The sequence below is a fragment of the Corallococcus sp. CA047B genome, from assembly GCF_003612065.1.
GTDB lineage: Bacteria > Myxococcota > Myxococcia > Myxococcales > Myxococcaceae > Corallococcus > Corallococcus praedator.
The window spans coordinates 1-40,671 of record NZ_RAWD01000039.1; the positions used below are offsets into that span (position 1 = coordinate 1).

A 40,671-nucleotide genomic window follows, 5' to 3' on the forward strand; every position below is an offset into this window, starting at 1 on the left:
TCCTCGCCCCCCGCGTCCGCACGGAGGGCAGCCAGGCAGGCACCGGATGTCCGCAAGGCGTCAGCAACACCGCCCCCGCGCCCACTGCTCGCGCCCCAGGCCCATGGCCACCGTGCCCGACGCCGGAAGACTGGCTTGGCCCTGCGTGGGCGGCGGGTCGGGGAACAGGGGCATACCGTGACGACGAAGACGCTGCGCTTGCGGGTGGCGCGCATCACCCCCGTGGCCGAGGGCATCCGGTCCTATGAGCTGGTCTCCAGGGACGGCCGCGCACTGCCCGACTTCGAGGCCGGCGCCCACCTGGACGTCCAGGTGCCGACGTTGAACGGGATGCGGCAGTACTCCCTGTGCAACGACCCGGGCGAGACGCACCGCTACGTCATCGCCGTGCAGCGCGATGCGAACGGACGCGGCGGTTCGCGGGCCATGCACGACCACGTCCACGTGGGCGACACGCTCACCGTGAGCGAGCCCATCAACGACTTCCCCCTCCTCTACGCCCGCAGCTACGTGCTCATCGCGGGCGGCATCGGCATCACCCCGCTGCTGGCCATGGCGCGCCTGCTGGAGCGCACCGGCGCGGAGTGGGTGCTGCACTACTGCACGCGCGACGCGGGCCGGACCGCCTTCCGGGAGCTCCTGTCCTCGCCCTCCTTCGCCGGCCGCGTGCACCTGCACCACGACGGGGGCGACCCGGCGAAGGGCCTGGACGTGCGCACGCTGCTGAGCACGCGCGGCCCGGGCACGCGGCTGTACTGCTGCGGTCCGGCGGGCCTGATGAGGGCCGTGCGCGAGGCGGCCCTCCTGAACCGGTGGCCCTGGGAGAAGGTCCACTTCGAGGCCTTCACCGCCGCGGGCACCGCCGCCACCCACGCGACGCCGGAGGAGGACTTCGAGGTGGCCCTGCGCAGCACCGGCCAGGTCCTGCGCGTTCCGGCCGGCAAGAGCGTGCTCAACGTGCTGCGCACCCACGGGGTGAAGGTGGAGAGCGACTGCGAGGCCGGCTCCTGCGGCACCTGCGTCACCCGCGTGTGCGAGGGCACCCCCGAACACCGCGACACCTTCTTCCAGGCGGAGCCCGCGGGTGATGCCCGCATGCTCGTCTGCGTCTCTCGCGCACGTTCCAAGCGGCTGGTGCTGGACCTGTAGTAGGAGCGCGGGGTCGGGACGCGCTCGCTTCGGGCGCGTTCCTGGCGCCGCACGGGCGGCCTGGGGTCCAAGCCCCGCTCGCGCATGAGAGAGGCTGATGAGCGACGGGACGTTGTTCTCCATGGAGACCATTCCCACCGAGGCCCGGTATCAGGGCCGGCTGTGGGTGGCGGATCTGCTGGACCTCACAAGCTCCGCGCTCGTGGGCTGGGGCGCGGTGCGCGCGGCGGAGCAGCTGTCCACCCCGGGCGCGCTGGTGCTCGCGGGAGCCGTGGCGTGGTGCGTCCTGTCCGCCGTGGGCGGGCTGACGGGCCGCACCCCGGGCCGCCACTTCCTGGGCCTGAAGCTGGAGCGCGACGGGGGACGCACGCCGGGCCTGGGCACGGGGCTCCTGCGGGGCCTCACCGCGCCGGTGGAGCTGCTGCTCCAGGTGGTGCTGCAACAGCGGCCGCTGGACGCGCGGCTGGGTGTGCACGCGGTCGTGATTCCGGGCGGGGCTCGCGGCTGGCTCCGGGCCCTCCTGCCCCAGCTCATCGGGGTGGCGCTGCTCGCCGGCGCGGTGTGGAGCATCCTCACGCCCACGCGCCAGGAGATGCTCCAGTACCTGGACCGCACGCTGACCGGCTGGCACTGCTGCCACGGCACGCGCGACGTGACGTGGCAGTGCCGCACGTCCATGTCCCGCGCGGTGCGCAACGCGAAGGCAGGCGACGCGGAGGTGGCGGGCTTCCTGCGCGCGCAGTGCCCCGTGGGCGCCGCGCGACTGGGGCCTTGAGCGGGGGCGTGGCGGAGCGCGCCCACGCCATGACGCGCTACGGCTTGCGCAGCGGGAACTCCCCTTCGCCTTCCTTGCAGATGACCCGCACCGTGCGCTCGGGCACCATGGGCGCGCTGGCCTGCACCGTGAAGTAGGGCGCGACCGTCTTCACCTCGTGCTTCGCATATTCCGCGAGCGACGCCATGAACGCCTGCTGCCGCCGGGCCAGGACGATCTTGCACTTCGTCCAGGGGATGGTGTCCTCGTTGATGATGGTGAGGGTCCGGTTGACGTTGAAGCCCAGCAGACCGTCCGTCGTCGCGGAGCCCAGCAGCTTGCGAGGCTCCGCGGGCGGCTCCTCGCGCACCGGCTCCGCGACGGGCGCGGGGGCCACGGGCGTGGACGGGCGCACGGGGAGCACCACGTAGCGCTCGCCCTTCGACCCGTCCGCGTCGTCATCCAACCGCACCGTGAGCTGATCCCGCTTGGGACGGATGTTCTCCACGCGGGCCATCCCCAGCAGCGGGTGCTTGTTGGAGCCTCGCGCCGCCGGTCCCACCACCTGCAATGACACACCCGCGATGAGCCCGGGCCACGCCTCCACGTTCACCACGCGCTGACCGCCCCGCGTCTCCTCGATGGGCGCCACCAGCGTGTTCACGGACACCATGCGAGGAGGCCGCCGCGTCTTCGACACCGACGCCACCTTCACGTCCGGACGCTTGTCGGGGACCTCCACCGGAGCAGGCACCCCGCCCGCGTCCGGCGCCCCGTTCTCCGCGACGACCGGCGCCTCGTCGGGCGGCGGCGCCACGTCCGGGGGCGGCGTCACCACCGGCGGCTCGGGCGCGGCCACCACCGGCTCCGTCGGGGTGACGGGCGCGGGCGGCACCACGGCCGGGGAGGCCGTGTTCGCGTGAATCACATACGTGGTGAGGCCCACCGTGACGCCCACCAGCAGCAACGCCGCCACGGCGATCTGCGCCAGCGGCCGGCGACGCTCGGGCTTCTCCAGCGCCTGTCCGGGAGCGCCTTCCACCGGCGCCAGCGCCTGTGGGTCCGACACCCGGTGCACCGCGGTGGCGCCCAGCGCGGACGCGTCCAGCGCTTCATCACTCCGGGCCACCCCGCCCGAACCCGGGCCCCGGCTGGGAGCGCCCGATACGAACGTGCCCGAGGGCCCCCTCGCCAGTTCCGGCTCGATGCGCCCGGTGTCCCGCCGCACGGGCGCGTCGCCGGGCGTCCGCACCGCCGTGGCCTGGAAGGCCGCGCCCGACTCCGGACCTTCTCCAGGCGCGCCATACAGACCGGTGCCGGAGGAGCCGGAGCCTGAGCGCGCGACGGGCGGCGGCGTGCGGCGCTCCCCCGCGACGTTGGAGGCCAGCTTGCGCTGCTCGGCGAACGCCTCAGGGCACAGGGCGCGCACGAACTCGCCCACTTCCTCCGCGCCCATCGCCGCCCCGGTGCGCAAGAGCTCCGCGTTGAGCGCGCGACCGAAGTCGTCCGCCCGCAGGTAGCGCTCCGCCGGCACGGGCGCGAGCGCCCGCCGCAACACCGCCTCCAGCGACGGGTCCACGTCCGGCCGGAGGTCCGCCAGCGGCGGCACCACCGGATTCGACATGGCCGCCATCATCTCACCCACGGTCCCGTGGGGAACCAGCCCACGCCCCGCCAGCATCTCCCACACCACCACCGCGCAGGAGTAGATGTCGCTGCGGTGGTCCAGGGGCTCGGCGCGCACCTGCTCCGGGGACATGTAGCCCAGCTTCCCCATCACCGTGGCCGGCAGCGTGTACTTGCTGCGCGCGGTGGACTTCGCGAGGCCGAAGTCGATGACCTTCACCTCGCCCTCGTACGACACCATCACGTTGTGCGGGGACACGTCCCGGTGGACGATGCCCAGGGGGTCTCCGTCCGGGCCCGTCTTGCGGTGGGCGTACCCCAGCCCCTCCGCCATGCGCTGCCCGATGTAGAGCGCCACCGGCGCCGGCACCGCCCGCCCCTGCACCCGCGCCTGCTCCAGCAGGTACCCCAGGTCCACGCCCGCCACGTACTCCAGGGCCATGTAGTAGGTGCCGTCCGCCTCGCCCATGTCGTACACCTGGGCGATGGAGGAGTGCACCAGGTGCACCAGCACCTTGGCCTCGTGGTGGAACCGGTCCAGGAACTGCCGGTCCTTCACCAGCGCCGGCAGGATGGTCTTCACGATGCAGGGCTTCTCGAAGCCCGCCGCCCCGGTCAGCTTCGCCAGGTACACCTCTCCCATGCCGCCCTGGCCCAGGAGATGGACGAGCTCGTAGCGCCCGAAAAACCGAGGGGACTCTGGGGGTGCGGTGCTCATGGCTTCGATGTGGGAGCGCAGCACGGACTCCCCCATGGAATCAAGCCGCGCCCCCCGCTTCGCCCCTTCTTCTCAAACCCCAGACACCGCGCGCCAGCAAAAGAGAAAGTCCCGGAGCAAACGGAAAACCCGACGGCGTGTTCCTCCTGACAACAGGCGGGGTGTGAACCCGAGCACGTCCGGGGCCCCGTGCCCCGCGGAACGTTGCGACTCCCCCCCCGGATGCGTTCCCTGAAGTGCGGACCGCTTCCTTCCTCCGGGAGGGTGGCGGGCACCTTTCGGCCCCCCGGCCGGAGGGAGGCCTCTTGCGAGGTCGTCGTCCTGGAAGGAGTCGCGTCATGAAGCGATGGGGATTCGTCGGGTTGCTGGCGCTGATGGCATGTGGGCCGGAGTCCTCCACACGTCCTCTGTCGCGGGGACAGACCTGCCCGGGTGTCGTCGCCGGAGAGGTGACGACCCGCCAGGGCCTGGATTCGCCGCTGCCTTCCCGGGTGCAGGGCGACGGACGCCAGTCGGTCCTCATCCGCTTCCGCCGGGGCAGTCAGACGCAGGCCTCGCGCGTCACCGCGACCGGCGCCGAGCTGACGCGTGCCACGGGCGCGAAGGTGAGCGCCGTCTATCGCAACATCCCCGCGGTGGCCGCGCGCGTGAACGCCCTGGAACGCTTCATGCTGGAGCACAGCCCGCTGGTGGAGAGCATCGAGGAGGATCAACGCTGGTCCTCCCAGGGCCTGCCGCCCGCGCTGACGCAGCCGGAGGGGGCCTCCACCCTGGGCGCCTCGCCGTCCGACGAGTACTCCGAGGGGCTGCGCCTGGTGCAGGGGCCGGCGGTGTGGGACGCGAACGGGGACGGCGTGCTGGACCCGGGCGCTCCCACCGGCGAGGGCGTGAAGGTGTGCGTCATCGACAGCGGGCTGGACGTGGAGCACCCGGAGTTCCAGGGCGCCGTGGTGGCAAGCCACGACTTCCTGGAGGGCGACGATGATCCGACGGACAAGAGCGAAAAGGGCGAGTGGGGCCAGGGCCACGGCACGCACGTGGCGGGCATCATCGGCGCGCGGCTGGGACAGGGCGGCGTCACCGGCCCCCGGCTCAACGCGGGCGGCATGGTAGGCGTGGCCCCCGGCGCCTCGCTGCTCATCGCGCGCGTGTTGGATCCGCAGGGCTCCACGCAGATGAGCGTGGTGTTCTCCGCGCTGGAGTGGTGCGAGTCCCAGGGCGCGCGCGTCCTGTCGCTGTCGCTGGGCGGAGGCTCGCCCACGCGCAACTCGGTGGAGGCGTTCAAGGCGGCGCTGGACCACGGGATGCTGGTGGTGGCGGCCGCGGGCAACCAGGGCGGCCCGGTGCTGTACCCGGCGTCGGACCCGTCCGTGCTGGCGGTGGGCGCGGTGGACGCGAACGAGCGGCGCGCGAACTTCTCCAGCATGGGCAACGCCCTGGGCCTGATGGCGCCCGGCGTGGACGTGCTGTCCACCTTCCCCCGGGGCCTGGGCACCTTCGCGGAGATGTCCGTGAACGACCTGGTCCCCATGTCGCGCTCGCTGCTGTACTCACCCACCGGCGACGCGCTGGGGCGGCTGGTGGACTGCGGCCTGGGGGATTCCCTGGACGCGTGCCAGGACGCCACCTGTGACGGTTTCGTGGCCTACGTGCACCCGGGCGCGGTGCCCGTGGACCAGGCCATGTCCAACGTGATGATGCAGGGCGCGCGCGCGGTCATCTTCGGCAACGAGGACGCGCCCGCCGGCGGCGCCGCGGACATCCTCTCCCTGCCCCGCCGTGGCCACTGGGCGCCCGCCGTCAGCGTCAACCAGGCCACCGGCACCGTGCTGCGTCAGCGCCTGGGCACCTTCGCGCGGCTGAGCCTGGTCCCGGTGGACTACACCTACGTCTCCGGCACCTCCATGGCCGCGCCCTTCGTGAGCGGCGTGGCGGCGCTCCTCTGGAGCGCCCATCCCACGCTCACGCCGCTACAAGTCCGCGAAGCGATGGAGGCCTCCGCGCGCGACCTGGGCACGCCCGGCAGGGACCCCGCGTTCGGCCACGGTCTGGTGCATGCGCATGACGCCTTGCAGCGACTCCAGTGATGCCTGTTTTCTCATCCGCTGGGAGCAGGCCGGACAGTGTTGATGAGCGGAAATCCCAACGCGGAAACGCAATCGCGAATGCGCTTCCGCGTGGAATGAAGGCGCCGCGCGATTGTACGTGGCGCGCGCGAATGGCTTGCCTGGACGGCGGCCTGCCTGCGCGAAAACCCTTTCATTCTTGAATTGAGGATATCCATGTTGCGAATTGCTGTTGCCGCCTTCGTCCTTGCCGTGACCGGTTGCGCCTCCACGTCGAGTGGCGCGGCGGCTGGAGGGCGCGGGGGCAACGCCACGGTCACCGGCAGCATCACGTACCCGGAGAGCGGGCTGCAGGGAGACCCGTGCTCGTCGGTGAACGTGAAGGTGACCGAGGGAAACTCCGCCGCGCTGGGTTCGGGCGAGGTGAAGCAGAGCCGCAAGAACACCTGCAGCTACACCGTGGCGAGCCTGCCGGACGGCGCGGACCTGAAGGTGGAGCTGGTGGTGGACCCGGCCCTGAAGTGCGCCAGCGGCGCGGCGCCCACGGCCAGCCCGGAGCCCACGACGGTGAACGTCGCCCGCTTCGGGGCGAAGGTCCTCAGCTACAAGCTCTCCTGCGGGTAGCCTCCGCGCGCTGAAGGCCGGAGCATGAAGGACGGGGACGCGCCAGGGTGGGCGTCCCCGGTTTCGCGAGAATGGCAGGAGAGCCTGCGAGTGGGTTCTTCCGGGGACCATTGATTGCTGAACACAAGGGCGCGAAGCTTCGCCCGCCCATGTCCCTGTTCCGTCTGCGTACCGCCGTGCTCGCCCTGGTCCTTCTGGGGACGGGTTGCGAATCCGAAGCCCCCTTTCCCACCGAGGACGAGCTCGAGCAGTTGAGCATCCTGCACACGCCGAGCGTGAAGCCGGAGGTGGACCCCACGAACAAGTTTGGGGACAACGCTTCCGCGGCGGCGCTGGGCCACCGGCTCTTCGAGGACAAGGGGCTGTCGCGCTGCGGGACGGTGTCCTGCCGCGACTGCCATCAGGGGGACAGCTACACGGTGGAGACGGCCACGGCGGAGGGCTGCGGAGGCCAGCGCACGGAGCGCAATCCGCCCAGCCTGCTGAACACGGGCTACAACCGCTGGTTCATGTGGGACGGCCGGGCGGACCGGCTCTGGTCCCAGGCGGTGCTGCCGCTGACGAACCCGGTGGAGATGGATTCGGACGCCAGCGTGGTGCGCGCGCGGCTGGTGGCGGACCCCACGTACGTGTCCGCGTACTCGCAGCTGTTCGGTACGGCGCCCGCGGACGAGTCGGACGGGGACCGGCTGATGGCCAACGTGGGCAAGGTGCTGGCGGCGTACCAGCGCACGCTCAACCGGACGGATTCCCCCTTCGACGCGGACGTGCGGCGCTTCCTCGCGGCGGTGGAGGCGGGCACGCAGGAGAAGGACCCGGCGTACCTGGGGCTGAAGACCTTCGTGCGCAAGGGCCAGTGCGTGGTGTGCCACAAGGGCCGCATGCTGACGGACGACAAGTTCCACAACCTGGGCCTGAAGGACGCGGGCGCCGGGAAGCGCGGCCAGGCGGACGCGGTGGACTCGCTGCTGTCCTGGAAGTTCAACGCCGCGGGCCTCTTCAGCGACGCGCCCACGGGCCTGGACGCGGCGCGGCTGCCCACGCTGCGCGCGCAGGCGCAGGGCAAGCCGGACGAGGTGGTGGGCGCCTTCCGCACGCCGACGCTGCGCAACGTGGCGATGAGCGCGCCGTACATGCACACCGGCGCGGAGAAGACGCTGGAGGAGGTCGTCGACTTCTACAACGAGGGCGGCGACCCGGACGGCACGTTCCCCGGCGTGCGCACGGTGACCATCGTCAAGCTGGACCTGAGCAGCGAGGAGAAGCAGGCGCTGGTGACGCTGCTCAAGTCCATGACGGGCGCGCCGCGCTGACTTCAGCGCACCAGGTGGAAGGTCGTCTGACGCTGGAAGGCCCAGTGCACGGCGCCTTCCGCGTCCAGCACCACGTCCTCCTCCTGGGCGGAGCGCACGGGCTGGCCGTTCCACTCCGGGACGGGGCTCGTCGCCTGCAGCTCGATGGAGAACCAGGAGGACGGCATCACGCGGTGTTCGCCGTTGCCGGGCACGCCCTCCTGCCGGTCCCACATGCCAATCATCGGGCCGGCGCCATGGCCGTGCAGGCCAATGGGGTGTGAGTACACGGTCCCGTCGATGCCCTCCGCCTTCATGCGCGCGAGCGAGGCGCGCAGCACCTCGTTGCCGGTGCGGCCCGGTTTGATTTCCCCGGTGACGATGTCCTGGAGCCGGTTGGACGCCTTCAGCGCGGCCTTCAGGCCCTCGGGGACGTCCGTCTCGCCTTCGCGCAGCACGTAGCCCATGTGCTGGGTGTCGGTGTTGAGGCGCAGCGCCGTGATGCCGTAGTCGCAGTGGAGCACGTCGCCGCGCTGGATGACGGGGCTGTCGCCCAGCTGCTCCTCGGTGGCGCCCTTGCGCTGCACGTCCACGTCCGGCTGGAACCAGGTGTCCAGGCCCTGGTCGGCCAGGCGCTGACGCATCCACCACTCCACGTCCTTCGTGGTGGTGACGCCGGGGGTGATGACGGCGTTGGAGAAGGCGGTCTGGATGATGTTCCAGGCGTGCTTCGTGAGGTCCTCGTAGAAACGGACCTCGTCGGCGCTGCGCCAGCCGAGCACGTCCAGGGGCAGGCCGCCGGCGGGCTTGAAGCGCTTCACCCAGGCGGGGCCCAGGGCCTGGGCCATGCCTTCGTATTCGCCGTGGGTGAGGCCGTCGGCGAAGGCGATGGCGGGGGACACGTCGATGGCGATGGACTGGGGCTTGCGCTCCTCCACCACCTGCTTGAGCAGGGGCCACTGTTCGGGGCCCAGGAGTTCGGCGGGGCGCTGGGCGCCGCCCCGGTCCACCAGCTGGGGCGCGCGCCGGGCCTCGTAGAGACCGCCCTGCGTGCTGCCGCCCAGGGCCAGCCGCTCCACGCCCTTGTCACCGCCCCGGTCGAAGAAGACGTAGATGGTGCGGCGGCGGGCGGCGAAGGTGGTGGGGGCCACGAGCGCCTTGAAGACGGGGTCCTCGTTGTACTCGCGCATGGGGACGATCCACATCTGCACGCCGTGCTTGCGCATGAGCTGGGGCAGCGCGGTCTCCAGGCGTTCGCGAAGCCATGCCTGCTGGCGGTCCGCCTGTTCGCGCAGCGTGCCGAAGGGGCGCTCCGGCGCGGCGGGCGCGGACGCGACGGCCACGGGCGCGGCGGCGACGGCGGGGGCCGGGGCTTCGGTCTTCGCGGTCGGGACGGGCGCGGTGGCGCAGGCGGTGGAACAGACGAGCGGGACGACGAGCAGGTGTTTCCAGGAGCGCATGGGCGCGCAGTCTGTCACGCACGTCCGCGCGGTGCGAAGAAAGACAGACGCCCGCCGGGTCCCGGGTTGCCGGTCAGCCGTGAAAACCAGACACGCTGTGCTGGCTTCACGTTGAATCCGTGGAGCCTGGGGGTGTGGCGCGAGGGCTGACCTTGCGCAGTTCGTGGAAGTGCTCGCGGACGAAGCGCGCGGCGTTGAGCAGGGCATCCACGGGGCCGACGCCGACCATGCTGACGGTCAGGGGGACCGCGTGACCGATGAGCACGGGGCAGTACCAGTCCCCGTTGGCGTCCAGGGGAATGGGCACGGGCCTGCCCAGCGTGACGCGCGAGACGTGCGGGCGTCCGTGGTCGTCCTCGAAGGACCAGTAGTCGTCGGCCACCGGGTCATCGATGGACGTGTGCCGTGGAGGTCCGGAAGTCATGGATGGCAGCGTGCTCGCCTTGACGCGAATCTGTCCATTGCCCACTGGATTCAACTGTCATGGGCCCTGCTCGATGCCAGGAAGCGCGCCCGCCACGCACGGGCCGCAGTCGAGCGTTCCACCGCAGCCGTCCGTCGTCACACCGCAAGCCGGCCCCCGGGATTCACACGTCATGGGGACACAGGTGGCCGGGACGTACTCCTCGCTCGTGGCGAGCGTGCCCAGTTCGTTCACGCCGCCCACCACCAGCACCGTGCCCCGTCGCAGCCACAGCGCGCCCGCCTCGCCTCGCGGCTCATGCAGCGTGGGCGCCTGCGTCCACGTGCCGCGCACCGGGTCGAACCGCTCCGCCGACGCGAGCGTGCCGCGCGTGGAGTGCTCGCCGCCCACCACCAGCACCGCGCCCTCCCCCGTCACCAGCGCCGCGTGGTGCTCACGCGGCACCGAGGGCGACTCCACCAGCTCCCACGCGTTGCGCTCCGGCACGTACACCTCCGCCGTCTGCGCCGCGCGCGACGTGGTGCCGCCCACCACCAGCACGCGCCCATCCGGCAGCAGCGTCACGGTGTGCCCCAGCCGGTGCGTGCCCGCCGCGCCGCCCACCACGCCCGCCTTCTCCCAGTGGCCCGTCACCGGGTCGTACAGCTCCGCCTGCAGCCCGCTCACGAAGAGCACCCGGCCGGAGCGCAGCACCACCGCCGTCCCCTCGCCTCCCCGCACGAAGCCCGGGGCCTCCACCGGCCGCCACGTCCCCGCCGCCGGGTCGTACAGCTCCGCCGAGCGCACCGGTCGCAGGTCCACGTCCGTGCCGCCCGCCACCAGCACCTGCCCGTCCGGCAACACCACCGCCGCCGGGTCGTTGCGCGGCTCGCCCATGGGCGCCACCGCCGTCCACGTCCCCGTGTCCGGCGCGTACACCTCCGCGCTCGCCAGCGCCCCCACCGTCACCCCCTGGGAGCCGCCCACCGCCAGCACCCGCCCATCCAGCAGCCGCACCGCCGCGTGGTTGCGCCGCGCCGTGCGCAGCGCCCCCGTGGGCCGCCACCGTCCGGTGTCCGGGTCGAAGACCTCGCTGGAGCCCAGCGTGCGGTGCCCGTCGTGTCCCCCCGCCGCCAGCACCCGCCCATCCTCCAGCGCGACGTAGGGCAGGAGCCGGCGCGGCGTGGACAACACGCCTGGCACCGGCGCCTCCACGGCTCCCGCATCCGCTCGCGGCGCGGGCCCGCACGAGAACATCACTCCCAACCACAGCATCGTGACGCAAGATGTCGAAAGCCGTCGCATGACCCCACCCGGACGTCTGACCGAGGGGGTGTGTCTATCGCGCCGGTCTGACACTCCACGGCCGTGGGGCCCAATGATTCCGGGCCCTTGCCCTGCCCTCCGGGTTGGAAACACCCCTGGCGGCCGGGCGTCAGGGAAGCGCTCCGAACTCAGTGCCGCATGGGACCCACGGGGTCGTTCGCGGGCTCCGCGTCCATCCCCTCGCTGTTTCGGGGCGGCAGGGCCCCGCCGTCGTCATCCTCTTCCAGCGCGAGCTGCGGATGGTCCGCGGGCTTGAGCAGGATTTCGTCCTCGCGCACGGCCTCCACGTCGCTGTACTCGATGAGGTAGTCGCGCCGGGGAATGGGCACCAGGCCCTGTTCCAGCTCGAAGTGGGTGTCGCCCACGCCCGCCACCCGGCCCAGCTTCTGTCCATCGGCGGCGAGCACCGCCATGCCCTCTCGCACGTCGCCTGCGTGAATCATCGTGTCGCTCCTCGCGCCTGGGGTCCTCACCAAGAGTGGGGTCGCTCCCGCCGCCGTGCGCATCAAGGCAGGCAGCCCGGGGAGCCCCCGGGCAACCTTCCTCCACGCCAGGGGAACGGCCCGCGCACTCCCGGACGCGGTGCCCAACGTTCACGAGAAGGAGGTCGCCCCCGATGCTGCTGGAACTGTCGAACGACGAGTCACGCGTGCTGCAGGAGACCCTGGATGCGGCCCTCGGCGCCCTGCGGGAGGAGCGGACGCGGACGGAGGCGCGCGAACTCCAGGACGCCCTGGGCCGCCGCTACGCCCTGCTCCAATCCCTCCAGCGCCGCCTGGAGCCGCTGGTGGACAGCGAGGAGGTCTACGCCTGACCCACGCGCCTCACACCGCGCGCCCCGTCTTCCCGTCGAACCGGCGCAGGTAGCGCGCATCGTGGCGCAGCCACACCGGGTCCCCGCTCGCGGCGTGGAAGTCTCCGGGCGCCCGCGCCACCAGCCGCTCGCCGCCCGTCTCCACCGTCACCCAGACCTCCGCGCCCATGGGCTCCACCAGGTACACGCGCCCCTCGCGCGCATCCGCGGGGCGCTCGCCCTGGCCCACCTGGAGGTGCTCCGGCCTGAGGCCCAGCACCGCGTCCTCCGGGGGCAGCCCCAGCGTGTCCGGCTTCACCAGGTTGATGCGCGGCGAGCCGAAGAAGCCCGCCACGAACAGGTTCGCCGGGGCGTCGTACAGCTCGCGCGGCGGGGCCACCTGCTGCACCTCGCCCTGGCTCATCACCACCACGCGGTCCGACAGCGTCATCGCCTCCGCCTGGTCGTGCGTGACGTAGATGAACGTCGCCTGGAGCTGCTCGTGCAGCTTCTTGATCTCCCCCCGCATCTGCGTGCGCAGCGCCGCGTCCAGGTTGGACAGGGGCTCGTCGAACAGGAACACCTTCGGCCTTCGCACCAACGCGCGCCCCAGCGCCACCCGCTGCCGCTGCCCGCCCGACAGCTCCTTCGGCCGGCGCGCCAGCAGCGCCTCCAACCCCAGCACCCCGGACACCTCGCGCACCCGCGCGTCGATGTCCTTCGCCCCCATCCCCGCCACCTTCAGCGGGAACGCCAGGTTCCCCGCCACGTCCAGGTGCGGGTAGAGCGCGTAGCTCTGGAACACCATCGCGATGTCGCGCTCGCGCGGCGACAGGTCGTTCACCACCTGCCCGTCGATGCGAAGCGTGCCGCCGGACAACTCCTCCAGCCCCGCGATGAGGTTCAACGTCGTGGACTTGCCGCACCCGGATGGGCCCACCAGCGACACGAACTCGCCGTCCGCGATGTCCAGGCTCACGCCCTTCACCGCCGCCACCCCGCCCCGGTACACCTTGCGCACGTCCTGCAGGGACACCGTCGCCACCCGCGCCACCTCCACCTGAAGAAGGACCGCCGCGCCACCCTCACGCGCGGTCCGAAGAGGCGACCAGCATCGCCGCTCCCACCCGGCCGACAAGCCCGTCCCCACCGGCGCGTACGGCCGCGGACATCCCGCCCCGAAGGAAAGCGTTACTTCCAGGGTCAGCGGTTTGTTCCAGGCTCATTCCGTCTCTAGGATTCCCGCCCCAGGCGTCTGCCTCTGGAGGCCCCGCCATGCCGTTCATCTTCCGAGGCAACGACGTCACCGCCCTCCTGGACAACCCGCTCACGGCGGCCAACAGCCTGTTCAGCATCCTCGAGCAGGAGGAACCCGCGTTGGTGGCGGACCTGAGCGCCCTGTGGAAGACGCATGTCCGGGGAACGCCCCTGGTGGCGGGCACGGCCTACCGGCCCGCGCTGGGCGCCTTCGCGAAGATCTCCTCCTTCTGGGACAACACGTACAGCGACCAGCGCCTGGCGGGCCTGCTGTACGGGCCGAACGCCGCCGCGGCGACGCAGGCGGTGACGGGCGCGGCCTCCGCGAACCAGTTCCTGCGCGAGTTCGAGGCCGCGCGCGACGAGGCCTTCTACGTCTTCTTCCAGCTCAGCTCCGTCAACGAGCTGGCGGGCGTGTCGTTCCTGGCGACCTACTACCACCACGACATCTCCGCGCTGTTCGTCCAGCGCCCCCACAGCTTCGTGAGGGAAGTGGTGTCGCGCCGGGTCATCGAGACGGCGCAGATCATGCTGCGCATCCTCTACGGCAACATGAGCATGGGCTGGGGCAGCTTCTACAGCACGCGCACCCTGTCGACGACGCTGCTGCTCGCCAAGATGCACCACCACGCGCTGGCCACCTACCGGACGCCCGGCACGGGCCGGCGCTGCTACAACCAGAGCTCCGTCGCCTTCACGCTGCTGACGTTCTCCTACGTCGTCGCGCAGGCCTGGGTGGACAAGGGCTTCGCGTACAACGAGCAGCGCTGGTACCTGTTCTTCCAGAACGGCGAATGCCGGGGCGGGCTGCCCACCCCGCATCCCACGAACCTGCAGCGCCGGCGCATCGACATGCGCCTGCTCAATGGCTACAACGTCGAGCCCGAGGCGAACCTCATCCAGTGGATCCCCGCCTTCATCGTCACGCAGCTGCGCAACGCGCCCCGGTGGGTGCGCTACTGGACGGGACGCTGAAGACTCAGCGTTCCACCGTCACGCCCTTCCAGAAGGCCACGTGGTCCCGGATGTTGGCCGCCTTCGCCTTCGGCTCCGGATAGAACCAGGCGGCGTCGGCGTTCGTCTTTCCGTCCACCTCCACGGAGTAGTAGCTGGCCTCGCCCTTCCAGGGGCAATGCGTGTGCGTGGCGCTGGGTTTGAAGTGTTCCCGGTTCAGGCTGTCGGGCGGGAAGTAGACATTGCCCTCCACCTCTTCAAAGCGGTCACTCTTCGCGAGCACGACGCCATTCCATTTCGCGACTGGCATTGAACAAGCCCTCCTGGTTTTTTCTCGGGTAACCGCGCTTCAGCCGGTGTGCGCGGCATTCGTGGAGGCGTGCTCGGTGAGGAAGGGGGCGAGTTCAGCATTCACCAGCGCCGGCTCCTCCACCGAGGAGGAATGCCCACCGCGCGACAGGCGCACCAGCTTCGAGCCCGGGATGAGGGAGTGGATGCGCTCCGACTTCACGGGCACCGTGGCGCGGTCCTCCTCGCCCACGATGACCAGCGTGGGCGTGCGGATGCGCGGCAGCTCCTCCGCGACGCCCTGGCGCTTCATGACGCCGTTGACGGCGCGCCAGATGTCGCGGCGGTTCTGGCGCAGGCGCGCGCGCCACAGCGCCCGCTCCGCCTCGCGGCCCGGGTCGGTGAGGAACGACGTGCCGAACATGATGCGCATCACCGGCGCCGTCACGGGCGCCACGCCCAGGTAGCGGACCACCAGGTTGAGCGCGGTGTAGCGGGGAATGTTCGCGGTGGGCTCGGGGTCGGCGGAGGTCTCCAGCAGCACCAGCGAGCGCACCAGGTCCGGCCGGCGCGCGGCCAGCCGCATGCCGACAAAGCCGCCCATGGACAGGCCCACGAAGTGGACCGGCCCCACGCCCAGCGACTCGATGAGCGCCACCGCGTCCGCGTACACCGTCTCCATGTCGATGACGGCGTCGGGCGGCACCTCGCTCTGGCCCTGCCCCCGGTGGTCGTAGGAGATGCACCGGAAGCGGCCGCGCAGCGCCTCCACCTGCGGGTCGAACAGGCGCGTGCTCCACAGGAGGCCGTGGCTGAACAGCACCACGTCCCCGGTACCGCCGGTGTCCTCGAAGTACAGCCGGGTTCCATTCACGGACCGCATGGGCATGGGACGGACCTCCTGCTGGGTAAGGGGGACGGCGCCTGACCGCTGTCACCCTAGTCCAGGGCTCCCTGGGTGCGCAGCACTCCCTGGGAGTACGGTGTCCACTGGAGGAGACGGGCTGCCCGGGCTCGCTCGGAGCGCCGCTTGTGCCGCCCGACGGTCCGGAGGAGCATGGGCGCACCTCCGGATGCGCACTTCTCGCCCTGTCCTCGTCGCCCTCGCGGTGGTCGCCGTCCTCGCCGTGGGCCTGTTCTTCGCCCTGCGCCCGGCCGCGACCTCCGCGCCTTCGGCTCCCGTCACCCGGGCCTCCACGCCTCCTGCCGTGCTGGACGCGGGGAGCCCTGCCGCGCCCGTGCCGGTGAAGACGGCGGAGGCCGCCGCGAAGCCGCCGAACCGCTTCGTGGGCTCCGAGGTGTGCGCGGACTGCCACGAGGAGCAGCACACCGGCTGGAAGCACGACTGGCACGCGCGGGCGCTGTCGCCGGCGACGAAGCAGTACGTGGTGGGCTCGTTCACGGGCGCGGGCACGCACTTCAAGGGCGAATCCAGCGAGGCGTGGATGCGCCGCGACGGCGGCAAGTACCTGATGCGCACGAAGGGCGCGGACGGGAACCTGGGCGAGTGGCCGGTGCAGTGGCTGGTGGGCGGCAAGCGGATGCAGGACCCCATCACGCTGCTGCCGGACGGACGCTGGCAGGTGCTGCCGGTGTACTTCCACGTGACGGGCAAGGGCGAGTGGGTGGACTACTCGGAGAAGAAGCAGGGCGCGCTGGCGCCGGACCACCCGTTCTTCTGGGCGAACTTCCGTCGCAGCGCGCAGCACGCGTGCCTGGACTGCCACGTGACGGGCCTGGATGCGAGGTACGACCGGGAGAAGCACCAGTGGACGACGACGTTCGCGGACGCGGGCGTCGCGTGTGAGTCCTGCCACGGGCCGGGTGGGCGACATGCGGAGTCGCAGGCGCCAGCGGACATCGTCCAGCCGGAGAAACTGGGCGCGGCGGAGGGCTTCGCGGTGTGCGCGCAGTGCCACGGGCCTCGGCGCACGCTGTTCCCGATGCTGGACGCGGCGCACCGCTACCAGCCCGGTCAGCGCTACGACGCGAACTACCAGCCCATGGTGTTGCTGGTGGGCAACGAGCGCTCCGGCGACTTCTTCAGCGACGGGCGCCCCAGCACCTCCAGCTTCGAGTACCAGGCGCTCATCCAGTCGAAGTGCCACCTGCAGGGTGGGGCCACGTGCCTGACGTGCCACACGGCGCCGCATGATCCGCACGCGCCCAATGAAGTGAAGCCGCTGACGAAGGCGGCGCCCGCGCGCACGTCCGCGAACGCGGCGACGTGCCAGGGCTGTCACGCGGAGGTGGTGGCGCAGGGGGACAAGCACACGCACCACAAGGCCGCGGCGGCGCAGGACTGCATCGCGTGTCACATGCCGCCGGTGGTGTCGGGCGTGTTGGACCACTTCGCGGACCACGCGCTGGACGTGCCGGTGCCCCAGAACACGGCGCGCCACGACGTGCCCAACGCGTGCAATGCCTGCCACACGAAGGAGACGCCGGACGCGATGGGGCAGGCGTTGACGAAGTGGTGGCCCCAGGCGGCGCAGCGCCAGCAGCGGCGGTTGCGGCTGGCGGACGCGTTCGATGAGAAGACGGCGGCGCAGAGCCGGGGTCCGCTGGAGGCGGTGCTGGCGGACACGGCGGAGGCGGGCACGCTCCGGGGCGCGGCGGCGAAGTTCCTCGCGCGAAGGTTCAAGCGCGAAGCGGTGCCGGCGCTGCGGGCGACGCTGAAGGGCACGACGGACAGCACGTTGCGCTCGGACCTCATCGACGCGCTGGGCAGCGTGAACGCGCGTGAGGCGACGGAGGACCTGGTGCCGCTCTTGAAGGACGGCTCGCTGTGGGTGCGGCAGGGCGCGGCGCTGACGCTGGCGTCGTTCGGGGACGCGCGCGCGATGCCGGCGCTGGAGGCCCTGGCGAACCAGCCGGAGACGAGCGGGCTGGTGCAGCCGCACGTGATGCTCGGGCAGTTGGCGATGCGCAAGCGGGACGTCGTCACGGCGACGCGCGAGTTCGAGCGGGCGTTGGATTTGCAGCCCTACAACGCGGACGTGCTGGTGCGGCTGGCGGACCTGTACATGGTGCAGGGCAACGTGGCGAAGGGCCGCGAGCGGCTGGAAGAGGCGCTCCGGTTCGACCCGCAGAGCCGGTCGGCGAAGCAGCGGTTGGGCATGATGCCGGCGCCGTGAGGAGGGGATGGCTGTGTTTGATTCCGGGAGCCCTGCTGTTGTCGGGGTGTCCACGGAACCCGCCTGCTCGCGCTCCCTGGGTGGATGACGGGTCCATCCAATTCCCCAGCTTCTTCGAGCAGCCAAGCTCCGAAGGTGAAATCGTCGAGATCAGCGGCGCCGTCCTGCGTGCGGTCGAACTCGCCGCCGACGATTTTCTCGGGCCCCAGAATGCCGACACTCCCTGCACGGACCGACGTGAGTCGCACCAGTACAGGGTCATTCAACGGCAGGGTGTCCTCTTCATCCGGATCGATGAAAACCCTCAAGCCTGTGGCCTGACTGTTCCGGGGCTGCATTCCGGCGCGCAGTACGCGGTGGGCAGCGATGGGACGCTTCTGCGTCGCCTCAGGGATGGAGAACCCGACGCTTCCTGGAGGCCGATGGACGCAGGGGCTGGTACTCCAGTTCCGTCGTCGGAAGTCGGCCGGTCATTCGAGCCGCCGGATGGCTCCGTTCCCCTGCCGTTCATCCTCGAATCCAGCCAGGATGCGGGCACCTGATTTTACTCGGAAGGGCATCGTGACGGACAAACTGGGTCAGCTTCTGGAGGAGGTCACGGACGAGGCGTCCTTCCTCCGCTTCGTCCTCGCCCTGAAAGATGACTACGAAGCGGACCGCGCGGAGGCAGCACGGCTTCCTCCCGCGCCGTACTCACCGGGACCTCTCGGCTGGGAGAACGGCACCATCGTAAGCTTTCTCGAAGCGGGCGCGGACTGGGCAGAGGCGACAAGCCAACAGGCTCCCCACAAGAACCCCTGGCACCGATGCGCGAGCATCCTGTTCGCCGGCAAGTCCTACGAGTAACAGGCCAGGGCCACACCCCCTTCAAGCATCCCCATTAGCCGGCGCCGTGAGCGCTCAGTGCTGGATGGCGAGGATGCGTCGTCCCTTCACATCCACGGCGTAGGTCGCCCCCATGTCCATGAGGGGCCCCTGCTTCTCGCAGAGTTGGGGCTTCAGGGTGATCTGCACGAACGTCACGCCCTCCGGACCGGGCGCGGCGGTGACGTCATAGGACTCACGCTGGTAGAGGCACTGCTCTTCCTCCGTGGCCCCTTTGTGTGGCTTCAGGTCCAGGGGACGGAAGTCATCCAGGGCCAGCTGCATGGCGGTCACCGTCCCGCCCTCGAGCGTCCGCGCGTCCTCGGGAAGGTCGAGCGGGAACTGGACGCGAGCGGCTTCCTCCGGCGGGGCATGAGCTGGCCGCGAATCCCGGTGGAAGAGCGCGCACGCCGACAGCAGCAGGCACACGGGAAGGAGCAGTCCGGACTTCATCAAGGCTCCACGCCAGCCGGTCGCTGGATTTTGAATGGGCATGGGGTGGTTTCTATTCCTCGACCGAGGTCATCAGACCGACGGCCTTGTGCTCTGGCTTCACGATACCAATGAGCGCCCAGCTCTTCCCACGCCGCTCATAGACTTCTCCCGGCCGGGCCTCTCCGATGTGGGGCACGAGCTTCATCACCCTGCACTTCGTGTCGAACTGAAGCCGGATGGAGTACCGCTGACGCGCCTCGGTCCGGTCCGGCCTGGACATGCGCGAATCAGCCCACGGATGACTGTGGTAGTCCGCGTGGATGTTCGCCTCGCCACGCGAATCCCGGACGAGGTTCGGCTGCCTGCAGCTCTTCTCCTTCTCGGGAATCGCCTTCAACAGAGGCCCCAGCGGTGACGGCATGCTCGCTGAATAAGAGCCGTCTCCCACGGAGTAGAGGATCCGGATCCTTTCAACGACCAGGTCTCCCGCGCCTGCGCCGCCGTGAGCATCCTCCTGGTCCTCTGTCATTGATTGTCATCCTGCCCCCAGGGGCAGGACCGACGTTCATCGCCCCCGCCGCCGGGCAATTCCATACGCGACTGTGTTGTCCATTGGAGCGCCACGGGGGCGCCCCCGTGGCGGGGGCATGGCTTCGCCCCTACCTGGGGAGCACCCTTTATGAACGCCCTCCCGTTCGCAGCCCTGCTGGCCCAGCTTGGAGCCTCCGGCGTGGTCTCCGCCCAGCCCGGCCCTGAACAGCCCCGGGCCGTGGCCCAGGACACCGCGCCAGGACCTCGCGCCACGCCCACCCCGCAGCCCACCCAGGATCCGCAGGACGTGCCGGAGGTGCCGCCGCCCTTCGAGGCGAACGTGTCGGATCCGCTGCTCGCCCCGGCATCCACCGCGCCGCTGCAGCTCACCTCGTGGAACCAGGCGCTCACGCTCCTGCGCCAGCGCTCCACCGACCTGCAGGCCGCCCTGGGACAGATTGAAGTGGCCGCGGGCACGTGGCGCATCGCGCTCGCGAACCTGCTGCCCAGCGTCACCGGCACCCTGGGCGCCCAGTACAACGTGCTCAACCCGAGCCTGGTCGCCATCGGCGGTGGCGCTGGCGGCGGCCTTGGCGGCGGCGTGGGCACCGGCGGCGGCATCACCCCCACGGAATTGCTGGGCGTGGGCACGATCGCCGCGTCCGTGCCGCTGGTGGACCTGGCCAGCCTCTACGCCCTGGGCAGCGCGAAGGAGAACCGGCGCACCGCCGCCCTGTCGCTCGCGGAGACGCGCCGGCAGCTCACCCGCGGCCTCGCGCAGGCGCTCGTCTCCGTGTCCTCCACGGAGCGGCTGGCGGAGGTCAACCGCGTCAACCTGCGCACCGCGCTGGAGCGGCTGGCCCTCGCGCAGCGCCGCTTCGAGCTGGGCGCCGGCACCCGCCTGGACGTCGTGCGCGTGGAGCAGGACGCGCAGGCCGCCCGCCGCAACGTGGTGACGGGCGACGAGGACCTGCGCCAGGCGCGCGAGTCCCTGGGGCTCGCGCTGGGCACACCTTCCGCCGTGGGCCTGGCCAAGGGGCTGGAGCTGAACACCCTGCTCCAGGGCGCCAGCCAGACCTGCCACCCGCTGGAGTCGCTGGAGCGCCGCGCGGACATCGCCGCGGCCCGCTCCCGGCTGGTGGTGGCCGAGCGCGCCATTGGCGAGGTGAAGCGCCAGTACGCGCCCACGCTGGACCTCACCAGCAACACCACCGCGCTCACCGTCAACCCGGGCTTCGCGGAGGTGCCCATCTGGAACATCGGCGCAAGCCTCGTGCTGCCCTTCTGGGACGGCGGCGCGCGCGAGGGTCGGCTGCGCCAGACGCGCGGCCAGTTGGAGCAGGCCCGCGCGGACGTCGTCGCGCGCGAGCGCAACGTCGTCGTGGAGGTCACCCAGGCGAAGCGCGCCGTGCAGGTGAGCCAGGAGACGCGCGCCCTGGCGGACCGCGAGCTGAACCTCGCGAAGGAGAATGACCGGCTCTCCCGCCGCGCCTTCGAGGTGGGCACCGGAACGAGCCTCGAGCTGGTGGACGCGGCCGGGGCCCTGCGACAGGCGGAGCTGGCGCTCGTGATTCGAGACTTCCAACTGCGCCAGGCGCAGGTGGACGCATTCTTGTCGGAGGCAGCATGCGAGTGGTGAGGGGTGATTGGGGCGCATGGGGACTCGTGCTCGCGCTTGCGGGCGGCTGCAGCGGCGGAAAGGAAGGGGGACAGGGCGGGCCCGGTGGCGGCCCCCAGGGTGGCCAGCAGGGACAGGGCGGCGGCAAACCCCTGCCCGTGCAGGTGCTCCAGGTCCAGCCCGGCCCGGTGCGCGACACCCGCGAGTACGTGGGCACGCTCATCTCCCGGCGCAGCATCACCGTCTTCCCGCAGGTGGCCGGCTACGTGCAATCCATCGCCGTGCACCCCGGGGACACGGTGCGCTCCGGCCAGGTGCTGCTCGTCGTGGACCCCCGTCAGGAACGGGCGACCCTGCGCGCCACCCAGGCGCAGAAGGCCTCCGCGGTCGCCAGCCGCGAGTTCGCGCGCAAGACGCGGGAGCGCAGCGCGCAACTGCTCAAGGAAGGCCTCGTGAGCCGCCAGGACTACGAGCAGGCCGTGGCCCAGGCGGAGCAGGCCGTGGCCCAGGCCCGCGCCGCGGAGGCACAGATTCAGAACCAGCAGGTGCAGTTGGGCTTCTTCAGCGTGAGCGCCCCCTTCGACGGCATCGTGGGCGACATCCCGGTGAAGCTGGGCGACTACGTGTCCTCTGAGACGGCGCTCACCATCGTGGACCAGAGCCGGGCGCTGGAGCTGTCCGTGCAGGTGCCGGTGGATCAGGCCAGCCGCGTGAAGCTGGGACAGACGCCCCTGGAGGTGCTGGACGACGACGGCAAGCCCGTGGTCCGCGCGCCCGCGTTCTTCGTCGCCACCACGCCCAACCCGGCCACGCAGCTGGTGGAGGTGAAGGCCGCCTTCGTCAACACCATGGGCCTGAGGGCTGGCCAGTTGGTGCGCGCGCAGCTCGTCTACGACGTGCGCGAGGCCCTGAAGATGCCCACCACCGCGGTGACACGGCAGGGCAGCCAGTCCTTCGCCATGGTGGTGGGACAGAGCGACGGCGGCACCGTGGCGAAGCGCCAGCCGGTGACGCTGGGGCTGGTGGAGGGCAACGACTACGAGGTGCTCAAGGGCCTGGACGCGGGCACGCAGGTGGTCATCAGCGGCGTGCAGCAACTGCGCGACGGCATGCCCATCACGGCGAAGCCCGCGCAGCAGGGCCACACGGAAGGCATGCCCGACACCTCCGCGCCAGGCACGGGCGGCGGCGCGGACGCGGGCCGCTAGGGACTGCCATGAACTTCTCCGAGTTCTTCATCAAACGCCCGGTCTTCGCGAGCGTGCTGTCCATCCTCATCACGCTCGTGGGCGCCATCTCCATCCCCAACCTCCCCATCGAGCAGTACCCGGAGCTGGCCCTGCCCCAGGTGCAGGTGACGGCCACGTACACCGGCGCGTCCGCGGAGACGGTGGAGAGCGCCGTCACCACGGTGCTGGAGCGCCAGCTCAACGGCATGGAGGGCATGCGCTACATGTCCTCCACCAGCACCAACGACGGCCAGAGCACCATCATCGCCACCTTCGACCCGTCGCGCGACGTGGACCTGGCGGCGGTGGACGTGCAGAACCGCGTCGCCACCGCCACGCCGCAGCTGCCCCAGCAGGTCAACGCGCTGGGCGTCACCGTGCGCAAGGCGCAGACGCAGTTGCTCGTCTCCTTTGGCGTCTACGACCAGCAGAAGCGCTACGACACGGAGTTCGTCAGCAACTACGCGGACGTCTTCATCCGCGACGCGCTGTTGCGCGTGAAGGGCGTGGGCGACGTGCGCATCTTCGGCGAGCGCCGCTTCGCCATGCGCCTGTGGTTGGATCCCACGGAGCTGGCCCGGCGCGGCCTCACCGCCCAGGACGTGCTGGACGCCCTCCAGGAACAGAACGTCCAGGTGGGCGCGGGCAAGGTGGGCCAGGCGCCCTCCTCCAAGGACCAAGCGTACCAGCTGTCGCTCCAGGTGAAGGGGCAGTTGACGTCCGCCAGCGAGTTCGGCGCCATCGTCATCCAGCGCGGGGCGGAAGGCGCGCTCGTGCGCATCCGCGACGTGGGCCGCGTGGAGCTGGGCGCGGAGAGCTACCAGCAGTTGTTGCGCTTCAACGGCCAGGACGCGGTGGGTCTGGGCATCACCCAGCTTCCGGGCTCCAACGCGCTGGAGGTGCGCGAGGGCGTGGAGAAGGAATTGAAGCGGCTGTCCGCGACCTTCCCGCCCGGCCTCACCTACAAGGTGGCGTTCGACACCACGCTGGCGGTGAGCGCCTCCATCAAGGAGGTGCTCCACGCGCTGGGCGAGGCCATCCTCCTGGTCATCCTCGTCATCTTCATCTTCCTGCACGGCTGGCGCAGCGTGCTGGTCGCGGTGACGACGCTGCCGGTGTCGCTCGTCGGCACGTTCATGTTCGTCAACGCGTTCGGCTTCTCGCTCAACACGCTGACCCTCTTCGGCCTGACGCTGGCCACGGGCCTCGTGGTGGACGACGCCATCGTCGTCATCGAGAACGTCGAGCGCGTGATGGAGCACGAAAAGGTGGACGCGAAGGAGGCCACCACCCGGGGCATGCAGCAGGTGTCCGGCGTCGTGGTGGCCACCGCGCTGGTGCTCTCCGCGGTGTTCATCCCGGTGTCCTTCTTCCCCGGCACCACGGGCGCCATCTACCGGCAGTTCGCGCTCACCATCGCGTTCTCCATCAGCCTCTCCGCGCTCGTCGCCCTCACCCTGTCCCCCGCGCTGTGCGCGCGCCTCTTGCGCAGCAACGAGGGCAAGAAGTTCGTCCTCGCGCGCAAGTTCGACGACGGCCTGGATTCCCTGCGGCGCGGCTACGGGAAGCTCTTGGGCTTCATGCTGGGCAGGGCGAAGTGGTTCGTCGTCGCCGCGTTCGTCGTGTTCCTGGTCGCCACGGGGCTGCTCTACCGGGCCACGCCGTCCGGCTTCATCCCGGACGAGGACCAGGGCTACCTCATCATCGCGGTGCAGGGCCCGGAGGGCACGTCGCTGGAGTACACGCGCCAGGTGCTCCTCCAGGTGGAGGAGATCATCCGCGAGCAGCCGGAGGTGACGGACATCTTCACCGTGGGCGGCTTCTCGCTCCTGGGCACGGGCGCCAACTACGGCTCGCTGTTCATCAACCTCAAGCCCTGGGAGGAGCGCGAGAAGAAGGAGGAGAGCGTGGCCGGGATGGTGGAGCGCCTGCGCGGTCCGCTGGGCCAGGTGGGCGGCGCGCGCGTGCTGCCCCTGCAACCGCCCGCCATCCGCGGCGTGGGCAGCGTGGGCGGCTTCGAGTTCGTGCTGGAGGACCAGCAGGGCGGCCGCTCCCTGGAGGAGCTGGCGCAGGCGACGCAGGCGTTGGTGGGCACGGCGGCGCGGGAGCCGCGCCTGAGAGGCGTGTTCTCCGCGTTCACGGCGGGCTCGCCGCAGCTCAACATCGACGTGGACCGCGAGAAGGCCAAGGCGATGGGCGTGCCCCTGTCCTCGCTGTTCTCCACGCTCCAGGTGTACCTGGGCAGCCAGTACGTGAACGACTTCACCTTCGCCAACCGCGTCTACCGCGTGTTCGTGCAGGCCGCGACGCCCTTCCGCGACAACCCGAAGGACATCGGCAGCTTCTACGTCCGCGCGGAAGGGGGCGGCATGGTGCCCCTGGAGAACCTGGTGAAGCTGACGCCCGTGGCCACCGCGCAGAACATCACCCACTACAACCTCTTCCGCTCCGCGAACATCAACGGCCAGGGCACCCCCGGCGTCAGCACCGGGCAGGCGCTCCAGGCCATGGAGGACGTGGCGAAGCAGGCGCTGCCCACGGGCTTCACCTACGAATGGACGGGCCTGTCCGCGGAACAGAAGAGCGCGGGCAACACCGTGCTCGTCATCTTCGCGCTGGGCATCGTGTTCGTCTTCCTGGTGCTGGCCGCGCAGTACGAAAGCTTCGCCCTGCCCTTCGTCGTCATGCTCGCGGTGCCCGTGGCCATGATGGGCGCGCTCCTGCTTCAGGGCGCGCGTGGACTGGTGAACGACGTGTTCTGCCAGGTGGGGCTGGTGATGCTGGTGGGCCTTGCGTCCAAGAACGCCATCCTCATCGTGGAGTTCGGAGAACAACTGCGCGCGCAGGGACAGGGCGTCGTGGAGTCCGCCATCAACGCGGCGGAGACGCGCCTGCGGCCCATCCTGATGACGTCCTTCGCCTTCCTCTTCGGCGTGGTGCCCCTGATGCTGGCCAGCGGCGCGGGCGCTTCGGCGCGCAAGTCGCTGGGCACCACCGTCTTCGGCGGGATGCTCTTCTCCACCTTCGTGAACCTCATCTTCATCCCCGTGCTCTACGCACTGGTGGAGGGCGCGCGCACCAAGGTCCTGAAACACCGCAAGCCCGGTAACTCCACGGGGGGCCCCCCGAAAAACCCGCCGCCGTCCATCCCTCCTGGGAGGGATCCACACCGGCCGCAGCCCGCGTAGAAGATCGCGGATACCGACCCGCACAGCGGGCAGGCACTCCGCTGCGCTATCCGGCGGCGGAGGGTCCTGGTTATCCTTGGGCGACGCATGGCTTCTCCCCTCACGGTCGAAGAGCGGCGTCGGTGGCTGTACACGTTGAAGCAGGCGCCCGCGCTGCGCCACACCCGCACGTCCGTCCTCCTACGCCTGCTGGGGAGGGCACGACCGGTGGAGCCCGCTCCCGGTGAAGGGGTGTGCCAGGAGGGCCAGGAGGTGGACGGCGTCTACCTGCTGCGCTCGGGCGAATGGAAGGTGACGGCGGGAGGGACGGTGCTCCTGCACCTGCGCTCGGGAATGTCACTGGGCGTGGAAGCGCTCGCACGGGGCATCTGGCCTGTCACGGTGACGGCGGTGTCCGCGTCGCAGGCGCTGTTCATTCCCCGCGCGGAGCTGGAGCTCGCCGCGGGCGCGCCCCGCCACGGCGTCTTCGCGACGGGCCCGCGCACGGACGTGGTGACGTTCCGGACGCAGGGCCTGGAGCTGCCGCCCGCCGCGCTGTCCGTGCTGGTGGAGCTGGTGGCGAAGGTGATGGCCCACGACTTCGGGGACCGCGTGCTGCTGGTGCGCGCGGGGACGAAGCGGACGGAGGCCGCGGTGCGGGGGCCGGACGGGGTGTTCCGCCGCACCGTGGGGCCCGGCACGCTGGAGTCCTGCGCCGCGATGGCGCCGGACGGGGACTTCGACTGCGTGCTGCTGGACGGGCTGGCGGCGCCGGACGGCGTGACGGTCCGCGAGGTGCGGCTCGTGGCCTCCAGCGACGCGGCCGTGGGCATGGCCGGAGCATCGGTGCTGCCCACGGTGCTCCTGTCGCCGTGGCGCCCGCGCGCCAGCCCCACGCTGCGGGGCCGTCCCCTGCCCGACGAGGATGGCTGGGACGCGGACGCGCCGCCGCCCATCTGCCGGCTGCGGCTGGACTGGGAGCGGCTGGTGGTGCGACCCGGGGACACGCGCCCGCTGGCCGCGCTGGGACTGGACGCGGGCACGCGGGATGCGCTGTCGCGCTGGGCGCGTGCCATCACCGGCCGGCGCGTGGGACTGGCGCTCAGCGGCGGGGGCGTGTGGGGCTTCTACCACGCGCACATCCTGCGGCGGCTGACGGCGCTGGACGTGCCGGTGGACTTCCTGAGCAGCTCCAGCATGGGCTCGCTGGTGGGCGCGTACTTCTGCGGCACCGCGCGCGACGGACGCGAGGGCCTGGATGGCCTGCGCCGGCTGCGCCACCGCGCCAGGAGCGGCCACCTGTCCGCCGCCGCGCTGTCGTCGGTGGTCACCACGCAGGCCATGGAGTGGCTGGTGCGGGGCGACCTGGGGAGCCTGTCGCTGGAGGAGCTGCCCACGGGCTTCCTGCCGGTGACGACCGACCTGACCACGGGCCGCTGCGTGGTGCTGGAGCAGGGGCCGCTCGCGCTGGCGGTGCGCGCCAGTGGCTCCGCGCCGGGGGTGTGGGCCCCCACGCTCCAGCCGCCCGCGCGGTACGTGGACGGGGCCTTCACCAGCATGGTGCCGGTGGACGTGCTCCTCAACGCGGGCGCGGACCTGGTCTTCTCCAGCAACATCTTCCCGGCGGGCCACCACCAGGCGGCGCGGCCGCTGCTGCCCGGACCGGTGGGGCTGTTCCTCTCCGCGCTCAACCCGGTGGCGCGGGCCATGGACCTGCTGACCAGCGGTGTGTTGCTGTTGCATCGCAGTGGCGACCTGGAGTCGGCGCGCGGGGACCTGCGCTACGACGTGGGCACGCGCGACCATCCGCTGCTGGGCTCCATGCGCTTCACGCACGTGGACGAAGTGCTGGACGAGGCCGCGCGCGACATGGCCCTGGAGCAGAAGCTGCTGGAGTTCAAGCAGGCGTGGGAGTCCCTGCGCGTGCGCCGGAATCCGTCCGGCGGAAGGAGGGCCGCGTGATTCCCGTTCGCATCCTCGGCACGTCCAGCGTGCTGCCCGGCCCGCCGGTGACGACCGCGGAGTTGTGCGCGCGCGTGGGCCGAGACCCGGCGGAGGTGGAGAAGAAGACGGGCATCCGCACGCGGCACTTCGCCCCGGCGGGGACACGCGCGGCGGACCTGGGGGCCCAGGCCCTGAAGGGCGCGCTGGACGCGGCGGGCCTGGAGGCCACGGCGCTCAAGCGCATCCTCTTCGTGTCCTCCATGGGTGGGGACGTCACCACGCCGGCCAATGGCAGTCGGGTGGCGGCGGCGCTGGGGCTGGCCGGGACGTGCGACGCGATGGACGTGGGCAACGCGTGCATGGGGTTCCTGAGCGCGTTCGACCTGGCGGCGCGCTCGGTGGCCACGGGGCTGGGGCCGGTGGGCGTGGTGTCGGTGGAATTGCTGTCGCGCACGACGCGGCCGGAGGACCCCCGGCCCTACCTGGTGCTGGGCGACGCGGCGGCGGCGGTGGTGCTGGGCGAAGCGCGGCCGGGCGAGGGCGTGCTGGGCGCGGCGTTCGGCAACGACGGCACGCTGCCGCCGGACGTCGTCCTGGACAACCCGCACCTGACGGGCGAGCGCGGAGGGATGCGCTTCCTCACGCCCGCGAAGGACATGACGCGCGTAGCGCTGGGAGCGCTGACGCGCGCGGCGACGGCGGTGCTCCAGGGCGCGGGGCTGACGGTGGCGGACGTGGAGTGGGTGCTCACGCACCAGCCGAACGGAAGCATGTTCGCGGCCATCCTCCAGGCGCTGGAGGTTCCCCCGGAGAAGAGCGTCACGGTGGTGGACACGGTGGGCAGCGTGGGGTCCGCGTCGCTGGGAACGGGCCTGGACCGGCTGTGGCGCACGCGCCCGGTGAAGCCGGGGGACCGGGTGTTGCTGGTGGGCGTGGGCGCGGGCGTGGCGCACGGCGCGGTGCTGTACCGGGTGGGCGGGTGACGGCGACGGGGAGCGCGGCGAGGGCCGCGTGGCTGGCGACGTTCCGCCTGCTCCAGCGCTACCACCGCTATGAGGTGGTGAACCTGGAGCCGCTGTTGCAACCGGGCGCGAAGCTGCTGGTGGGCTACCACGGACGGCCCCTGGCGGTGGACCTGTGCATGCTGACGGTGACGCTGCATGACCGCCTGGGCTACCTGCCCCACGGCATCGCGCATGGCGCGTTCGACGCAATCCCCGGAATGCGGCAGGTGGCGGACGGACTGGGCTTCGTCACCGGGGACGGACCGCGCCTGGCCGAGGCGGTGGCGAAGGGCGAACACGTGCTGGTGCAGCCGGGCGGCACGCGCGAGGGCTGCCGCGACTTCCGGCACCGCTACCGCGTGGACTGGGGGGAGCGGCTGGGCTACCTGCGGCTGGCCGTGCGCTACGGGCTGCCCATCGTGCCCATCGCGGGCCACGGCATGGACGACGCTTACGTGGGTTTGAATGACGGCCATGCCTGGGGCAAGCGCCTGAGCCTGCCTGGACGTCTGCCCTTGTGGCTGGGCGTGGGCGCCACGGGCCTGTGGCCGCTGTCCCTGCCGTTCCCGGTGAAGATGACGCAGTGGGTGGGGGAGCCCCTCACGCGCCACCTGGCGCCCGGCTTCGACGCGGCGGACCGGGACGCGCTGCTCACGGTGCACCGCGACGTGACGGGCGCGGTGCAGGGCTTGCTGGACGCGGCCCGCTACCAGCGAACGCGGTAGATGGCGGCGCGCCCGTCGCGGGACTCCACGACGGTGGTGAGGCCCTTCACGCCCGTCGCCATGGTGCCGAAGTGGCAGATGGCGCCAATGAACTCCGGGTAGGTCCCGCCCTCGTTCACGCGGATCCGGAAGTCCGTGTCCGACACCTTCTGCACCTCCACGTGCAGGAAGTTGCTGCCGGACGCCAGGTTGCGGGAGGTGCGCTCCAGCGCCCGCGCCGGTCCCAACAGCTTGAGGACACCCTTCAGGGCCCGCCCCATGTTCGTCTCGAAGTAGCCCTCGACGAAGCGCTCGCCCAGCAGCCACTGCGCCTCCTTCATGGGGACGCCCGGGAAGAGCTCTTCCGCGCCCAGTTGCAGCAACCGCTGCCACACGGCGTTGGGATAGGCCGGCTCCAGCTTGCGCTCCAGGTCCAGCCCGGCGGCCTTCAGCTTCGCCCGCAACGGCTCATCCATCCGGCCCTGCAAGGCCAACAGCAATCCTTCGACCGTATGGCCGAACACGAACTCATTCTGAGAGGACACCCGGTGCTCCTTCGCCACGTCTCGGGGGGACGCGGTTCAGTTCCTCCTGGCTAGACCGTCGCGGACTTGTGAACAACCCCTACATCCCCGGGGTGATGAAGATTTTGACCAAAGGACACCGGATCCGCCATGCGACGCGACGTGTCGCCTGGGGAAGGCGACGTGGGGGGTTGCCCCCCGCCGGTGCCCGCGAACCAACACACCCACCTCCCCCGGGTCAGACGGTCCCGCGTCCGTCCGCGTGCGACGCTGGTCCAGCGGTCGACCCTGGGGGGGCATGACATGAGCTGGAGCATCAACGTACCCGCCACGAACACGCTGGACCTCGCGCTGGGTGATGCCGCGCATGGACAGGCGGTGTGCAGCGCGGAGGCGGGCGTCGCGAAGGCCATCCCGCTGCCGGGGGGCTCCGTGTCCCTGAAGGCGGCGCTCCGGGTGCCCGTCGAGCTCTTCAACGGCCAGGAGGACGCGGACGCCCACGGCGTCATCGGCCGGGCGACGGGGAACCCCGACGGCACCGAACCCGAACCGCTCTTCACGCCCGACGGCGCCGCGTGCTGGCTGAAGTACGCGGCGGAGCTCAACGCCCAGGCCAGCGGTGAGGGCAGCTTCCCCTTCGTCGCCCTGAGCGGCAGCGGCGCCGTCAACGTGCTGGTGGCGGACTACCGCCGGCACGTCCCCACCCGGACCCTGGGTGACGCGCTCCGCGACGACGTGAAGTCCCTGCGGCTGCCCTTCCTCCTGGAGGACGTGCAGGCCCTGGTGGCGGGCGACGCGCTGTCCTTCCAGACGCGCATCCAGCTCAAGGCCGGGCTCATCCTGTCCTGGCCCGCGGTGACGTCCACGGTGGTGGCCTCGCTCGCGCGGCGCGTGGGTGGACAGGTCGCCCTCCAGCTCAAGGCCGAGGTGGGCGCCAGCCTGAGCGGGGAGCTGAAGCTGGAGGATGAGCTGCGGCTCGTCTTCTCCCGCGCGGAAGGGGGCGGTGCGTTCCAGATCTCCATCCGCAAGGCCATCACGTCCCAGGTGTCCGCCGGCATGAAGGTGGGGGTGACGCTGGACGTCGCCTCGCCGGTGCTCGCCGCGCTGCTGGGGGCGGTGGCGGACACCGCCCAGGCCCAGAGCGTGTCGAAGATTGTCGAGGGCCTGGACAGCGGCACGCTGGGCACCGTGCTGGTGCCCGTCGCCACCTCGCTGTTCGGGGCGCTCGGCTTCAAGCAGGAGCTGGACGGGACCCTGGCCACCGTCAAGCAGGTGCACACGGAGCTGAAGCGCCTCATCGAGGACGGCGTGGCCACCGCGCTGCAGGCCGGCTTCGAATACGAATACGCCCGCACCGCCGGGGACGCGACGCTGATGGAGCTGGAGGTGCCCGCGGACGAACTGGGGAGCGTGCACGCAGCGCTCATCTCCGGGGACCTGGCCAGCATCCAGCGTCGGACGAAGGACGCGTGGGTGCGCCGCTACTTCCACATGCGCACCACCGGCATGCAGCGCACCCGGGGCTTCGGGCTGGGCTGGCGCGACATGTTCCTGGCGAAGGTGGAGGACCGCAAGCAATTGAAGGCCGTCACCCAGCACGCCTCGCGGGACCATGCGCACGGGCCCCGCCGCTACGCCTTCCAGGGCACGCGCTCCTACCAGCACGAGGGCTGGCTCGCGGGGAACAAGGTCCTCCAGGGCATCGACTTCAACGCGCAGATGCCGGCGTTCTCCACCCGGCCGAGCGCGGACGCGTTCGACTACGCCTTCTTCGCGCAATCCCGTGTCGAGGGCAGCCTGTCGCTCCAGGAGCTGGCGGATCAGGCCCGCGTCTGGGGCGCGCTCCGCGATGATGCCTCCGTCGAACCGCTGAGCAGGCTGTTCCAGTCCGTCCCGCGCGGCACCCGCGTCACCGCCCGCTTCGAGGCGCGGCTCGACGCCGCCACGTTCCGCAAGGTGCTCCGGAAGATGGGCACCGACCCGGAGGTGGAGCGTCAGGCGTTCGCGGTGGCCCTGGCCCGCGCGCTGCCCCGGGACTCCGTCGCGTCGCGGGAGTCCCCTTCGGTGCGCCAGAAGCTCTACACGCCGCTGTGGAACACGTACCTGCTGCAGCAGGGCAAGGGCTGGTCCAAGGAGTTCATCACCAACAGCGTGGGGGCCCACCTCAAGAAGCAACTGGGCGCGGGGGGCCTCGTCGCGTGGAACTGGGAGCAGTCCCGGCACTCGGGTGGAGGCCCCACGGCGGGCACCTTCATGGGGGTGATGGAGGGGGCGTCGAAGTACGGCGGCGACACGGGGGGCCAGCCCTACGGGAACATCTTCGTCATCTGGCAGCGGCTGACGCACGCGCTGCAGGACCTGCAACAGGCCATCGATGCGCGCAGCCCGCTCCCGGATGAGCCGGAGCAGTCGATCATCGCCCGGGCGTTCGAGCCGCTGGAGGACGCGGGGTCCAACCCGTTCCGGCTCACGGCCACCGTCGCGTGGCTGGTGGAGCTGGCGCGGCACTGGGGCTTCCGCGACGAGGTCCAGCCGCTGCTCGGCCTCAAGGTCGGGGAGCAGGAGGAGCTCCTGCTCACGGCGCTCTGAAGCGGGCCGGTGTCTTCCACGGACGGGGGCGGCGCATTTTCCTGGCCGCGCCCCGTGTCGCCAGGAAGGGTGGACACCGATGCTGCTCAAAGCCTGTCTCAATGGAGCCCGCGCGGCCACCGCGCATCCGTGTCTGCCTGTCACACCCGAAGCGCTCGCGCGGGAGGCCGCCGCCTGTCACGCGGCGGGCGCGGGTGCGTTCCACGTGCATCCGCGCGATGCACGCGGCGCCGAGTCCCTGCACACGGCCGACATCGGCGCGGCGGTCGTGGCCATCCGTCGCGCCTGTCCCGGCGTCCCCGTGGGCGTCAGCACCGGCGCGTGGATGCTTCCGGACGTGGAGGCACGCCGCGCGCGCATCGCCGCATGGGCCACGCTGTCCTCCGACGCCCGACCCGACTTCGCCTCCGTCAACCTCTCCGAGTCCGGCTGGGCCTCCATCGCGGACACGCTGCTCGACGCGGGCATCGGCGTCGAAGCGGGCGTGTGGTTCCCGGAGGACGTCCCGCGCCTCGTGTCCTGGCCGCGCGCTTCCGCGTGCCTGCGCGTGCTCGTGGAGACCCAGGCGCCTGAGCCGGAGGCCGCGTGCCAGCAGGCCCGGACGCTGGTGGACGCGCTGGGTGCCACGGGCCTCCAGCGTCCCCTGCTCGTCCATGGCGACGAGGGTGGTGCGTGGGCCGTGCTCGCATGGGCACGGCAGCACGGCTTCGATGCGCGCATCGGGTTGGAGGACACCTCGTGTTTCCGGACGGACGTGCCGCCCCGGACAACGCCGCGCTCGTGGCCCATGCGTGGGCCACGTCACCGGATCCATCGCGTTGATGCGCGCCTCGGGCCGGCTGACGCCAGGGACAGCGCCGCGCGCGCGGACCCCGCTACCGTCACTGGCAGGACGAGGACCGCTGTTTCTCGGGCATGAGCGCGCAGGCCCTGCGCTTGGCCTCGTCGGACCGACGTTCGTCCTGGGTGACACCCAGCCCATAGCGCAGGGCTCTCGCCAGCATCTCGCAGCCCTGCCAGCTTCCGCGCTCACAGGCCCGTGAGGCGAAGTTCGCGGAGCGCACCGGGTCCTGGGGTCCCAGCCCCTTGTCATCGTGCATTCGCGCCAGGAGCAGACAGCCCGCGCCGCTACCGCCCGTGCAGGCCTGTTCTCCCCACCGGAGCGCGCTCGTCAGGTCGCGGGCCACCAAGGCACCGTGCGCGTAGGCGGTGGCTGCATCGGCGCAGGCATCGGGATTGCGGCCGGTCTCACACGCCATCCGCTGCGTGCGCACGAACGGGTCCTCCGACGGCGCCATCAGGTTCAATTCCTTGCATGCCGACATCAGCCGCGTCTTGCACGCCTGGAGCTTGATGCGCTCCAGGTTCGCCGGCTCCTTTTCCGCTGGGACTTGCGACCGCGAGGCGTTCGAGAGCAGCTCGGAGCAGGCCCGGGAACTCTCATGGACGAAGCATCCCCGCTCCAGGGCCCGCATCACCCGGGCCTGATTCTCGGGCCCGACATCGGAGGTCGACAGATGCGCCGCCAGGGCGCGGCAGGCATCGTCACCCCGGGTCCGCGAGCAGGTCTGCTCGAGGAGGCTTTGCCCCAGGGCCTCGTCCTGCGGCACGCCCGGCGCACCGAACAGGTACAGGCTCGCCATGCCCATGCACCCGGGAGCGTCCCCTCCGACACAGCCCCTCTTGAAATCCACCAGGGCCTGCACCGCGTTGGCGACCGCCCCTGACTCGCCATTCTTCAAGAGCCAGCCCCGGCGGGTGCAGGCATCGGACCGTCCGGCCCTGCACGCGGTGTCCAGCCGCACCAGCGGATCCAGCGACGAGGCGCTCGGCCCCGGAGCCCCGCTCTGGAACGGGGAAGGCTCCTGCACGGAGGGCTTCGGCGCCTCCGCCCCACCCTGGGACGGGGGGCTCCCCTGGAGTCGCAGCGACTCCAGCACCGAAGGCTTCGGCTCCGCGTGCGGCGTGGAAGGCAGGTCCAGCCGCAGCGACTCCAGCACCGACTGCTTCGGCTCCGGCTGAGCCGTTTCCTCGGGCGTGAGTCCCAACATGCGCCGCATCGCCGCGCAGCCCTCCTGCACTTCCTGGTCGCACGCGTGCTTGTAGAACACCGTCGCGCGGCCCGGGTTCTCCTTCACGGAGGCGCCCTTCTCGTACGCCACGCCCATCAGGTAGCACGCCATCCCCTTGCCCACGCCCGTGCCGGCGGCGTCACACATCGCGCGGATCTTCTCCAGCTTCGCGCCCTCCTCGGGCGTGGCGGTCGGCGCCGGTGTCGCGGCCACCGCCGTGGAGGCCCGCTCGCACGCCTTCTGCAAGCCCATGCCGCACGCCTGACGGAAGTAGCTCGCCGCGAGCCTCGGGTCCTTGCGCGTGCGCGTGCCCGAGTCGAACTCCCCGGCCACCGTCTCGCACGCGGTCGCCACCTGCCGGTTGCAGGCCTGCACCAGCCGGCCCATGCCCCCGGCCACATCCTGCGGGAGGCCGAAGCCGCCCATCAGCATCAACACGCCCAGGTTGTTGCACGACAGGCCGTCGTCGTGGGCGCACCCCTGCTGGAAGAAGCGCACCGCCTGGGCCTCGCTCTTCGGCACCCCGCGCCCCTCGCCGTACAGCAGCGCCAGCCGTCCACAGCCCTCGCCGATGCCCCGCTCGCACGCCTGCGCGTACAACTTCGCCGCCCCGTCCGCGTCCTTCGCGACGCCCCGGCCCTCCTCCTTCAGCACGCCCAGCCCCGCGCAGCTCCTCGGGTCCCCGCCGTTGCAGCCCAGCTCGTACAGCGTGGCCGCCCGCGCCTCGTCCTTCGCGACGCCGTCGCCCTTCAGGTGGCGCTCGGCGCCGTTGAAGCACGCCTCCACGCGGGTGCCCCCGCAGGTGCGCAGGTACAGCGTGGAGAGCGGGTCCTCCGCGGCCTCCTCGGAGGAAGAGGAGTGGGCACAGGCCACGAGCACCGCGAAGGCAGGCGCCGCCAGCCACGCGAAGAGGAATCGGGATGAGGGCATGAAGCCATCCTTCCACTCCCATCTCCGCCGGGTCGAGGACCCTCACCGTCGTCCGAGCCGTTCCCGCATCGGCTTCCTATGATTGGGACACCATGCAAGTGCCACGACACCCTGAAGACACTCCTCCGGACGGCACACCCTCACGAACCCCTCCCGCCCCACGCTGGGCTTTGATCCTGGGCGTCTCGTCAGGGTCGGGCGCGGCCATCGCGGAAGCCGTCGCGCGCAACCCGGGCCTGGACGTCTTCGGCGTGCACCGGGGCCGCTACCCGGACGCCGCGCTCCAGATGGAGGCCCGCGTGCGCGCGGTGGGTCGGGACCTCTTCCTGCGGCAGGCGGACGCCTCCACCGCCGAAGCCGCTGAGGACGGCGCGGACGCCCTGCTCGCTCGTGCGGGCCCCCGCAGCGTGAAGCTGTTCGTCCACGCCATCGCGGGCGCGTCCGTGGGGCGCTTCCTGTCCGAGGGGCCGGACCGGCTGCACCCGCGCCGCGTGGAGCGCACCTTCGACTGCATGGCGCACTCGTTCGTGTACTGGACGCAGGCGCTGGTGAAGCGCGACCTGCTGGCCCCGGACGCGCGGCTCCTGGGCCTGCAGAACCCCCTGGACGAAACGCACCTGGGCAACACCGGCCTCATCAGCGCCGCCAAGGCCGCGCTGGAGATGTACATCCGCTACCTGGCGGTGGAGCTGGGCCCGAAGGGCCACCGCGTGAACCTGCTCAAGTTCGGCACGGTGATGACGCCCGCGCTGCGCCACGTCTACTCACCGGAGGCCCTGGCCCAGTTGGAGCAGCGCCACGCGGCCATGAACCCCGCGGGGCGCATGTGCACGGTGGAGGAGGTGGCGCGCTTCGTCTCCGTGCTCACCGGCGACGAAGCGGGCTGGTTCAACGGCGCCACCATCGACTTCACCGGCGGCATGACGCTGCGGCTGCTGGACCTGGTGCTCAACCCGTGACGGCCGGCTCCAGCGACGGAACGCGGAACGTGAGGCAGTAGTAGAAGGGTGACACCTGTTCCTCGATGACGCCTTCGGCGTTGAGCGGCAGCAGCGAGCGCGGGCTCTTCGCGTCGCGCGTGTAGAACGTGAGGGCGCGGAAGGCGGCGCGCTGGAACAGCGACGGCTGGAAGCTCGCATCCAGCTGTTCGTCCACCACCACCAGCGGCGTGCCGGGGCGGGCCACGCGCGCCATCTCCAGCAGCGCCACCGCGGGCTGGCGGTAGCTGCCAATGGCCCCCACGTGGAAGACGCGATCGAACGTCGCGTCGCGGAAGGGCAGCGCGTGCGCGTCCGCCAGGAGCAACCGGGTGCCCTCCAGGCCCCGGCCCCGGCGCTTGCTGCCCAGCCGCTTCTCGCACTGCGCCAGCATGCCGGTGCTCAGGTCCAGGCCCCACACCTCCACCGCGAGCCCCGGCGGCAGCGCGCCCCGGATGCGCGGCAGGTTGGCGCCCGCGCCCACGCCCACCTCCAGCACCCGCACCGGCTGCCCGTCCTCGCGAGGCTGGAGCGCGCTCAACTCCAGCCGCCGCATGTACCCGTCGCGCATCCGCGACTCGGAGACGGACTGGAACAGCGGCGTCAGCAGGGCCGTCAGCGGATCATGCAGCGCGGGCAGCCCGTCGTAGATGTGGCGCATCAGCCGGTCCGTGCCGCGCACGCGGTCCTCGCGGTACAGCCGGGCCCGCCCCTCCTCCACCTCCCACGTCTCACCGCAGCCGCCGCAGCGCAGGCGTCCCTCGGTGAGCCGGTCCTCCTCGTTCTGCCCGTGCCACACCAGCCGGCCCCGGCAGTCCGGACACGCCAGGAGCGCCACATCCTCCACTCGCATCATCGCGTCATCACCCCGCCGTGCCTTCCGCCATGCCATCCGTCAGCCTGGGCCGTGCCTGTTCTGCCACCGCGCGCTCCAGGTCCTCGCGTGCCTCCAGCCGGGTGAAGTCCTCCACCGCCAGTCGCAGCAGCTCCGCGCGCGCCGGGTCATCGACTTCCAGGTGCCGCGCCCACTCCAGCCGGGCGCGCGCCGCCTCGTAGGGCATCTGGCGCGTCGTGGCCTCCGCGATGCACCGCTTCCACGCCTGGAAGGCCTTGCCGTGCCGGCCCGAAAGCCACGCCTCGCAGCCGCGCCACAGCCACGCCGCGGGCGCTCCGAAGGGGAACACCCGGGCGAAGTCCTCCACCGACTTGAGCGCCGCGCGGGCGCTGTGCGTGAGCGCCTGCAACCCCGGGCCCGGCGTCTCGCGCGCCCACAGCGTGAGCAGCACCTCCGCCACCGTGATGGCGCCGAAGTAGACGAAGTGCGCCACCGGCTTGCCGGCCGACAGCCGCACCAGCGCCTTCTCCGCCGCCGCGCGCGCGCCCGCCGCGTCGTCCTCGCGCAGGCACAAGAGCGCCAGCGTGCCGTCCACGATGATGCGGTCGGTGGCCCCGCCGTGCGCCTCCGTCCACGCCAGCGCCGGCTCCAGCGCGACACGGGCCCGCGCGTGTTCGCCCAGCCGCAAGAGGATGTACGCGCGGTAGTGCATGGCCCAGTGCTGCGTCTGCACCGCGCCCCGGCGCACGGCGGACGCCTCCAGCCAGTCCATCAGCGGCAGCCCGCGCGCGAACTGGCCCTGGTAGCAGCAGGCCACGTTGAGCAGCGCGCGGCACTCCTCCGCCAACCGCAGGTCGCCCACCGAGTCCACGATGGACGTCGCGCGCGCAAGCCACGCCTCCACGTCCTGCCAGTGCCCCTGGTACACCGCGCACACCGCGTTGCGGTTGAGCACGTAGGCCAGGTCCGACGGGCGGCCCACGCTTTCCGCCACGTCCTGCGCCCGCTTCACCCACGCGTCCGCCACGCGGTGCACCGGCACCGTGCCCGCCACCACCGCCATCACCGTGTAGCCGCGCGCCAATTCCGGCGTGGGCCCGGCGGGCTCGCACAGGTTGAGCATGCGCAGGCCGCTCCAGAGCACCGGCAGCGCTTCCTGCGCGTAGATGAACGCGTCGGTGAGCCGCATCAGCAGCCGGCCCGCCACCCGCCGGGCCTCGCGGCGCCTCACCGAGTCGTCCGCGTACGCATCCGGCCGGGCACTCTGCGCCAGCCTCACCAGCGCCTGGCCCAGCGTGCCCAGCACCCACCCCACGCGCGTCGTGGGCACGGGCCAGCCGAAGTGCGCGAGCGCCGCCTGCGCGTGAGCGCGGAACGCCTCCAGATCTCCCAACTGGAAGCGCGCCTCCGCCAGCAGGGCCTCCACCTGGCCCTGCTCCAGCGCAGTCGGCTGCGGAGCCACCGTCAGCGCCCGGGAGAGCAGGGGCAGGGCCTCGCGGCACGCGCCCACCGCCAGCGCCTCCTCGCCCGCGCGCCGCGCGTGGAGCGCCTCGCGGGCCACGTCCTGGGCCTGTCCCCAGTGGTACGACAGCGCCGCGGCGTGGCCCGTGGGGTGGGCGGCCTCCAGCGCCTGCGCCGCGCGCCGATGGAGCGCGGGCCGGGACGCGAGCGACAGGTCCTCCAACAGCCGCTCCCGCAGCTTGTCGTGCGCGAAGCGCCAGCGTCCGTCCGCCACGTCCAGCACCGCCGCCGCCGCGCAGTCGGTGAGCCACGCCTCCACGTCCACGCCCGGGGCCGCGCACTGGAGCACCCGCAGGTCCAGCTCCCGGCCCAGCAGCGCCGCCACGTCCAGCAGGCCGCGCGCCTCCCGGGGCACCTTCTCCAGCCGGCGCTGCACCAGCGCGCGCATGCCGCCGGCCCACACGCGCTCCGGCAGCGCGCGGCCGCCCAGCCGGTCCAGGCCGCCCGCCTCCTCCGCCAGCGCGCGCACCACCTCCACGACGAAGAAGGGGTTGCCCTCCGATTCGCGGCGCAGCAGCTCCACCACGTCGGGCCGGCGGCCGATGGTGCCCAGCATGGACTCACCCAAGAGCGCGATCTCCTCCGAGTCCAGCCGGGGCAAGCGCAGCGTCCGGGTCCCGGGCAGCCGCTCCGGCAGGTGCGGGGCCTCGTCGTCGCGGAAGCTCGCGAGCAGCAGCAGCGGCAGCCCGGGGGCGCGCGCCGCGAGTTGGGCGAGCAGCTGGAGGGACTCGCTGTGCGCCTGGTGCAGGTCCTCCAGGATGACGACGGTGGGCTGGGGCAGCCGGCCGAAGAGGTCCTCCACGGTCTGGTGCAGCCGCAGCTGCGCCATCTCCGCGTCCAGCTCCGGGGCGGCCGGCACCGCGTGGCCCAGCAGCGTGTCCATGTCCGGCACCAGCGGCTTCAGGACGCGAGCGTCCCGGTCCGACAGCTCCGTGAGCATGGGCAGCCAGCGCAGCACCGCGCGCCACTCCTGGTAGGGCACGCCGCCGGTGTCCACCGCCTGTCCGCGCAGCACGACGGCGCCGCGCACCAGCGCCAGCGAGCGCAGCTCTTCCAGGAGGCGCGACTTGCCCACGCCGCTCTCACCGCCGACGAGCCACGCGCTGCCCTGGCCCGCGAGCGCGCGGTCGAGCACGTCGTTCAGGTGCTCGCGCTCGCTCACGCGGCCCACGAAGCGCGCGGACTGGAGGAAGCTCTCGCGGGTGGCGGCGGACTCGGCGGGCACGGGCTGGCCGGTGGCGGCGCACAGCGCGGCGATGACGGCCTCCGCGTCACGCGGCCGGCGGTGGGCGTCCGGGGCCACCAGCTGCTCCAGCGCGGCCTTGAGCGCGGGCGGGAAGTCCGGCGTCGCGAACACCTGGCCGGCGTGGGGCAGCCGCCCGAAGAACATCTGGCACGCCATGGCGCCGAAGCTGAAGAGGTCGGTCTGTTCGGACGGGGGCTGGTCCTCGAAGAGCTCCGGGGCCAGGTAGCCCGGGGTGCCGGCCGGGTGCGCGCGGCGGCCCTGGTCGCGGCCCACCGCGAGCCCGAAGTCCAGCACCTTCACCTGGCCGCGCACCACCAGCACGTTCCCGGGCTTCAGGTCGCGGTGGATGATGCCGCGCCGGTGCAGGTACGCGAGCGCCTGGAGCGTCTGCACCAGGAGCCCCACCTGCGTGGGCAGGGGCGCGTCCGAGCCGGCCTCCACCAGCGTGCGCGCGTCCTCCAGCAGGTCCATGGCCAGGTAGGGCCGGCCCTCGTTGTCGAAGCCGTAGTCCAGCACGAACTCCAGGTCCTCCGGCGCGATGCCGCCCTTGGACAGGTCCATGCCCAGGCTGCGCGCCAGCTGCGCCAGCAGGTCCAGCGAGCTGCGCAGGTACTCGCGGAAGGGACCGCGCACC

33 protein-coding genes are annotated in these 40,671 nt (G+C 71.6%); 19 read left to right on the plus strand and 14 right to left on the minus strand.

All coding sequences use genetic code 11. The features are described 5' to 3' along the window. Positions 1 to 177 precede the first annotated feature (177 nt). Positions 178 to 1,149: a PDR/VanB family oxidoreductase gene (locus D7X74_RS09425; RefSeq protein WP_120532595.1), complete on the plus strand. Its 972-nt coding sequence runs from the start codon at positions 178 to 180 to the stop codon at positions 1,147 to 1,149. 97 nt (positions 1,150 to 1,246) lie between these two features. Next, on the plus strand, positions 1,247 to 1,924 hold the full coding sequence (locus D7X74_RS09430; protein ID WP_120532596.1) for an RDD family protein: 678 nt from the start codon (positions 1,247 to 1,249) through the stop codon (positions 1,922 to 1,924). A gap of 37 nt (positions 1,925 to 1,961) precedes the next feature. Here D7X74_RS09430 and D7X74_RS09435 read toward each other — a convergent pair whose 3' ends face one another. Next, positions 1,962 to 4,247 carry a serine/threonine-protein kinase gene (locus tag D7X74_RS09435; protein ID WP_120532623.1) on the minus strand — a complete coding sequence of 762 codons (2,286 nt, stop codon included), beginning with the start codon at positions 4,245 to 4,247 and terminating at the stop codon, positions 1,962 to 1,964. A 338-nt stretch (positions 4,248 to 4,585) separates the two neighbouring features. Here D7X74_RS09435 and D7X74_RS09440 point away from each other — a divergent pair, with 338 nt between their 5' ends. The 3 genes from D7X74_RS09440 (at position 4,586) to D7X74_RS09450 (ending at position 8,250) form a co-directional block, all read left to right on the plus strand. After that, on the plus strand, positions 4,586 to 6,334 hold the full coding sequence (locus D7X74_RS09440; protein ID WP_120532597.1) for a S8 family serine peptidase: 1,749 nt from the start codon (positions 4,586 to 4,588) through the stop codon (positions 6,332 to 6,334). Between the two features lie 195 nt (positions 6,335 to 6,529). After that, a complete protein-coding gene (locus D7X74_RS09445) occupies positions 6,530 to 6,937 on the plus strand; it encodes a hypothetical protein (protein WP_120532598.1) in 408 nt (135 codons plus the stop codon). 149 nt (positions 6,938 to 7,086) lie between these two features. After that, positions 7,087 to 8,250 carry a cytochrome-c peroxidase gene (locus D7X74_RS09450; RefSeq protein WP_120532599.1) on the plus strand — a complete coding sequence of 388 codons (1,164 nt, stop codon included), beginning with the start codon at positions 7,087 to 7,089 and terminating at the stop codon, positions 8,248 to 8,250. Positions 8,251 to 8,252: 2 nt separating this feature from the next. Here D7X74_RS09450 and D7X74_RS09455 read toward each other — a convergent pair whose 3' ends face one another. From D7X74_RS09455 to D7X74_RS09470, 4 genes are all read right to left on the minus strand, one after another. After that, a complete protein-coding gene (locus tag D7X74_RS09455) occupies positions 8,253 to 9,689 on the minus strand; it encodes a M24 family metallopeptidase (protein ID WP_120532600.1) in 1,437 nt (478 codons plus the stop codon). Between the two features lie 106 nt (positions 9,690 to 9,795). Beyond that, the gene (locus tag D7X74_RS09460) at positions 9,796 to 10,113 is read right to left on the minus strand and encodes a hypothetical protein (protein ID WP_147446521.1); all 318 of its coding nucleotides are present in this window, start codon (positions 10,111 to 10,113) and stop codon (positions 9,796 to 9,798) included. A 57-nt stretch (positions 10,114 to 10,170) separates the two neighbouring features. Continuing rightward, positions 10,171 to 11,295 (minus strand): kelch motif-containing protein, encoded by a 1,125-nt coding sequence (locus D7X74_RS09465; protein WP_233602039.1) that lies wholly within the window; start codon positions 11,293 to 11,295, stop codon positions 10,171 to 10,173. 251 nt (positions 11,296 to 11,546) lie between these two features. Beyond that, positions 11,547 to 11,861, minus strand: coding sequence for a DUF2171 domain-containing protein (locus tag D7X74_RS09470; RefSeq protein ID WP_120532603.1), 315 nt, complete (start codon positions 11,859 to 11,861; stop codon positions 11,547 to 11,549). 173 nt (positions 11,862 to 12,034) lie between these two features. Here D7X74_RS09470 and D7X74_RS09475 point away from each other — a divergent pair, with 173 nt between their 5' ends. Then, entirely contained in the window at positions 12,035 to 12,232 is a 198-nt protein-coding gene (locus D7X74_RS09475) for a hypothetical protein (RefSeq protein WP_120532604.1), read from the plus strand. Between the two features lie 10 nt (positions 12,233 to 12,242). Here the strand turns inward: D7X74_RS09475 and D7X74_RS09480 are convergent, their stop codons facing one another. Beyond that, positions 12,243 to 13,256, minus strand: coding sequence for an ABC transporter ATP-binding protein (locus D7X74_RS09480; protein WP_120532624.1), 1,014 nt, complete (start codon positions 13,254 to 13,256; stop codon positions 12,243 to 12,245). Between the two features lie 230 nt (positions 13,257 to 13,486). On the opposite strand from D7X74_RS09480, the gene D7X74_RS09485 reads away from it, so the two are divergent. Next, positions 13,487 to 14,443, plus strand: coding sequence for a hypothetical protein (locus D7X74_RS09485; protein WP_120532605.1), 957 nt, complete (start codon positions 13,487 to 13,489; stop codon positions 14,441 to 14,443). Positions 14,444 to 14,447: 4 nt separating this feature from the next. Here the strand turns inward: D7X74_RS09485 and D7X74_RS09490 are convergent, their stop codons facing one another. After that, entirely contained in the window at positions 14,448 to 14,732 is a 285-nt protein-coding gene (locus D7X74_RS09490; RefSeq protein WP_120532606.1) for a DUF427 domain-containing protein, read from the minus strand. A gap of 39 nt (positions 14,733 to 14,771) precedes the next feature. Continuing rightward, positions 14,772 to 15,599 carry an alpha/beta fold hydrolase gene (locus D7X74_RS09495; RefSeq protein ID WP_120532607.1) on the minus strand — a complete coding sequence of 276 codons (828 nt, stop codon included), beginning with the start codon at positions 15,597 to 15,599 and terminating at the stop codon, positions 14,772 to 14,774. A gap of 184 nt (positions 15,600 to 15,783) precedes the next feature. On the opposite strand from D7X74_RS09495, the gene D7X74_RS09500 reads away from it, so the two are divergent. The 3 genes from D7X74_RS09500 to D7X74_RS09510 all read left to right on the plus strand — a co-directional run bounded on the left by D7X74_RS09500 (position 15,784) and on the right by D7X74_RS09510 (position 18,693). Next, the gene (locus tag D7X74_RS09500; protein WP_120532608.1) at positions 15,784 to 17,847 is read left to right on the plus strand and encodes a HEAT repeat domain-containing protein; all 2,064 of its coding nucleotides are present in this window, start codon (positions 15,784 to 15,786) and stop codon (positions 17,845 to 17,847) included. 80 nt (positions 17,848 to 17,927) lie between these two features. Beyond that, the gene (locus D7X74_RS09505; RefSeq protein WP_120532609.1) at positions 17,928 to 18,389 is read left to right on the plus strand and encodes a hypothetical protein; all 462 of its coding nucleotides are present in this window, start codon (positions 17,928 to 17,930) and stop codon (positions 18,387 to 18,389) included. Between the two features lie 19 nt (positions 18,390 to 18,408). Then, positions 18,409 to 18,693, plus strand: a complete 285-nt coding sequence (locus D7X74_RS09510) for a hypothetical protein (protein ID WP_199741796.1) — start codon at positions 18,409 to 18,411, stop codon at positions 18,691 to 18,693. A gap of 54 nt (positions 18,694 to 18,747) precedes the next feature. Here D7X74_RS09510 and D7X74_RS09515 read toward each other — a convergent pair whose 3' ends face one another. Both D7X74_RS09515 and D7X74_RS09520 read right to left on the minus strand, forming a co-directional pair. Continuing rightward, complete coding sequence (locus tag D7X74_RS09515) at positions 18,748 to 19,164, minus strand: hypothetical protein (protein ID WP_120532611.1); 417 nt, start codon at positions 19,162 to 19,164, stop codon at positions 18,748 to 18,750. A gap of 52 nt (positions 19,165 to 19,216) precedes the next feature. Continuing rightward, entirely contained in the window at positions 19,217 to 19,675 is a 459-nt protein-coding gene (locus D7X74_RS09520; RefSeq protein ID WP_120532612.1) for a hypothetical protein, read from the minus strand. A 150-nt stretch (positions 19,676 to 19,825) separates the two neighbouring features. Between D7X74_RS09520 and D7X74_RS09525 the strand changes: the two genes are divergently transcribed. From D7X74_RS09525 to D7X74_RS09550, 6 genes are all read left to right on the plus strand, one after another. After that, positions 19,826 to 21,316: a TolC family protein gene (locus tag D7X74_RS09525; RefSeq protein ID WP_120532613.1), complete on the plus strand. Its 1,491-nt coding sequence runs from the start codon at positions 19,826 to 19,828 to the stop codon at positions 21,314 to 21,316. Further along, positions 21,304 to 22,503, plus strand: coding sequence for an efflux RND transporter periplasmic adaptor subunit (locus D7X74_RS09530; protein ID WP_120532614.1), 1,200 nt, complete (start codon positions 21,304 to 21,306; stop codon positions 22,501 to 22,503). The genes D7X74_RS09525 and D7X74_RS09530 overlap by 13 nt, the downstream gene beginning before the upstream one ends. A gap of 8 nt (positions 22,504 to 22,511) precedes the next feature. Next, a complete protein-coding gene (locus D7X74_RS09535; RefSeq protein ID WP_120532615.1) occupies positions 22,512 to 25,712 on the plus strand; it encodes an efflux RND transporter permease subunit in 3,201 nt (1,066 codons plus the stop codon). An 87-nt stretch (positions 25,713 to 25,799) separates the two neighbouring features. Next, positions 25,800 to 27,653 carry a cyclic nucleotide-binding and patatin-like phospholipase domain-containing protein gene (locus D7X74_RS09540; RefSeq protein WP_120532616.1) on the plus strand — a complete coding sequence of 618 codons (1,854 nt, stop codon included), beginning with the start codon at positions 25,800 to 25,802 and terminating at the stop codon, positions 27,651 to 27,653. Then, a complete protein-coding gene (locus tag D7X74_RS09545; protein ID WP_120532625.1) occupies positions 27,650 to 28,618 on the plus strand; it encodes a 3-oxoacyl-ACP synthase III family protein in 969 nt (322 codons plus the stop codon). Before D7X74_RS09540 ends, D7X74_RS09545 begins: the two co-directional genes overlap by 4 nt. Beyond that, positions 28,615 to 29,364, plus strand: coding sequence for a lysophospholipid acyltransferase family protein (locus D7X74_RS09550; protein WP_120532617.1), 750 nt, complete (start codon positions 28,615 to 28,617; stop codon positions 29,362 to 29,364). The genes D7X74_RS09545 and D7X74_RS09550 overlap by 4 nt, the downstream gene beginning before the upstream one ends. On the opposite strand, the gene D7X74_RS09555 is transcribed toward D7X74_RS09550, so the two are convergent. Next, entirely contained in the window at positions 29,346 to 29,888 is a 543-nt protein-coding gene (locus tag D7X74_RS09555) for a DUF2378 family protein (protein WP_120532626.1), read from the minus strand. The two genes, D7X74_RS09550 and D7X74_RS09555, sit on opposite strands and share 19 nt — an antisense overlap. Before the next feature lie 282 nt (positions 29,889 to 30,170). Here D7X74_RS09555 and D7X74_RS09560 point away from each other — a divergent pair, with 282 nt between their 5' ends. Together D7X74_RS09560 and D7X74_RS09565 are read left to right on the plus strand one after the other, a co-directional pair. After that, complete coding sequence (locus tag D7X74_RS09560; RefSeq protein WP_120532618.1) at positions 30,171 to 32,456, plus strand: hypothetical protein; 2,286 nt, start codon at positions 30,171 to 30,173, stop codon at positions 32,454 to 32,456. A 79-nt stretch (positions 32,457 to 32,535) separates the two neighbouring features. After that, complete coding sequence (locus D7X74_RS09565; protein WP_199741797.1) at positions 32,536 to 33,375, plus strand: 3-keto-5-aminohexanoate cleavage protein; 840 nt, start codon at positions 32,536 to 32,538, stop codon at positions 33,373 to 33,375. Here D7X74_RS09565 and D7X74_RS09570 read toward each other — a convergent pair. Then, a complete protein-coding gene (locus tag D7X74_RS09570) occupies positions 33,338 to 35,458 on the minus strand; it encodes an SEL1-like repeat protein (RefSeq protein WP_120532619.1) in 2,121 nt (706 codons plus the stop codon). The two genes, D7X74_RS09565 and D7X74_RS09570, sit on opposite strands and share 38 nt — an antisense overlap. A gap of 170 nt (positions 35,459 to 35,628) precedes the next feature. Between D7X74_RS09570 and D7X74_RS09575 the strand changes: the two genes are divergently transcribed. Then, positions 35,629 to 36,417: an SDR family oxidoreductase gene (locus D7X74_RS09575; protein ID WP_233602040.1), complete on the plus strand. Its 789-nt coding sequence runs from the start codon at positions 35,629 to 35,631 to the stop codon at positions 36,415 to 36,417. Here D7X74_RS09575 and D7X74_RS09580 read toward each other — a convergent pair. Beyond that, positions 36,407 to 37,291: a methyltransferase domain-containing protein gene (locus tag D7X74_RS09580; RefSeq protein WP_120532621.1), complete on the minus strand. Its 885-nt coding sequence runs from the start codon at positions 37,289 to 37,291 to the stop codon at positions 36,407 to 36,409. The two genes, D7X74_RS09575 and D7X74_RS09580, sit on opposite strands and share 11 nt — an antisense overlap. Before the next feature lie 7 nt (positions 37,292 to 37,298). Next, on the minus strand, positions 37,299 to 40,671 hold a 3,373-nt coding region (locus D7X74_RS45000), incomplete at its 5' end, for an AAA family ATPase (RefSeq protein WP_120532622.1).

Excerpts from the sequence above, each read along its gene's own strand:
- D7X74_RS09450 (WP_120532599.1), top strand. The coding sequence starts at position 7,087 with ATGTCCCTGTTCCGTCTGCGTACCGCCGTGCTCGCCCTGGTCCTTCTG.
- D7X74_RS09525 (WP_120532613.1), top strand. The coding sequence starts at position 19,826 with ATGAACGCCCTCCCGTTCGCAGCCCTGCTGGCCCAGCTTGGAGCCTCC.
- D7X74_RS09495 (WP_120532607.1), bottom strand. The coding sequence starts at position 15,599 with ATGCCCATGCGGTCCGTGAATGGAACCCGGCTGTACTTCGAGGACACC.
- D7X74_RS09535 (WP_120532615.1), top strand. The coding sequence starts at position 22,512 with ATGAACTTCTCCGAGTTCTTCATCAAACGCCCGGTCTTCGCGAGCGTG.
- D7X74_RS09460 (WP_147446521.1), bottom strand. The coding sequence starts at position 10,113 with ATGACTTCCGGACCTCCACGGCACACGTCCATCGATGACCCGGTGGCC.
- D7X74_RS09500 (WP_120532608.1), top strand. The coding sequence starts at position 15,784 with ATGCGCACTTCTCGCCCTGTCCTCGTCGCCCTCGCGGTGGTCGCCGTC.
- D7X74_RS09580 (WP_120532621.1), bottom strand. The coding sequence starts at position 37,291 with ATGATGCGAGTGGAGGATGTGGCGCTCCTGGCGTGTCCGGACTGCCGG.
- D7X74_RS09475 (WP_120532604.1), top strand. The coding sequence starts at position 12,035 with ATGCTGCTGGAACTGTCGAACGACGAGTCACGCGTGCTGCAGGAGACC.
- D7X74_RS09570 (WP_120532619.1), bottom strand. The coding sequence starts at position 35,458 with ATGCCCTCATCCCGATTCCTCTTCGCGTGGCTGGCGGCGCCTGCCTTC.
- D7X74_RS09455 (WP_120532600.1), bottom strand. The coding sequence starts at position 9,689 with ATGCGCTCCTGGAAACACCTGCTCGTCGTCCCGCTCGTCTGTTCCACC.
- D7X74_RS09445 (WP_120532598.1), top strand. The coding sequence starts at position 6,530 with ATGTTGCGAATTGCTGTTGCCGCCTTCGTCCTTGCCGTGACCGGTTGC.
- D7X74_RS09560 (WP_120532618.1), top strand. The coding sequence starts at position 30,171 with ATGAGCTGGAGCATCAACGTACCCGCCACGAACACGCTGGACCTCGCG.
- D7X74_RS09430 (WP_120532596.1), top strand. The coding sequence starts at position 1,247 with ATGAGCGACGGGACGTTGTTCTCCATGGAGACCATTCCCACCGAGGCC.
- D7X74_RS09515 (WP_120532611.1), bottom strand. The coding sequence starts at position 19,164 with ATGAAGTCCGGACTGCTCCTTCCCGTGTGCCTGCTGCTGTCGGCGTGC.
- D7X74_RS09540 (WP_120532616.1), top strand. The coding sequence starts at position 25,800 with ATGGCTTCTCCCCTCACGGTCGAAGAGCGGCGTCGGTGGCTGTACACG.
- D7X74_RS09485 (WP_120532605.1), top strand. The coding sequence starts at position 13,487 with ATGCCGTTCATCTTCCGAGGCAACGACGTCACCGCCCTCCTGGACAAC.
- D7X74_RS09565 (WP_199741797.1), top strand. The coding sequence starts at position 32,536 with ATGCTGCTCAAAGCCTGTCTCAATGGAGCCCGCGCGGCCACCGCGCAT.
- D7X74_RS09470 (WP_120532603.1), bottom strand. The coding sequence starts at position 11,861 with ATGATTCACGCAGGCGACGTGCGAGAGGGCATGGCGGTGCTCGCCGCC.
- D7X74_RS09440 (WP_120532597.1), top strand. The coding sequence starts at position 4,586 with ATGAAGCGATGGGGATTCGTCGGGTTGCTGGCGCTGATGGCATGTGGG.
- D7X74_RS09490 (WP_120532606.1), bottom strand. The coding sequence starts at position 14,732 with ATGCCAGTCGCGAAATGGAATGGCGTCGTGCTCGCGAAGAGTGACCGC.
- D7X74_RS09435 (WP_120532623.1), bottom strand. The coding sequence starts at position 4,247 with ATGAGCACCGCACCCCCAGAGTCCCCTCGGTTTTTCGGGCGCTACGAG.
- D7X74_RS09520 (WP_120532612.1), bottom strand. The coding sequence starts at position 19,675 with ATGACAGAGGACCAGGAGGATGCTCACGGCGGCGCAGGCGCGGGAGAC.
- D7X74_RS09530 (WP_120532614.1), top strand. The coding sequence starts at position 21,304 with ATGCGAGTGGTGAGGGGTGATTGGGGCGCATGGGGACTCGTGCTCGCG.